This window comes from Fibrella forsythiae, assembly GCF_017353175.1.
GTDB lineage: Bacteria > Bacteroidota > Bacteroidia > Cytophagales > Spirosomataceae > Fibrella > Fibrella forsythiae.
On record NZ_JAFMYW010000008.1, the window covers coordinates 57,110 to 114,780 of the forward strand.

Below are 57,671 nucleotides of genomic sequence, written 5' to 3' on the forward strand. Positions count from 1 at the left end.
CTGGCGGCGGGCGGCTACCACGGCCGATGCCTGCTGCCGTTGCAACATTGCGCCCGCAATTTCGGGCGAATAGGCCAGGTGGCTAATCCGGGCTTCGATAATCGTCACGCCCGCTCTGGAAAGCCGCTCGTTCAGCTCAACCTCAAGCACATCGTTGATGTGGCCGGTGTTATCGCGCAATGTTACTTCACCGTCCTCGGCATTATCGTAGGTATGTGAATTAGCTAAATGCCGCACCGCCGCTTCAGACTGAATCTGCACGAACAGCGTGTAATCATCGACCGCAAACAGTGCTTTTGCCGTGTCGGCTACCTGCCAGACCACTACGGCGGCAATATCGATCGGATTACCCATTTTGTCGTTGACCTTCAGAGTCTGTCCGTTCAGGTTACGGGCCCGCAGGCTGATCTTCTTTTTGCTGTAAAACGGATTGACCCACCGCAGGCCATTCTGCTTCATGGTACCGGTGTAATCGCCGAAGAAGGTAGTGACAACGGCTTCGTTCGGATTGATGACCGATAACCCCGTGAGCGTTATCAGCCCCCCGAAAAACAGTATGCCGCCAACAATGCCCAGCCATAAACTTTGCAGAACAATGCCCGATATGAATATGATTGGGCCACCAATGAAGCCAAGTAAGCCAATCAGCAGGGCCAGATAGCCCGAAATAGAGGTAAGGTTTTTCTCAGTCATGATTTCAGATAGCAATAGTGTTTTGATATCACAATAATATCATAGACAATAAAACAGCCCGCCGATTTGTAGACCAGCGGGCTGTTTTATTGTTGAGTGGCAACAGGCTGTTACAGAATACCTGAGAATGTACCCACGTCCTTAACCGGGCCGTTGCAGAAACGTCGGTTCTCTTACACCACAACCTTTGCTTCGTTCCAGTAAACGTCCATTTCAGCGAGTGTCATTTCGTGGAGGGCCTGTCCGTTGGCGCGGGCCCGTTCTTCGAGGTACTGGAAGCGTTTGATGAATTTCTTGTTGGTCCGTTCCAGCGCCGTTTCGGGGTTCAGGTCGATGAAACGGGCATAGTTGACGAGTGAGAACAGCAGATCCCCGAATTCGCCTTCAGCCCGTTGTGCATCGATAGGCTCACCGTTGTCAACGTTGAATTCGGCCTTAAACTCCTGCATTTCTTCCTCAACTTTCTCCCAGACCTGCTGTTTTTCGTCCCAGTCGAAACCGGCTCCGCGCGCTTTTTCCTGAATGCGCATGGCTTTTACCAGGGCCGGCAGCGATTGGGGCACGCCCCCCAACACCGATTTGTTTCCTTCTTTCAACTTCAGTTGCTCCCAATTGGCCTTTACCTGCGCTTCGGTTTCGGCCACCACGTCGCCGTAAATGTGCGGATGACGGCTCACCAGTTTGTCGCAGATGCCGTGCAGCACATCGGCCACATCGAAACGGGTTGCGTCTTCCCGGGGGGCTTCTGAGCCGATTTTACTATAAAAGACCATGTGGAGCATGAGGTCACCGATCTCTTTTTTGATCTCGGTGCGGTCACCTTCCAGAATGGCATCAGAGAGTTCGTAGGTTTCTTCAATGGTTAGATGGCGCAACGTTTCCATCGTCTGTTTACGGTCCCAGGGGCACTGTTCACGCAATTCGTCCATGATCGTCAGCAGGCGATCAAAAGCCATGAGCTGGTGCTGACGGCGGGGGGGCAGTTGGTCAAACGTCATAGAGTAAAGATAAGGGGAAAGGTGGAAAGGGAGGATGGAGAAAAGGGAGAATGGGGGAAAGGGAGGATGGAGGAAAGGGAGAATGGAGGAAGGGAAAAGGAAGGAAGAAGGTTGGTAAAGGAATGAAATCATTGCTTACGCTTGTAAATTTACCCCTTTACTACCCCCGCTCCTCCCCCTCCTCCCTTTCCTCCATTCTCCCTTTCCTCCTTTAACTCCCCCTCCTCCTTTAACTCCCCTTCCCATATGCCCAATCGGCTCCCGCTGACGACCATTTTCTTTACGGTTTTTCTCGACGTTGTTGGCGTTGGTATCGCTACACCAACCATTACCCCACTCCTGCTCAGGGGCGATTCGGAGTTACTGGCTGGTACATACAGTATCGATGAGCGGACTGTGCTGCTGGGGTATCTGCTGGCCTCGTTTTCTATTGCCGGTTTCTTCTCCGGGCCGCTACTGGGGGCATTGTCAGATCGATACGGTCGTAAACCGATTCTGCTCTTTTCGTTGCTCTTAACGCTGTCGGGCTATCTTATTTTCGCACTGGGTATTCAACAGCGTAGCCTGCCGATGCTGTTTCTGAGCCGGATCGTCTACGGTATTGGCGGCGGAAACATTGCCATTATCCAGTCGGCCATTGCGGATGTGAGCGATACGGCTTCCCGTACCAAAAACTTTGGGTTAATGGGCGTAGCCTTTGGCTTGGGATTCATCATCGGCCCCACACTGGGCGGCGAACTGGCCAACCCACAAATGGTTTCGTGGTTCAATTTCACCACCCCGTTCTATGCGGCGGCCCTGCTGGCCGTTCTGAACATCATCATGGTGCTGTTTACTTTCCGCGAAACGCTGACAACACCCCTACTCAGGCCCATTACTCCGCTGACTGGCTTCCGTAATCTGGCCGAAGCATTTACCAGCCGTCGGTTACGTATTCTGTTTGCCGGCGTCTTTTTCTACACGCTTGGTTTTAGTTTTTACACCCAGTTCTTTTCGGTTTACCTGCTCAAGCGGTTTGATTTCGATCAGGTACATATTGGCCGTTATTTCGGTTTCGTGGGCCTGTGTATCGTTGTCATGCAGGGCCTGGTTGTACGTCGCCTGTCGTCAATTTATACGCCACAACAGATCCTGCGGGTAAGCGTTGCCGGCCTGGCTGTGGCGCTCTGGTGTTTCCTGTTACCGCAGCAATCATGGCAGATTTTTCTGGTAGCCCCGCTCATGTCGTTCTTTCAGGGCCTGACCTCACCCAACGCCACAGCGCTGGTATCGGTGAGTGCGGGAACCGAAGGTCAGGGTAAGTTAATGGGAATCAATCAATCGGTGGTCTCTGCCGCGTTTGCTACGCCACCCATCATTGCCGGGTATATCGAAACCGTTCATCTGAGTTTACCGCTGGTTATGGCTGGCCTAATGGCCCTCTTCGGCTGGTTTTTCTTTATGCGCTTTATAAAACAGTAAACAATGATCGGTTATCTGTGGCCCCGCAGAGGAACGTATCCGAGCAGCGTTGATAATTGATCATTCATTACTCTTCATTTATATGACGAATTCCTCAAAAGTCCGTCTAAATGAAACAGGTACCATTGACCACCCATACATGAAATGGCCATCATTTTTTAATTCAACGCCTAACGAACACTACAATTTCACGTACAAACCCGGCGATACGCTTCCCGTGCGGATTCTGATCAGTATCGGGTTGCTGTTCATGGCGGCTTTTGTCTGGGTCTATTTTCAGCCAGGAAATCAGGGCTATTCGTGGCTATACGTGCTGCTGACGATCTCGGTGGTCTTCAAACTGCTGCGGCTTCTCCATGAGTGGTATCACTACTGGAACGTTGTTCCCCCCACCCCGCCAGTTCAGCCTGGCCAACGTACCTGGACCGTCGATGTGCTGACGACCTATTGCCCCGGCGAACCGCACGACATGGTTATCAATACCTTGCAGGCTATTCAGCGCATAACATACCCCCACACAACGTACCTGTGCGACGAGGCCAATGACCCGTATCTCCGGTTGTTTTGCGAAACCAACGGTATCAGGCACGTAACCCGAATCGACAAAACCGACGCCAAAGCAGGAAACATTAACCACGCCCTGCAGCAGGCCACCGGCGATATATGCCTGATTATCGACCCCGACCACGTACCTGTCCCCGATTTCCTCGATCACGTTCTCCCCTATTTCGACGACACTACCATCGGCTTTGTGCAGTGCGTTCAGGGCTATTATAACCGGAAAGAGAGCATCGTCTCGTTTGGCGCTACCGAGCAAACCTATAGCTTCTACGGGCCTATGATGACCTGTATGGGGCAGCATGGCACGGCTCAGGCAATTGGTGCCAACTGTACCTTCCGGCGGGCGGCGCTGGATACCATTGGCGGGCACGCCAACGGCCTTTCCGAAGACATGCATACGGCCATGAAGCTTCATGCCAAAGGATGGAAGTCGATCTATGTGCCACTGCCGCTCTCCTACGGGCTGGTTCCGGCAACGCTTTCGGCCTATTACAAACAACAGCTCAAGTGGGCACGCGGCACGTTTGAGTTGCTGGCCACAACGTACCCACGAGTCTTTACCGGCCTCTCGCTCCGTCAGAAAATTCACTACGCTACCCTGCCCCTATACTACCTGTTGGGCCTGATCTACCTGTTCGACCTGATCATCCCCATTGGTTCGCTGCTGTTGATGGAACTCCCGCTTCGGCTCGATCTGCTGCTATTTGCCACCGCCTACACGCCGCTCCTGCTAACCGGATTTCTAGTGAGGCAATACACGCAGCGATGGCTTATTGAAAAACACGAAGCCGGTTTTCATCTCGTTGGCGGTATGCTGGCCAGCGGCACCTGGTGGGTATACGTGCTGGGCCTGATCTACACCATTCTGCGGGTGAAGGTGCCATACATTCCTACGCCTAAAGACGATAAACCGCGCAACAACATCGCACTGATTATTCCCAACCTGATCATGCTGCTGGCTACGATTTTCGCCATCAGCTACTGCACGTTTCATTACTGGCGGTTTGCGCTGGGCAATACCTTCGTTATTCTGATGATTGGTTTTGCCTTCATCAACGCGCTGGTGCTCATGAGCAACGTACTGGTCGGACAGGAGGTTTTCGTAACGAAAGCCATTCGCTGGCTCGACCAGCTTAGCGTTAACCGCCCGGCCGTCTGGACCCTGCGGATTCGGGCCTGGCAGGCGCGCTATGGCCTCTATGGCTGGCTACGGCAATCGGCGCTACCGTTATTTGCCGGTATGTTGCTGCTGGCTGGCTGGCTGATGGCGTATACCGTTAAGCGAAAATCGGCAGAACTGCCGCACCAGATCAAATATGCCAATACGCAGCCATTTTACTACGGATTCAACGTACCCGGCAAAATGGCAGGCCTGCGCCTATTGAATGTGCAACCTATTGTTCCGCAGCACCTTACCTGGAGCCTGCTGCCGTCAGAACCGATGGCAACACCAACGCTCAACGCTGGCTCACCTGAGTTGCCACTCCTCTATCTGGTACCGGATTTCGGGCCGCACGCAACCGAAAAGTCAGTCCAGACCTTCCTGGGGCAAGTCTCCGAAGGGCTGTATGACCGAACTTTGTTGCACCTCTCGGGTGCGTTACGCTCCTATAAGCAGCCTGTGCTGATGAGCCTGATGCCAGCGTTCGATGCGGCGGCTACAAAGGCAGGCGTGCATAGCGAACTGACCCATTTCCGGTATCAGGAGGCGTGGCGCTACATCGTTCGTTTTTATCGAGATCACCAGGTCAATAACCTTGTCTGGATATGGTGTCCGGCCAATCCATCGACGATCGTGTCCCAGTTTCCGGGTGGTGATTACGTCGACTGGATTGGCATCTCGGTTGTAGACGATCCACTAACCGCCAAAGATGGTAAGCACCACTCGTTCACTACGCTGTTTCAGGAACCTCACAACACCCTGCGCATGCACAAAGAATACAGTCTTCGCCAGAAGCCTGTTGTCCTGGTCCGGTTCGGCACAGTTGGCCAGGATGAAAATGCCTTGCAACAGTGGACTAACGAAGCCATCACAACCATCAAAGAACGCTACCCCCACATCCGTGGCATTCTGTTCGACAACCCGAAAGCCTTCGCCGCCTTTTGACTGGTTAGTTGGTTGACTGGTTGGTTAGTTGGCCGACCAGTCAACCAATCAACTGGCCCACCAACCCATCACTCCACCACCCGGAATGTCAGATTGGCCGTGGCTACGTGGCGATGATTATCGTAGGCGAAGGCGAATAGCCGGTATGGACCAGGTTTTCGGGGAAGTATGAACGAGATCGTTGGCTGATTCGTGTTCGTGCGAATGAGTCCGCTCAGGGCGGGCATCGCCGTACCCATAAAGTCGGCTTTCACCTGCGCCTGTGGCTTTATTTCCCAATGGTACGTCAACGAGTCGCCTTCAGGGTCGCTCGTCATGATTGTTGCAGATAGAGGCACATCCGTGGCCTTAAATTCCTGATAATCAGCAACCTTACCTTTTACCCGGAGCGTTTTGATGATCGGGGCCTGATTACCGGTCGTTTTTCCGCTCCAGAGTTCCTGCATCAGTCCAACCATCGATGTTTCGCGTCCCTGTTCGTCGAAAGTGCTAAACCAGGTACTCGTTTCTTCCTGCTTATTACCCCAGTAGAACAGGTACGAACCCAGGCATTTAGGCGGGCGTGACCCAATATGCTGCCTGTAGGCCTGCTTCACAAATTCGTATTTCTGCTGGCTGGTTGGCTCAATGGGCGTAACCCAGGGCGACATGCCCGATTCGCCCCAAAACCCTTTGCTGCCATATTCAGAAAAGATATACGGGCCTGTCCAGCCGCCTTCCTGCATCATTTTGGGCAGTTTGTCGATATCAACATAAACGTTGACCGACAGGATATCCAGATCGGGGCAACGCTCACGCAACAGCCAAACCTCGCGACCGCTATCCAATGAGAGGGCGGTAGTGACCGGGTGGTTTTGATCGAGTGAATGAACCAGCTTGATAATGCGGTTCAGTTCGTCGTAGGCTTTCAGGTTGGTAGCGTGCAGGCCAAGTTCATTGCCCGCGCACCACATCAGCAACGCCGGATGATTGCGGTATTTGGTTACGATCTTTCGAATTCGCTCATACTGCTGGGCAACGGCTTCGTAGTTGTTATAGTCGAAACCTTCGGTTTCCCGCTCAACCCATAGGCCCAACATGACGGTCAGGCCAAGCTTTTGTGCTTCGTTCAGGATCCGATCGGCGTCGTTATCGTCCCACACGCGGATGGAGTTTCCGCCGCATTCTTTAAGCCGATCGAAATAACGTACCCCGCCCGCACCTTCAATAAAATATGGTTTTCCGTAACGCAGTAATTCGTAGCCCGTACTGGTAGCCCGTACGGCCGTGGCTTTCGTGGTTGCTGTTCCCTGGGCTTGCTGAGTCTGTGATTCCTGACAACTACAAAACAGGACAACACCAATCAGGTATAAAAGCAGAGCGCGCATTGATAGTGGAAAGGCTAAACAAGTCTAGTATCTTGACCACTTATGGATAAGTAAGTCACCCAAACTACAAAAAATAGCGATTATAGTAACTTACAGGCGAACCGTTCCCAAGGCCATTCTGGCCGGTTCGGCGAAAGGAGTCTGCACTATATCGCCGCTTTGCATATACAACAGAACCAGAGATCAGCGCTATCGGTCTTAAGCGCCTTCGCGTTTATAATTGACAATCATTGATTTACCCCATTTAGTCCAGTATACAACCAGAATACTCCCTAAACCCGATAGACTATTACATAACTAACTGACTATCATTTTTTTACATTTTCCTTGCAGATCTATTTTTTACATATCAACTTTGCAGCCAACCTATCCTACCAAGAGCAAAGGCTACGCGTAACCAGGTCAGTCAACCAACTGACTTCTTTATTTCCCATATTAATCTATTAATTCTATAGATTATAATGATTATGATTCACACACTGCACTATCACCAATCTGTTTATCAGATTATCGGGTTCGATCGGCACAATTTCGTGAGCGACGTAACCAACGCCATTCCGCAGGATGAGTATTGCCGGATTACGGGAATGACGTTCGAGGGCGATGGCATCCGGGTTGATGGCCACCTGACGGTGCAGGTAGCCGATGAACGTCAACTTTCAGTGATCGACTACCAATTACGGGCCATTCGGGGCCTGGTGAGTGTAAAACAAAGCAACTAATACCATGGACGAACTTCAGGAACAACAAACGGGTCCGGTTAACCCCTACGCGCAGACCTTCTTCTGGATCTGGGGCCTGGCCTTACTGGCGCTGGCTGGCTTCCGGGCCGATAACCCATCGTATCGCGAGCAACTCGACAGCTGGCACCGGCAACGGGTCGAATCGCTAAAGGGCGAAAACGGCTGGCTGAATCTGGCCGGTTTGCTCTGGCTGAAAGAAGGCACAAACCGGGCAGGCACAGACCCCGGCAACGAACTGACATTCCCCAGCGGAAAAGCCCCCGAGCAGTTGGGTACGTTCCGACTGGCCAACGGAGCCGTACAGTTTGAGGCGGCACCGGGCGCGGTGGTACAAGCCGACGGTCAGCCGGTTTTGGCCACGAGAACCGTTTTTTCACCCGATCTCACTAAACCCGTCACGCTATCGCACGGCTCGCTGCGTTGGTTCGTCATCAAACGTGGTAACCGGTATGCCCTTCGGCTGCGTGACCTGGCAAGTCCCCTTCTGACTGATTTTAAGGGAATCGACCGCTTTCCCGTGAATGAATCATTCCGGGTAAGTGCACGGCTTGAGCAATCAACGGAAGCCCGTACCATCCCGATTCTGGACGTGACCGGACAAACGGCTCAGCAACCGCTCGCAGGCACGTTGGTCTTCACCCTCGACGGAAAAACACAACGGCTCGATGCTATTGGCGAAGGCGACAAACTGTTTATCCTGTTTGGCGATGCCACCAACACGCACGACACCTATGGGTCAGGCCGGTTTCTGTACGTAGACAAACCCGGCGCCGATGGTCAGACTACTATTGATTTCAACCAGAGCATTAACCCGCCCTGCGCGTTCACCCCTTACGCTACCTGTCCGCTTCCACCCAAACAGAATCGGCTGGCGCTGGCCATTCGAGCAGGCGAAAAACGCTACGGCGATCATTGAGCCACGTTGGCTTACATCTCAACATAAAAACAATCCGTAACACCAGTAAACGAACTGCTTGTCCATGCTGACACTAACGAACGACACCGCCCCCCTACTCACCCGCGTATTGACCGCGGATCAGCTTGCCTTTTTCAATAAAAATGGCTTTATCCATATTAAACATTTCGTTGATCGGGCGACCGTTGACCTTTTCCTGTCTGAAATACAGTGGATTGAGTCGCAATGGCTGGCTGAAGGTGTAGAGAAAGTAAATGGAACGCCGCTTAAGTTCGGTCACGATGAAAATGGCCAGCGAATCGTGCAGCGGTTTGCGTTCACGTCGATGTTCAGCCCTGTGTTGCGGCAGTTCCTGAAAGACGAACGCCTGCAGGACCTGACGAAGTTGCTTGCTCCCTACGAAGGGCGTATCAGCCCCGAAGAGAAAGATGGGTTGGTCGTGAATCATTACGTCAGAACGCCAGAATCGAATTTTTCGCGAATGGGCTGGCATACCGACAGCCCACGCGACCTGTTCCTGGGTCAACGCATTCTGCCTATGCTGAATGTGGGTCTGCACCTCGACGATTGCCCGCAAAGCAATGGTGGTCTGCGCGTTCTGCCCGGCACACACCGGCAACATACGCTGATGACGCTCTTCCGGAAAAAGCAGTTCATCGACCATCGACCCGACCGCCGTGAGGTAGGTTTTGATATTGAAGCAGGGGATCTGACCATTCACAACGGTAACCTCTGGCACCGCGTTGAGCAATCGCCAAATTTCGGTGCGACCAGTCGGCGGCGGGTGATGTACATTCCGATCATTACCGGCGATTTCAAACCTAAAGACGCCAGCAGCAAAACGCCGTTCTACCACCGTTTTGCCAAACGCATTCAGGATTAAGTAGGTGGCTTCGCGCTAAAGCACATGGCTGACGCAGATGTAATGCTTCGCTAGGCCCTTCGACAGGCTCGGCGCCCCCGGCTCAGGGTGACAACTCACTCAAGCATGTTCATGACGAACTTGGGTAGGATTGTCACCCTGAGCCGGGGGCGCCGAGCCTGTCGAAGGGCCTAGCGAAAGCCATACACTGAAGCAAACAATCAACGGAAAACACACTCTTTTTTCTAACGCACAATACGCATAATGTGGTCAGCCTGGCGGCAACTGAGTTGACCATAAATAAAAAGACCGGAACGGCGGCAACCGTCCCGGTCAGTTCGTAACAAGGTCCTGGCAGACCTTATTTTTCACGTAACCACTACAATAATGCGAATTTTTATTCGATTAGTAGCCGTTTTTCTGCTACTCACCAGCGCATTACTGCCTGGCAAGGCACAGGCGCAAACAGCTACGATTTCCGGAACGGTCCGATCCGGCACGGAACCTATCCCCGGTGCAAACGTCGTTTTAAAGGGACAGAACAAGGGCACCAGCACCGACGGCGACGGCCGTTACTCGATCAACGCCGGACCAGGGCAGGTGCTGGTCATTTCGGCTATCGGCTACGAGAACACCGAAGCAACGGTGGGCAATGTGGGCAGTTCAACCCAGCTTGATGTTGTTCTTAAGGAATCAGCCTCGCAACTCAGCGAGTTGGTTGTGGTTGGCTACGGCACGCAGGACCGCAAAAACCTGATCGGTGCCGTGTCGCAGATCAATGCCGATGAGATAAAGACCCGGCCTGTAGCCAGTTTCGAGCAGCAGTTGCAGGGGCGTGTGGCCGGCGTGCAGGTATCGGCCAACACGGGCGTGCCGGGCGACGGGCTCTATTTCCGTATTCGGGGCAACACGTCGATCAACGCCAGCAATGACCCGCTGTATGTAGTCGATGGCGTGTTCATCAACAACAACAGCCTTCAGAAAATCACCACGCAGGGACAGGCCAACAACCCGCTGGCCGATATTAACCCCGCTGATATTGAGTCAATTTCTATTCTGAAAGACGCCGAAGCGACGGCTATCTATGGCGCACGGGCAGCCAACGGCGTGGTAGTGATCACGACGAAACGGGGCACGTACAACGCCAAAACAAAAGTGACCCTGAACACATCGGGCGGACAGGCATGGGCCCCTAAACTCTGGGATTTGGTGACCGGCCCCGAACACGCCACGATTATCAACGAAGCGTGGGTGAACGACGGCAAACCCTTCGCCACGCGTCCATTCCGGCCCGTTTCTGAAGGTGGACGCGGTTTACCTTCAGAACAGCCTACCTACGACCGGTTGGGCGATATTTTCCGGGCGGGCAAATTGCAGAATTACGATCTGAGCGTTTCGGGTGGTAACCAGCAGACGCGCTTTTATCTGGGCGGCGGCTACACCAGTCAACAAGCTACTCTACGCACCAACGACTTTGCCCGGGCCAGCTTCAAACTTAACCTGGATCATGAGCTGACTGATAAGATCCGGATTGGCACAAGCAACATTTTTTCGCAAGCGAACCGGACGAATGCACGGGTGGGCGACGGACCACAGGGCGGCATTTTGCAGGCGGCCTTACACACACCAACATACCTACCAAAATTTAATGCTGATGGGACCTACGCCAAATGGGCTGGTTTCGATAACCTCGACGTGCTGATCAATAATACCGATATGCAATCGGTGAGTACGCGTTACATTGGCAATATCTACGGAGAGTGGGACGTACTGCCCGGCCTGAAACTCCGCAGCAGTTGGAGTCTGGATTACAACCTGTACGACGAAAACGAGTACTGGAACACGCTCACCAACCGGGGCGCGGCCAGCAAGGGACTGGCTACGTCGAGCCTTAGCCAGAACATGATCTGGATCAACGAACAGACGCTCAACTACCGCAAGACGCTGGGCGAGCAGCATTCGTTTGGTCTGCTCATTGGTAACACCATTCAGGGTAACACGTCCAAACAAACGCTGGCCCAGGGCACAAACTTCCCATCCGACGATTTCAAGCAGATTGCGTCGGCCTCGGTCACTACGTCATCATCGAACCGGAGCCTGAACCGGCTCACGTCGTTTTTTGGGCGGGTCGACTACAATTTTGCGCGGAAGTATTTCATCGAAGCCAGTCTCCGCGCCGATGCCTCAAGCCGGTTTGGTGCCAACCATCGCTGGGGCTATTTCCCATCGGCAGGGGTAGCGTGGCAGATTAAGCAGGAGAATTTCTTGCAGGACGTTCGGGCGATCAGTGACCTGAAACTACGCGCCAGTGTTGGCTGGACGGGCAACCAGAACGGCATCAACGATTTCGCGTCGCGCGGCTTGTGGGGCGGCGGTTACAACTACCAGGATAACCCAGGTACGTTCCCAACGCAACTGGCCAACCCCGACCTGAAGTGGGAAACCACCCGCCAGATCAACGCCGGGCTGAATATCGGGCTGTTTAACAACCGCATTGCCCTGGAAGTGAACGCCTACGAAAAGTACACCTACGACCTGCTGATTCAGGTACCACTGGCCCAGAGCACCGGCTTTTCGAGCATCTTCCGCAACGACGGCGAGGTGAGCAACCGGGGCCTCGAATTTGGCCTGAACACGGTCAACATCCAGCGCGAAGGCCTAACCTGGAGCACTAACTTCAACATCTCGACCAACAAAAACCGCATCGAAAAACTATCGATTCCGGTCGATGCCAGCTATAACGTGGAGCGGCTGGTGCAGGGATACCCTTACCATGCGTTCTTCGTCTACAAACAGTTGGGCGTGAATCCCGAAACCGGCGACGCGATCTACGACGATTACAACAAAGATGGCGTGATCACGGCGGCCGACCGGCAGTATGTGGGTACGGCCCTGCCCAAATTCGTCGGTGGCCTGAACAACACCGTTACGTATGGCGGCTTCGACCTGTCGGTGCTGGTTAGCTTCACATCGGGCAACCTGGTCAATAACAACAACCGGTTCTTCCATGAGTCGGGTGGTACGCGGGATGACCGGCGAGCCATTAACAAGAACCAGTTGAACCGCTGGCAGAAGCCCGGCGACATCACCGACGTACCCAGAATCACCACGCTGGGTAACAACTACAACCTGAACCCGAACAGCCGCTTCATCGAAGACGGTTCATTTATCCGCCTCAGCAGCGTGGTATTAGGCTATACGCTCCCCAAAACATGGCTGCGTAAGGTGGGCATCTCATCGGCGCGGGTGTATTACAACGGCTCGAACCTATTGCTGCTTAGCAAGTATCAGGGGCCAGACCCGGAGGTAAACGTAACCGCCAACCAAAGCACGCAAGGCCAGGACCTGGGTACGCCTCCCATTCCACGAACCGCCCAGTTTGGCCTTAATCTGACATTGTAAACCCCTCACCCCCGGCCCCTCTCCCACGTTGGGAGAGGGGGGAAATGCTCTGCTGCTTGGCGAAGCTACTGTAGAGAGGCTCCCCTCTCCCAACGTGGGAGAGGGGCTGGGGGTGAGGGTCCTCCACTATGAACAAGACAAAACTCTTCCTACCACTGCTGCTACTACTCTCAGGATGCAGCAATTTTCTGGACGTTCAACCCGTGTTGCAGGTCGACGAACAGCGAGCTATTACGTCTGCGAATACGGCCGAGGTAGCGCTGAATGGGCTGTATAACCGCCTGGGCAACGACAACTATTACGGCTCAAACTTCCCGGCGCTGTCGTACCTGTCGGGCGGCGATATTCAATGGACAGGATCGCAGGGGGCTCCGCAGGAGATTACGGCCCGCAAGTTGACCGCCGACAATGGGTACGTGTCGCAGGCATGGCAGGGCATTTATCAGACGATTCTCGCGGCGAATTACCTGCTCGAAGCCGTACCGAAGCTGACCGATCCGCTGCTGACCGATGCACGCAAAGGCCAGATCCAGGGCGAGGCGCTGGCTATTCGGGCGCTGGCCTATTTCGATCTGGCGCGGGGCTGGGGTGGCGTGCAACTGGTGCTGAAACCAACCCGGACAGCTGCTGACAACACCGGCATTGCGCGTAGCAGCCTGGCCGATACCTACGCACAGGTGCTTGCCGACCTGACCGCCGCCGAACCGCTATTGACCGCCACGACCAACCGTAACCGCGTGACGCGCAAAACGGTCTGGGCACTACGAGCACGGTATCATCTCTACCGTCAGGAATGGGAGCAGGCTGACGCCTACGCCACGAAGCTGATCGACGATGCGACGAACTACAAGCTGGTAAAGCCTTATAGCGCGTTCTTCGCCAACAATGCCGTGAATACAACGGAATCAGTATTCGAACTAGCCTATTCCAATTCGTTTAAAAACGGGCACTACAACTGGTGGCTTCCTCCGGCGCTGAGTGGACGGCGGGAATGGGCTCCGAACGCGCAACTGGTGACGCTCCTGAACAACCCGGCAATAGGCGGCAATCGCTCCGCAGTCATAGGCCAAACGGCCGCTCCGGGCAATCTCTGGTACGGTAAATTGTACTACCGCACGCCCACAGGTACCGACCCCGCTTATTTGATCCGCATCGCCGAGGTATACCTGATTCGCGCCGAAGCCCGCGCTAAGCTGGCCAAACCCGCCGATGCGCTGGCCGACCTCAACACCGTTCGCAGCCGCGCCGATCTAACGGCTCTGACCAGCACCACAACCCCGAGCACCGACGCCATTCTACTAGCCATCGAGAACGAACGCCGCCTCGAATTCGCCTTCGAAACCGACCGTTGGTTCGACCTCATCCGCACTGGCCGCGTAGCTACCGTTCTGGGCATCACCGATGCCAATAAGTACGTCTTTCCTATACCAACCAGTGAAATTCTGGCCGATAAAGCCCTGACGCAGAACAAGGGATATTAACACTATTTCGGATTGGGGATCTCGGATCTCGGATTAACTACCCAACTTAGTGCGCTCTCATCATTTTCAATGAATTACCGCATACTGTTCTGAACTAGCATAACGCACCCCGGCCCAAGTCATACAGCAAAAACATTCTTTAGATGAAAAATCCATTTATCCTGTTGGCCCTCCTGCTGGCCTTCATTACGAATCAACTATCCGCACAAACGACTGGCCCAGAGAAGGGGGCCGTGGTAATCGTCGGGGGTGGCGCTATATCGCCCGATATCTGGAACCGTTTTATCGATCTGGCGGGTGGAAAAGCCAATGCCCGGATCATTGTCATTCCCACGGCGGGCGATGATTCGACGCTGAACGCCAGTGGGCAACGTACCCAGAAACGGCTTCAGGAACTGGGCGTCGCCAACGTGACCCTGCTCCATACCCGCGACCCGAAACAGGCCAATCAGGAATCATTCGTGGCACCGATTCGGCAGGCAACAGCCGTCTGGTTTGAAGGCGGTCGGCACTGGCGGCTGGCAGACTCGTACCTGAACACCCTGGCGCACAAGGAATTTAACGCACTGCTTGGCCGGGGCGGTGTCATTGGCGGTACCTCGGCGGGGGCTACCATCCTTGGCTCTTTCATGGTGCGGGGCGACACCAAAGGCAACAGCATCATGGTAGGCGATCACACCGAAGGGCTGGCCTTCGTAAAGAACCTGACCGTCGACCAGCACGTGCTGCGCCGGAACCGGCAGTTCGACCTGATCGAGGTCATCAAAGCGCGTCCCCAGTTGCTGGGCATCGGCATCGATGAAAGTACGGCAGTGGTCGTGCAGCAGAATGCGTTCGAGGTGATTGGCAATTCGCTCGTGGGTATCTACGACATCAACCAGATTAACAGCAACGCAAAGTATCCGTCGGGCCAGAATAGTAGCGGCGGCCCGTTTTACTTTCTCACGAAAGGGCAAAAGTTCGATTTGCAGGCGCGCAAAGTGATCAGCCAACCGGCACCCCGTCCGAACGAACCGGCGAAGTAAAACCCAACACATCATGCCTATCTCCTATCACGAGCCGCACCCTTCCTGGGAAGGCCGTTCAGCCACTGCTTTGCCTAATTCAGCATGGAAACCGGTCGAAAAAGGGCTTTTCCGCTTCGTTGCGCTGTATTTCCTGATTCAGATTCTGCCGCTGTCCCCGTCATTCTGGCGCGGTCTGTTCACGGCCGACTGGCAATACGGCCTCTATCAGCCGTTGTTTAAACTGGCTAAGTACACGCCCAACTTCGTCGGCGACAGCAGTTCATTTGTAAACTGGATCATAGCAGCTGTACTGGCCGGACTGGGTACGTTCGGCTGGTCTGTCTGGGAGAAAAACCGGCGGGAATCGGGCAAACCCGCGCTCGACTACAACCAGTTGAACGCCTGGTTACGCATCCTGATCCGCTACCGACTGGCGGCTGGTCTACTGGCGTTCGGCCTCATCAAACTGTTCCCGATTCAGGCACCCGAACCGTCGCTGAGCCACCTCAACACACCCTACGGCGAGCTGACCGAGTGGAAAATCTTCGCCCTCACGCTGGGCGTCGTGCCCTCCTATCAGGCGTTTCTCGGACTAGTCGAAACAGTCGCCGGACTGTTGCTGCTCACCCGTCGCTCGGCCACCATCGGGGCATTTATCACCGTTTTTTTTACGGGTAACGTGTTCATGTCGAATGTTGCGTATGGCGGGGGCGAGTTCGTCTATAGCCTGTTCCTGATCACGCTCGCGCTGTATTTGCTGGCTTACGACGCTCTACGGCTCTACAACCTGCTGGTACTAGGCAAACCAACCGCACCCAATCGCTACCGCCTGACCTTTGCCGAAGGCTGGCAACAATCGGCCCGACTGGCGGGGAAAGTTGTAGCCGCGCTGCTGATTCTGACGTACGGCCTGTCGGCCTACGGAGCCTTGCGTCAGGGCGGACATCAGTATCCAGGTACCGCGAAAAAAGCCCTTTTGTCAGAAGCCGCCGGTTTATACACCGTCCGGGAGTTTCGCCTGAACGGACAAACGCGCCCACCTTCACCAGCCGATTCGCTACGCTGGCAGAATGTTGTGGTTGAGAAGTGGAACACCATCAGCATCCGTCGTCCAGCTCCGGCTTCACTTGTCAAGCTAAACCAGGAGGATGTAATCGGACCAGATTCGGCCCGAAACTTCGAATGGGCAGGGCAGATCGGGCGGCATTACTACCATTACGAGCCAGTGGCCGATTCCTCAGCATCAGCCGCCCAAACGCTGGCACTCCGCAACCCACAACGCCCCGATGACAGCTTCCGATTCCATTACGAACGACCCAACCCAGGTACGTTGGTACTGGCTGGCGTGAACGCCCACCGTGATTCCGTATACGCCGTTTTAGAACGGGTAGACAAGAAATACTTATTGGCTGAAGCCGCCAAAGCGGGACGCCGTAAAGGATTGACCCTCTGATAGTTCCTTATGATAAGCACGCAAACCCCTACTGAGCAACGGCACTCGTCCGTGACTCCATCGCCAGCCAGACCAGTGCGAAGCCGTTGGTCCGAAACAGAGAAGATCGCATTTCGCATCGCGTTTATTTTCTTCGTCGCCATGGCCCTACCGAACAACGTCGGCTGGTACCGTGACGTTGTCGCCCTCGACTGGACAAACCTGCACTACCGCGACGTGTATGACATCGCCCGGTTTGGTTCCGGCCTGAGCCTGTTCGGCAACACCCTGTTTGGCAGTCCGCTACTTGGCTATGCGCCCTGGATCATTACGCTTTTGGCTGCTATCGTCGGCGGAGCGATCTGGACCGTCATTGTAAAAAATCGCAAATCGGAGCCTGTCAATTACAACATCCTTTACTATTGGCTCCGCGTGGTGGTGCGCTACCGGGCGGGCATCGGCATTATCGGTTTTGGCTTCACGAAACTGCTGCCGACGCAGCTCCCCTTCCCGTCGCTGGGCCTAATGAACGCCAATTTTGGCGACCTCACGGCCCAGAAACTGTACTGGTTGTCGATCGGTATTGTGCCCTGGTACGAAGTGTTCACCGGCGTGGTCGAAGTGGCGGCGGGCGTGTTTCTGTTCTTCCGCAAAACCACCTTTCTGGGCGCAGCCCTGCTGTTCGGTGCTCTGGCCGATATCGTGTACGTCAACCTCGCCTACGACGGGGGCGTGCATGTCTACAGCTCCTACTTCGTGCTGCTGGCGGCCTTTCTGGTATGGTACGATGTTCCCTTTGCCTGGAACCTGCTGGTACGCGAACGCTTCACGGTGCCGGTCTACCATTACCCCACCTTCGCCAAGGCCTGGCAACGGTGGACACGCTATGGGCTGAAAGCCGCTACGCTGTTCCTCTTCATTGGCGTGCTGTTCTACCTGCAAGTCGTCAATTTCATTTACGACCCCTACAAGCAACCCGCCCAGCGTGGTATTCACGAGCTGCGCGGCAACTACGCGGTAACGGAATTCAAACTGAACGGCCAGCCTATCCCCTACAGCCAGACTGACTCGACGCGCTGGCAGGAAGCGACCTTCGAGAACTGGAGCACACTGACGTTCAAGGTGAATCGTCCCGCCAGACTCGATCTGAGCAACGGCGGCGGTGCCCCCATGCGCGACCTGAACCGAACGTTTGAAGTAACAGGCGTGGCAGGTGGCCAACGGGTCTTCTACTACGATGCCGACACGGTAAACCAGACGCTGTATTTGCAGGATAAAGTACGCCTGAACGGTCCACGTGAGGATGCGCCCGGCGCAGGCAACCCGGGCGAGAGCGGTACCCGTCGTGGGAAAGAAAAGGCCAAAAATCCGAACGCTATCTCAGAGGCTAAGTGGATTCCGGCGCAGGCGAGGGCCAACATTGGCGATGAGTTTACGAAAGTTCATCCGCTGGTGCAGACCACCCGCCGCAAGCGGGGCATAATCGAAGAGAGCAAGCCCACCGAGCGGAAGCGGATGGTTCTCCGCTACCAGACCACCGACGGGTCACGTGTGGTCCTGACCGGTATCAACGAGGAAAAAGATTCGATCTACGTGGTGCTAGACCGAATTGTCAGGCCCTACGCCTTAACGGAAAGCACCTTGAAAGCGGGTCGCTATTAATGAGCTATCTTTCGGCAGCAGACTCCGACGATGAACATACCCCATATGAATGCACCTGAAAAACAATACGACGCCGTCATTGTGGGCTCTGGCCCAAACGGACTGAGCGCAGCCATTGTGCTGGCGCGGGCCGGGCTGTCGGTGGTGGTGCTTGAAGCCCGGTCTGTTATCGGCGGCGGTACCCGGTCGGCCGAGTTGACCCTGCCCGGATTTGTGCACGATATGGGATCAGCTATTCATCCGCTGGCGGCGGGGTCTCCCCTGTTTCGAAGCTTACCGCTGGCCGATCACGGACTGGAATGGATTTACCCACCCATAGCCGCCGCCCACCCGCTCGATGGCGGAAAAGCAGCAATCCTGACCGGCTCCGTTGCCGATACGGCCCGAACACTCGGCGTTGATGAAGCAACGTACCTGAAGCTGATGGAGCCGATCGTTCAGCATTGGCCAACGCTGGCGGTCGACGTGCTGGGGCCATTACGTTTCCCGAAACACCCGATCGATCTGGCTCTATTCGGGCTTGACGCGTTACCACCGGCAACGTACCTGGCCAGCCGGTTCAAGACCACCGAAGCGCGGGCGTTGCTGGCGGGCATGGCTGCCCATGCCATTCAGCCGCTGACCAACCTGACTACCTCAGCCATTGCGCTGGTGCTGATGGCGGCTGGCCATCAACGAGCCGAATCCGGGTCCGGCTGGCCCATGCCTAAAGGCGGTTCACAACAGATCGCCAATGCCCTGGCTTCTTACCTGAAATCGTTGGGGGGCGAGATTCAGACCGATCGGACCGTTCGTACACTGGCCGATATCCCCAAAACGCGTGCCGTGCTATTCGATCTAACACCGAAACAGATCCTCAGTATTGTCGGCGATCGCTTTTCAACCCTGTACCGGGAGCAGTTGAAAAATTACCGCTACGGCCCCGGCATCTTTAAAATCGACTGGGCGCTGGATGGGCCCATTCCGTTCACGAACGCCGATTGCCAGCGCGCCGGAACCATTCACCTTGGCGGCACGCTCGAAGAGATCGTGTTGGCCGAACAGCAGACGTACGACGGCAAACACCCAGACAGGCCGTATGTACTACTGGCCCAGCAAAGCCGGTTCGACCCTACCCGCGCCCCAAAAGGCAAACACACGACCTGGGCCTATTGCCACGTACCCAACGGCTCCACCGTGGATATGACCAATCAGATTGAAGGGCAGTTGGAACGGTTCGCACCCGGATTCCGCGATCTGGTTCTGGCCCGACACACTATGAACACGGCACAGGTCGAGGCGTGGAACCCCAACTACGTAGGCGGCGATATCAACGGCGGCATCATCGATATTGGTCAACTGTTCACCCGCCCAACCATCAGCCTGACACCCTACCGTACCTCGGAGACAGGTATGTTCATTTGCTCATCGGCCACGCCACCGGGCGGAGGCGTTCATGGCATGTGCGGTTACCATGCCGCCCGCGTTGTCCTGCGCGACAGTTTCGGAAAAGACGTGCCGGTTGCCTTGTCAACAGGATAACTAACGTATATATTCTACAGGTGAAAACCTGACGGGAATCTTTTGAAACGAAGAGAGATGTAATACTATATGTCTGTAGAGTTAAAAGAGTTTTACTAAAGCTAATTTTTACATAAATCGAAGGGCATAACTATATATAGGTTCGTGGGTTTCATCTTGAAGCTTATCCAATTAAATTGCCAACACGTTCAGATAATTATTGCAAAAAGTATAACTAAGTGGTTCGGTATTTGCCGAATGATACTCTGTTGACATGTACCTAGCTAGCAAGATGAATAAATTTACTCTTCTCTTTTTTTTTCTTTTCACTCACTTTGTTTGTAGCGGAACAAATTTTTACATCAAGCAAGGAAATAGCACATCGAATAATGGCTTAACACCCGCCACAGCTGTTGGATTAAACTCCACGGGCGCCATTCCCAACGCTGTTTTGAGCACGATTCAACCTGGTGATTTCATTTATCTGATTGGCACTTTCACGAACCCAAGCTATACTGCAAACAGCCCCGCTGGTGTTCCCGTAGATGATCCACGATTTTGGCATGGTGAAAACACAGTTAGAATCAGTAATCTTAACGGGAGCGCCGGTAGGTATATTACCCTGAAGCCGTACGACAGCACAACCTTACTGAAAGGTGATGGCGGCAATATTCTCAGGATACAGAACAGTTCTTACCTTAGAATTGACGGGTTTACGGTTCAGGGCGAAGTGGATAATCTGCCTTTATCAGTAGCAAATGCTCTGCAATTCGTCTACATTTTAGGGTCTGCTTCTAATCTATTAGATCCAACACCGGCTGAAATACACTATCGAGACCAGGACTGTATTTCTAATTGCACGCCCGGGCTGGTTGTTGACGGAGAAGTGTATTCCAGTCTGAACCCGAATCAGGTATACAGGCCAACCTATTATGACACGCGGGGTATGTACCTAAGTGATGTCAACCATATAGATATCGTAAATAACCATATCCACCACATGCCCGGTGGCGGTTTACGCGTTTCTGATTGTGAAGATATTCTGATAGAGGGTAATGAAATTAATGATTGTTCAAGACGATCGTCGGGCGGAACACATGGTTTAGTTGTTACTAAAGCTACCAGCACGCGAACTGGTGATGATTACAGGATCAGCCTTCTTCGCAATCTCGTTCATCATAATTACAACGAGCAATATTCCTGGGCACCAGATAAAACCGTTATCACGCCGCACATTGATGAGGGGAAAGGTATTTCTCTACAGAGAAATCAAACGGTACCGGGGGTAAACTGGGATAATGGCCGGATTTTAATTGCCAATAATATCTGTTATTATAACGGGTATAGCGGCATCCATAGTAATGATGGAAACAGGATTGATATAGTCAATAACTCATGCTATTTCAATTCGTATACGGGTTCAATAACTATTGGTGGAACCAACCCGAATGGAGGAAATATTGGCATTAGCATTTCAGGCGGAACAGGTCATAAAATTGTCAACAACATTGTGGTTATTGATAATAACATGACACGTTCGCCTATCAGTACGGATATCACGACGCCAGGGGCCATGATCGTGAAAAATAATATTATTTATGGCACCACGGGTGCGGTTGGTACGGATCTAAACATTGATGCCATTCAGGAAAATACACAAATGGTATCTCCTCAGTTTACTAATCAAAATGCGTTCGATTTTACGTTGGTAGGTACGTCACCTGCCATAGATAATGCGTTTGTTGCACCCTATGTACCAACAGTTGATTACTACGGTAATGCAAGAACAACCCCTGATATTGGCGCAGTTGAATTCCAGAGTGCGTTGGCCGTCGACCTGCTTGACTTTAGCGGTCAGGCGACTGAAGAAGGAAACTTGGTGACGTGGTCAACGGCTATGGAAATGAAGAACAATTATTTTGAGGTGGAACAGTCAACCAATGTGAAAGACTGGAGATCTCTTGGCCGTGTTAGCAGTAAAGGAAATAGTCAGGCAGCGCAACGATACAGGTTCCAGCATAAAAACGTAACCTCAAAAATTAACTATTACCGGCTAAAAATCGTAGACACGGATGAGAAATATGAGTTATCAAAAGTTGTATCGGTCATAAACGAACGGACGCAAAAATTGCTTGTTTATCCCAATCCCTTTTCACAGTCAATCTGGTTAGAAGGGGTTGAAGCAGGCGATATGATTCATATTTTTGACGAGACCGGTAAGGCGGTGCGTACTGTAAGGATGGATATAGTTACTGATAATCGATTTAAACTTGATACGTCAGCTTTACAAGCCAACAAGTTGTATTTCTTAAAAACAGGGAATACTGTTTCTAAACTTTTGAAGCAACTAAATTGACATAGTGGCGATGTAGTAACCAGGTGTTGATACCTAGCTTTAGAAAGGGCTGTTGCGAATTCGTGACAGCCCTTTTGTCTATGAGCATAAGCGAAATTACAACGCCAGTTCCTCGCGGATGAGCCCATTCGTTATCGCTCGCTTGTAGCGAGTTACTCCTTTCAGTAGGGCATCCGATCTGTTCACAACTAATGAAACAGAGGCATTGCTAGAAGCGCTACTGGCCAGCGAACGGGAACGGGTTTGTATAGGGTAAACGCATGAAGGAGCGCATTGCCTCGCCCGTCTGCCGCTCGCCGAATCGCTCGCTGGGCTTTCTCCTAAAAATCGGAGCGGTGCTTCATCGGCCCATCGGGCCGTAACACCGGTAGAAAACGGTCGGAGCAGCAGACAGTTTACGTCCCGTCAGGGACACCACATTGATTTTTAGTTCGCCGATATACCCATGTTGTGTCCCTGACGGGACGTTCGTTTATTGGCTTGTTACCTTCTCTACCAGTGTTATGGCCCGATGGGCCGATAAAGCACCGCTCCGATTTTTAGGAGAAAGCACTGATGGTGCAGGCCCTACAGCGCGAAGCTTTACCACTCTTCACAATCTAATCCATAGACGGTTACAGTAGGACTTTTGTCATCCTGACGCTTTTTTGTCATGCCGCCGCCAGGAGGGATCATGGCGTTCCTTGCAAAAGGGTCAGGCGCTACCCGAAGGAACGCCATGATCCCTCCTGGCGGCGGCATGACAAAGACGCTGCCTGTCTTGCGATAGTCAACCAACTAAATTGGTTATGCACTATTCTCTCCCGATAGCGTATTCTTCCTCACCCTATCGATAAATTCAAAAATCAATATCCTCAACCCCACCCCCCACTGCCTGACAATGAATCGCTTAGTACAGCTAGTCAATTGAAATGATAGAATACTCCCTAAACCCGATAGACTATTACCATAATTAATTGATAATCATTTAGTTGAATTTTCTTTCAGATCTCAGTTTTCCTACTCAATTTTGCCCTATCGATTGCTGTTCGGGGTAAATAGCCCGAACAGTAATCGATAGGGGACCGATAATAAACGGTTCTTTTTTAGCCACTTATAATCTATTTAGTATATAGACTATAAGTATTATTAATCTATTAATCATCGCTTTTCAATTGCCCCCATTGACGTTTTGAACAAAGACAATACACCTGATAATGAGACATTTTTTAGTAACTGTTTTACAGATTAGCATCCTGCTTCTACCCTTTTGGTCTGCAGCACAAAACACACCGATTATTAATGCGACCGTATCGGGCCGGATCATCGATGCCCGCACCGAGCGACCCCTGATTGGCGCGGCGGTGGTTATCAAAGGCACCACAAACGGATCATCCGCCAAAGAAGATGGTCGCTTTACGCTCCTTACGGGTCAAAAGCTACCCTTCACGCTCACGGTTTCCTTCGTTGGCTACAAGACGACCGATGTTGTTATCAACGAGAATAATGTAGAGATCAGACTGGAAGAGGGCACCAATGAGCTGGCCGACGTGGTCATTACCTCGCGCCGTCGACAGGAATCAGCCCAGAACGTACCCATTCCGATTTCGGTGCTGCGAGGCGCGCTGGTCGAAGATGCCGGGGCCTTCAACGTCAATCGATTGAAGGAACTGGTGCCTTCGGTGCAGCTTTACTCATCGAACGCCCGTAACACAACGCTCAACATCCGGGGCCTGGGCTCCACGTTCGGCCTGACCAACGACGGTATCGATCCGGGCGTGGGTTTCTACGTCGACGGCGTGTATTACGCCCGTCCCGCCGCTACAGCCCTCGACTTTGTCGACATCGATCAGATCGAGGTATTGCGCGGACCGCAGGGAACGCTGTTTGGCAAAAACACAACGGCCGGTGCGTTTAACATCACCACACGCCCCGCCAGTTTTCAGCCGGGAGCTACCTTCGAGGTGAGTTATGGTAACTACAACTACATGCAGGCCAAGGCCTCTGTAACGGGCCCGTTGACCAGGAATCTGGCTGCCCGCGTGTCGTTCTCCGGTACCCAGCGCAACGGCCTGATCTACAACGTACGTACCCAGCAGCCGGTCAATAGCCTCAACAACCTCGGTGTTCGGGGGCAGTTACTGTATACTCCCAGCGATAACGTCAAGTTGACATTAGCAGGCGACATGTCTGACCAGAAGCCCCTTGGCTATGCCGTTATTTATGCCGGAGTTGTTCCTACCCAACGGCCCGCTTACCGTCAGTTCAACACCATCATTGCCGACCTGGGCTACAAACTACCCTCAACAAACCCCTTCGACCGAATTACGGATCAGGACACGCCATCACGGGCAAACAACACGCTGGGCGGGGTGTCGCTCAACGCCGACATCAAACTTGGCGGCGGCACGCTGACGTCGACATCAGCCTGGCGCTACTGGAAATGGGATCCGCTCAACGACCGGGATTACATCGGACTACCTGTATTTACTATTTCGGCGGGCAACTCCAAGCATGATCAGTATTCGCAGGAAATTCGCTACGCTGGCAATGTGTCTTCGCGGGTGAGTGGCGTTGTGGGCGCGTTCTACCTCTACCAGGATCTACAGTCAGACCCCGTACAAACGGAAGAAGCCGGTTCGGCTCAATGGCGGTTTGCGCAAAGCTCAACCAGTGCACTCTGGAAAACGCCGGGCCTGTTCGATAACTTCGGCATCAGAACCACCAACCGGATCCGCAGCACCAGCGCCGCCCTGTTCGCGCAGGCAGACTGGGCCATTACCGACAAGCTCCACTTCCTGCCCGGCCTTCGCTATAACTACGACCGGAAAATCGCCAACTACAAACGCGAAACCTATGGCGGCTTGCAAACCACCGATGCGGCTCTGATCGCCCTCAAAAACGCCGTGTATACGAATCAGGCGTTCGATGCCGACGTAGACGAAACTAACCTGTCGGGTCAACTGACGCTGCAATACAAGGCCAGCGATCGACTCAACGCCTTCGCCACGTACTCGACCGCTTATAAGCCCATCGGGATTAACATTGGCGGGTTACCGACTGCCAACGGACAGGTATTGACCGACCTGGCGCGGGTGAATCCCGAATTTGTAACGCATTACGAAGTTGGCATAAAAACCAAGCCAACGCCGAATTCGGTGCTGAATCTGGTGGTACACAACAGTGATATCAAAGATTACCAGACGCAGGTGCAAACGCCTGAACCGGGCGTAAACCGGGGTTATCTGGCCAACGCGGAGAAAGTACGGGTGTGGGGTGTCGAACTGGACGGTAATCTGCGGGTGAGCAACGCGTTCTCGGTCTACGGCGCACTGGCTTACACCGACGCGAAATACGTGTCGTTCAAAAATGCACCGGTGCCGCTTGAAGAGACGGGTGCCGCTCAGGCGTTCAAGGATGTGTCGGGCGGTGCCCTGCCGGGTGTATCGAAATGGGCCGGTTCGCTGGGTGGTGAAGTCAGTGGTTCCGGGAAATTTCTGTCGCAGGAAGGCCGGTACTTCTTCGCGGCCGACGCCTATTTCCGCTCATCATTCTCATCGAGCCCGTCGCCGTCGCAATACCTCAACATTGATGGCTACACGCTGGTAAACGCCCGCGTTGGTTTCCGGGCCTCTAACGGCACATCGGTCTTCCTGTGGAGTCGTAACCTGCTGAACCAGAATTATTTTGAGCAACTACTCCCCGCCCCTGGCAATGCCGGACAGTACGGTGCTGTACTGGGTGACCCACGTACCTACGGCATCACCTTGCGCTATTCATTCTAAGTGGCGTGAATAGCTAGCATTTTGCTTCGCGCTCTAGGCTTCGCGCCCGGGGCGCGAAGCAAGATTTTTATCGTTGTCGCTTGCCTGTGGCGAGTGGCCCATAACTTGAGGGCCTCTGACCCCGGTGATCAAATGATGCCAAATGTTGACCGTCGACCGGTTTATAAGCTACCAACGGGCCGGAGGCCCTACTGTTAATTGTCACTCGCCACAGGCAAGCGACAGCGATAAATGAGAATAGCCCGTACAAGCCCGCTGATAACGACTATATTGCCGGTATACTACTTACTCAACCGATTACATATGCAACACCCTCTACTGACCGCTCGGCCAGTTGTACGGCCCATCTGGCGCTGGCTTCACCTATTCATTTTCCTCTTCACTCTATCGGCGGCCTCGGCGCAGTCAGTCGTGACGGGTACCGTTACCGACGCCACCTCGAATGAAGTGCTGGCCGGCGCCACGATTCAGGTCAAAGGTACCACGATCGGCACCACTACGGATGCGCAGGGAACGTACAGGATCAACGTACCTGGCAACGGCCCATCCACTACACTGGTGATTTCCTTCATTGGGTATCAACCGCTCGAACAGGTCATTGGCAGTCGAACGGTGATCGACGTGAAGCTGAGCAGTTCTGATAACGCACTGGGCGAAGTGGTGGTGGTCGGCTACGGGGTGCAGAACCGCCGCGACATCACTACGGCAATTGGCTCTGTGCGCGCGCAGGATATCGCCAACCAGCCCGTATCGAGCTTCGATCAGGCGCTGGCGGCTAAGATTGCCGGGGTACAGGTAACCCAGACGTCGGGCGCGCCCGGGGCTGCCCTTCAGGTACGTGTTCGGGGTACCGGCTCCATCAGCGCGGGCCTCGATCCGCTGTATGTGATCGATGGCATACCTCTTTCGCGCGACACAAAGTTTGCGACGGGCAGTACCAGCACCCAGTTTCCCGACAACCCGATCAACGTACTCAGCACACTCAACACCGATGATATCGAGCGCATTGAAGTATTGAAAGACGCCTCAGCAGCAGCGATTTACGGGTCGCGGGGTTCCAACGGCGTCGTACTGCTGACTACCAAACGCGGCAAAGAGGGTAAGACCATTATCAGTTACGACTCCTACGTAGGCTTCCAGCAGGTGACCAAGAAACTCGATCTGCTGAACGCCTATGAATACGCGACGCTGAACGCCGAAGGAAAAAACACGGCCTACCTCGACCGTAACCCCGCCGGTAAGCCCACCGATTCAAACGACATCCGGAACAGCAACGCCGCCTGGGGCGCACCCAGCACGCTCATTCCACCGCAGGTTACGCCCTATCTGACGGGACAAGCCGGATTGACGAACACCGACTGGCAGGATCAGATTTTCCGGACAGCACCGGTGCAGAACCATACGGTCTCGATTTCCGGCGGCAATCCGAACGTGAAGTATTACGTGTCGGGCAACTACATGGATCAGCAGGGAACGGTCATTAATTCGGGCTTCAAACGCTACAGCGCCCGGGCCAACCTCGACATCAAAAGCGGTCGGCTGTCGGTGGGGTTCAACCTGAACCCGACGTTCGCGCACCACGACCTGATCAAAGCGGAAGGCCCGTACCTGGCCGACGGCGTAATTGGCCTGGCGTTGCAGATTGCCCCGATCTGGCCCGTTTACAACGCCAATGGCTCATACAACTTCGACGCAAACGGCTGGGGCTACGGTGCCACGTCTATTCTGAACCCGGTGGCTGTGGCGAAGGAAATAAGCGACAAGCTGGATCAGATTCGGCTGCTCGGCAATGCCTATGCCCAGTATGATATCGCCAAAGGCTTGTCATACCGGCTCAACATCGGGGCCGATCTGAACAATTTCCAGCGCGATTACTACCGCCCGTCGACCGTTGAAATCCGCGACCGGAAAGGCCCGTCGATTCCAACCGGCTTTTCACGTACCCAGACTTATGTCGACTGGCTGATCGAGCATACGCTGAACTACACGCGCACCATCGGCCTGCACAACCTATCAGCGCTGGCGGGTTTCACCTCGCAGAAAGACCGACGGACGGCCAGCGAACTATCGGCCACCAATTTCCCCAACGATCTGGTACAGACCCTCAATGCGGGGCAGGTTACGGGCGGCAGCTCCGACATTCAGGAATGGTCGCTGCTCTCGTACCTGGCGCGTGTTCAGTACGATTACGACGGCCGGTATCTGCTGTCGGCCGCCATCCGGGCCGACGGATCGTCGCGGTTTGGGGCGGCCAATCGCTGGGGGTACTTTCCGAGCGTGTCGGCGGGCTGGAACATTGCGCAGGAGCCTTTCCTCAAATCATCGACCTGGCTAAGCGACCTGAAACTGCGCGGCAGCTTCGGCCTGACGGGTAATTTCCAGATTCCCAACTACGGATCGGTCAGTTTGCTCAACTACCAGAACTACGTGCTTGGTCCCGAAACGATCGTGAGCGGACTGGCTCCCGGCAACTCGGCCAACGACAAGCTAAAGTGGGAAAAAACGGCCATGCTCGATATCGGGTTCGATGCCAGTTTCTTCCGCAACCGCCTCACGCTGACTGTCGACTATTACAACGCCAACACCTCTGACCTGCTGTTGAACGTACCTGTGCCACGTACCTCAGGCTTTAGCACGGAGCTGCAGAACATCGGAAAAGTAAACAACCGGGGCTTCGAGTTTACCCTTGGTACGCAGCAGACCTTCGGGCGATTTGGCTGGACAGCCAGTGCCAATCTGGCTACCAACCGCAACGAAGTGAAGGCACTGGGTGCATCGGGCGATCCGATCATCGTGTCGGGCGGGGTTGCCGGGGCGCAGTTCATCACCCGCATCGGCGAACCGATCGGCCAGTACTGGACCATGCAATACGACGGCGTGTTCAAGAACCAGGCCGAGGTTGATGCTTACCCACATACCGCCACGACCAAGCCCGGCGACTTCCGGTTCATCGACACCAACGGCGACAAGAAGATCGACTTCAGCAGTGATCGTACCGTTACCGGCAGTTATTTTCCGAAGTACACGTTCGGCTTCACCAACCGCTTCACGTACCTGGGTTTCGATCTGGGCGTGACGGTGCAGGGTGTGCAGGGGAATAAGATCATGAACCTGATCCGGCGCTACCTCTACAACTCCGAAGGCAACGGCAACCAGTTCCGGGGCGCGCTCGACCGCTGGCAGTCGGCCGATAATCCGGGCAATGGCCTGGTCAACCGGGCGAACCGACTATCAACGGGTTCGAACGGTGAAATATCGACCTGGCACATCGAAAACGGCTCCTACGTCAGAATCCGGACGCTCTCGTTGGGTTACTCCCTGCCCACCGCCCTGTTGCAACGCCTGCACCTGAACCGCGCCAGAATTTACGTCAGCGCCCAGAACCCGTTCACGTTCACGAAGTACAGCGGCTACAACCCGGAAGTGAGCAGCCGCCCCGACAACTCCCTGTCGCAGGGTGAAGATTATGGCACGTACCCACTCGCCAAAACCACCTCGATCGGCCTCAACCTCAGCTTCTAAATCCACCCAACGATATGAACAAGGAAACACAGTCTATTCGGCAATCGGTCTTTCGTCCATCACTGCGCAAAACCGTCGCCCTTTCTCTGCTGATCATAGGCCTTTCCGCCTGTCAGCAGGGGTTTCTCGACCTGAAGCCGCTGTCGCAGCCGAACGTCGACAACTTCTACAAGACCGCCAACGACTTTGGCAACGCCGTGAACGGGGCCTACGACGTGCTGCAATCAGCCAATCAGTATGGCGGTGATTTCAACACGCTGCTCGAAGCCCGGAGCGATAATGTGCTCGACAATGACCCATCGTCCAATGCGGGCCTGCGCTACAACATCGACCGGTTTATCGAGCCAACCACCAACTCACTCCTGCGCGATACCTGGGGCAGTCTGTACACCGGCATCAACCGAACTAACCTGATTCTGGATAAGATCGATGCGGCCGCCGTTGCGGGGGTAGCCTTCGACAATACGCTGAAGAACCGGTACAAGGGCGAGGCACAGTTTATCCGTGCCCTCTCGTATTTCAATCTGGTCAGGTTGTGGGGGAAAGTGCCACTGGTCCTCAAAGCCGGTTCCACGACCGACTCGCGTTCATACGTCCGCAATGAGGTAGCCGAGGTATATGCAGCCATTGAAAAGGACCTGACCGATGCGGCGGCCAATCTGCCTGCCAATTACACAGGCGCCGATGTAGGCCGGGCCACGTCGGGCGCGGCAAAAGGATTACTGGGCAAGGTGCTCGTGACCGAAAAGAAGTTTAGCCAGGCGGCTACGGTGTTGCGCGAAGTCATCAGCGCAGGTACGTATCGTCTGTTGCCGAACGTGGCCGATGTGTTCGCCGTCACCAATAAAAACAACGCCGAAATTGTGTTTGCGGTGAAGTTTAAGAAGGGTGTCGGCGGTGCCTTACCCGAGGGCCATGCGCTGTGGTACGGCACCAACATCGGTGACAACATCGAGGCGTCACTCCGGGCGGCGTATCCAACGGGTGATGCACGCAGGGCCCTGACGGTGCAGATTCCCGTGCCGAGCAACGTCAACGTGGTACCCCGTAAGTTTTATGACGAGTTCTCGGCCATAAACGACGTAGGCAACGATTTTCCGGTGCTGCGCTACGCCGATGTGCTTCTGTTGTATGCTGAAGCCGTGAACGAATCAGCCGCTCAGTTTAGCGCCGACGCCCTGGCGGCGGTCAATCAGGTACGTTCGCGGGCGGGAGCACCAGTGTACACGGAAGCGCAGCTCGGCGGGATGCAAGCTACCTTCCGTGAAGCGATCATCAACGAACGTCGACTTGAGCTGGCGCTGGAAAATGACCGCTGGTTTGATCTGGTCCGCACCGGAAAGGCTGTGGATGCACTGAAAGTAACCGGCATTACGGTACCCGCTAACCGGCTCATCTACCCCATTCCCCAATCGGAAATCGATACGTATAACAATCCAACGACGTTTGCCCAGAATCCGGGCTATTGACCCTGGACGTTGCTTCGTGTCTTAAACTTTTCACATTCGTTGTATTCGGCTTTTTTTGTCATCCCGACGTCAGGAGCGGTCCGCCGTTGCGGGATGACAAAAACTATCATTCACCCTCACCAGCATGCAACCCATCCAAACGCTTTCTTCCAAACTTCCCCGCGTCGGTACCACGATTTTTACCGTCATGTCGAAACTGGCGGCCGACGTGGGGGCGTTGAACCTGTCGCAGGGATTTCCAAGCTTTCCAGCTGACCCGGCGTTGCTTGACCTGGTGACGAAAGCGCTGCGGGCGAACCACAACCAGTACGCGCCGATGGCAGGTGTACCGGTGCTGCGCGAAGCCATTGCGCAGAAAACCGCTGATGTTTATGGCATCAATTACAATCCGGATACAGAAATAACCATTACATCGGGCGCGACCGAAGCGCTGTACGCCGCTATTACAGCAGTGGTGCAGCCCGGCGATGAGGTGATCGTATTCGAACCCGCCTACGACAGCTACGTACCGGCGATCGAGCTGGCCGGAGGCATACCCGTTTACATCACCCTCACCCCACCCGACTATGCCATTGACTGGACGCAGGTAGCGGAACAAATGACAGAACGTACCCGGCTGATTCTGGTCAATACACCCCACAACCCTACCGGCCGCGTCTGGACAAGGGACGACCTGGACCAGTTGGCCGACCTGATCGGCGACCGCGATATCTTCGTGATTGCTGATGAAGTCTACGAGCATATCACCTTCGACAGACGGCCGCACGTGTCGCTCATGCAGCATCCAGTTTTACAGGAACGCACGTTTGTGGTTGGCTCCTTCGGGAAGACGTTTCATGTTACGGGCTGGAAAATTGGCTATTGCCTCGCTCCTGCTGACTTAACAGTCGAATTTCGGAAAATCCACCAATTCCTGACCTTCAGCGTGTCGACGCCGATGCAGTATGCGCTGGCCGAGTACCTGCAACAGCCTGAACGGTATCTGGAACTCCCGGCTTTCTACCAGCAGAAGCGCGATCTGTTCCTGCAAGCCATCGCCGGGTCCCGGTTCAGGTACGTTCCTACCGAAGGTACGTTCTTCCAGAATGTATCCTACGAAGCCATCACCGACGAACCGGACTACGACCTGGCAATTCGCCTGACGAAAGAAATCGGCGTGGCGTCTATTCCCGTTTCTGTTTTCTACGATCAGAAGAATGACTATAAGATTCTTCGCTTCTGCTTCGCCAAAGACGACGATACGCTGCTCCGCGCCGGCGAACGATTGGTAAAATGGACAAATCTGTAGATGGCGTATCCCCCCACCCCCATACTATGACACCGCGCATTCAGCCACTGCCCGAATCGGCCGCTTCCGATGCGTTGAAAGCGGCTTGGGCCAGGCACATCGATGAGTATCCCGGCTCGCGGATTACCAACATGAAAGCCACGCTGAGTCATTCACCGCTGGCGTTCGACGTGTACATGCAATGGTATCCGCTGTATCATGCCGTAATCGGCATTGTCGGGGAGCGGTCGGCGTATTTGTTTGCGCACGCGATTTCAGAAGCGAGCAACTGCCCGCTTTGCACTACGTTTTTCCGCAAGATCATCATTCAAAACGGTGAGCGGCCCGAAGACCTGCACCTGACCGACGACGAGCAGCACCTGCTTGACTTCGGCGCCGCCATTGCCCAAAACCGGGGTGACGTACCTGACGAGGTCTACGACCCCATCCGGCAGCGGTTTTCGGCACCGGAAGTCGTTACCCTTGTTGCCTTCGCCGGGCAGATGATCGCCACGAACCTGATCAATAACGTGCTGCATGTCAGCATTGATGAGTACCTCTACCCTTATTTGCCCTTAACCCAATCTTCCCATCATGCCTGACTTGTCTACAAACCGGACCACCCCTAAAGTCGCCTTCATCACGGGTGCCGCCCACGGACAGGGCCGGGCCGTAGCGCTGGCGTTAGCTAAAGAAGGTGTCAATATCGTTGCGTTCGACGTCGCCAAAAACCTGACGTACCCAGCCTACACCTTCGGCTCAGCCGATGAACTGACGCAGTTGAAAGTGGATGTGGAAGCCTTAGGGGCGGATTGTTTGCCCGTGACGGGCGATGTGCGAAACGACGCCGACGTGACCCGCGCCGTGGAGCAGGCGATGGCTGAATTCGGGCGGATCGACATCCTGTTCAACAACGCGGGTATCTGTGCCTACGGGCTGGCCCACGAACTCACCGAAGACGCCTGGGATGCCATGCTTGACATCAACCTCAAGGGTGCCTGGCTGGTGGCGAGGCGCGTTATTCCGGTGATGATGGAACAGAAATCGGGCGTTATCATCAACAATTCAAGCATTGCCGGTCTACGGGGCATGGGGCGATTAAGCCATTACGCCGCCTCTAAATGGGGGCTCGTCGGCCTGACTAAATCATGGGCTATTGAACTGGCACCCTACAACATACGGGTCAATTCCATACACCCAACGGGCGTCAATACGCCCATGAACGACGGACTGGCAGCGTTGGAAGGCACCACCACGCAGGAAATTGCCGAACGGTCGGCGGGAAATTTATTGCCGGTTCCCTGGGTTGAACCAGAAGACGTGTCGGCGATGGTGCTGTATCTGGTCTCCGACGGGGCACGCTACATCACTGGTTCCCAATTCGTGCTCGACGCAGGTTTGCTGACGCGTTAATAGCTATTTCTCAACGTACCTATGCGCATTAAATCGCTTGAACGACTACGGCAGGAAGCCGCGGCTAGTGACTCATCGACCCTTAAACGATCGCTGGGCGCGTTCAACTTAGTAGCCATCGGCATTGGCGTCATTATCGGCGCGGGGCTGTTTTCCCTCACAGGCATTGCCGCCGCCAACCACGCCGGGCCAGCCGTGACACTTTCCTTCGTGGTGGCCGCTGTGGGTTGTGCGTTCAGCGCCCTGTGCTACGCTGAATTTGCCGCGATGGTACCTATTTCGGGGAGTGCCTATACGTATGCCTACGCCACGCTGGGCGAACTCTTCGCCTGGATCATCGGCTGGGACCTGGTGCTCGAATACTCCGTCGGGGCGGCTACGGTGGCTATCAGCTGGTCGCAATACCTCAACCGGTTTTTGGGAAACTATGGGCTGCACGTCCCCCCTCAACTCATGCTGTCGCCGTTTGAAACGGCAACCGGCGCCGATGGGTCAGTCGTAACGGGCTTCATGAACGTACCTGCGGTACTGATCGTAGTGCTCATCACCAGCATCATCATTCGCGGTACGTCGGGTTCGGCTATTTTCAACGCTATCGTTGTAACGCTGAAAGTGCTGGTCGTACTCGTCTTTATCGCCCTCGGCTGGCAGTACATCGACCCGGCCAATTACCAGCCCTATATTCCGGCCAACACGGGTACGTTCGGTGAATACGGCTGGAGCGGGGTTTTGCGGGGCGCGGGCGTCGTGTTCTTCGTCTTTATCGGCTTCGACATTGTGGCCACGATGGCGCAGGAAGCCAAAAATCCGCAGCGCGATATGCCCATTGGTATCATTGGCTCGCTGGTAGTCTGCACCATCCTGTTCGTCTTGTTTGGCTACGTCATGACCGGCATGGCCAACTACACCGAGTTTAAAAACAGCGCGGCTCCGGTGGCCATTGCCATTGAAAAAACGCCCTACCGCTGGTTAGGGCAGCTCATCATCGGCGCCATTCTGATCGGCTACACATCCGTCATTCTGGTCGATCTGCTGGGACAGTCGCGGGTATTTTTCTCGATGAGCCGCGATGGGCTGCTGCCAAAGGCATTCTCTGAGATTCATCCCCGGTTTCGTACGCCCTGGAAAGCCAACGTACTGCTGTGCGTTTTCATCGGCCTGTTTGCCGGTTTTGTACCCATTCGGGTGGTGGGTGAAATGACGAGCATCGGTACGTTGCTGGCCTTCGTGATGGTCTGCATCGGCATTCTGATCCTGCGCAAAAAACAGCCCGACGCCCCCCGCGCTTTCCGTACCCCCTGGGTGCCCGTGGTGCCGATTCTGGGCATCCTGACCTGCCTCGTGATGATGGTCTCCTTACCCGGCGACACCTGGTTGCGGCTCGTGATCTGGCTGGCGATTGGCCTGGTGATCTATTTTGCCTACGGCAAAAAACGCAGTAAACTGCATCTTTCATCCGAGAACGATGATTTGGATCACCCGCGAACGTCCGAAGATTGACCGCATTGCCTGCCCCTGGCTCATCCGCCGCTTTATCGACCCCGAGGCCCAAATTGTGTTCGTTCCCGCCGACGATGTACTGAGCCAGGCCGAGGCCCTGGGCGCAACGCCCTTCGACGTACCCGGCGTTGAGTTTTCGCATTACGGCACCGACTGTACCTTCGATTATTTCCTGAAGAAGTACGACCTCCGCGACCCGGCTCTGCACACCATGGCCCCCATTGTGCGCGGAGCCGACACCGACAACCACGCCCTGGCCGAGCAGGCAGCCGGACTCTGGGCCATCTCAGCGGGGCTGGCGTACAACCTGCCAAACGACGAGGAATTGTTGGCTCAGGGCATGGTCCTCTACGATGCGCTCTACAGCTGGGCAACGTACCTGCAACACGAAAAACACACGCAGAACCCCACCGAAAACCGCCTGATTCAGGTGATGGCAACGTACCTGGCCGCGCAAAAAACGGCCCGTAAGCGAACACCCGCCTGGATCAGCGAACTCGAATCCCTGATTCAGGACCATGTCGACACGAACTTAAGCATCAGCCTCAAAGGCATTTCGGAAGCGGTGCAGCTAAATCCAACGTACCTGTCGCGGGAGTTCGCCACCCACTTCGATAACCTGACCTTCGGCGAGTATATCCGGAAACTACGCATCGAAAAAGCCATTCAACTCCTCGATCAACCCGACCATTCGCTGCTCGACATTGCCTATCTGACGGGCTTCTCCGACCAGAGCCATTTCACCCGCGTCTTCAAAAAATTCGTGGGCAAAAGCCCGTCGGCCTACCGGAAAGAAGGGCAGAAAAGTAAAGAATCGGCCAAAGGTTAATTCTGTTCTATGCCAATGTAATGTGGGTTCGTAGCCTTGCAACCGGGTTTGGTACGGGTACGCCGCAACCAGCCCGTTCAACGGTATGTTAACCATGCTCCACGCCTACTCCACCCTTTGCCGGGCTGTGTTTTTCCGGCCCATCTGGCTGCCAACCACGAGCCTACTGTTAACCCTGGTTACATTTGCAACGTGCGCCCAGCAAACACCCGCCCCGCACGACTATCCGCGCATGGTGCTGTATCAGGGTATTCTTCACCCGATCGTAACGTTCAGTCAGGATGCGCCGGTGGTCAATTTTAAAAACTTTTACCAGGTGGGTTTTCCTGTCGGAGTCAACATCTGGAAAACGGCCAACATTGGCTATTCGCTGGAAATCGTGCCGTTTATCCGATCCGAAGCGGGTGTCAGCCGGGTCAACAATGTGTTGTTTCATCCCGGCGTGCTGGTGGGGCTGGGTAAAGGGTTTACGCTCGCTAATCGGCTGGCGTTTGAAACCGGTGGGCGCTATGGGGTTACGCCTGTATTGAACAAAACCTTCCGCAGACCCGGCCCAGTGAATTATTTCTTGGCCGTGCCCATTCCGGTACGTTTCGGGAATGACCGCCCTGCTACTATCACGCTTGGTTTCCAGTTTGGCCTTGCTTTCTGACGTGTTGAGATGAAGCGGAGTACCAAGCGCGGCTCACTCTCTTTCCCAGTTTCCTGATCGATCAACAGCATCTTTTCCGTTATTTTTTCAGACAGATTCCCACAGTATTTCCAGCGAGCGTTTGATAAGCGGACTAGTAACAGTTCATACACAGGCAGTGCGTTTTATACGAACGGCTTATTTGATCGCGTGTTTATCAAAATAGGTTCGCATAAATAGCATCTGGTAAATCACGGCATTATTCCAATAGGTCCAGTTATGAGCCCCCGGTCGGGTAATGTAGTCGTGCGCAATGTTGCGCTCCAGTAGCTTTTCATGCAGGTTATTATTCACCCGAAAAAAGAAGTCTTCCGTTCCGCAGTCGATGATCAGCGACAAGGCCCCCGGCGTGAGTAGATAAAGAAGGTTAATGACCGTGTTCTGTTCCCAGCGCTCCGGAAACTGACTATATGCCCCTAATCGCTTAGCCATGTCCCAGTTATTGGGAAACGGCCGAATGTCTACGCCGCCACTCATGCTGCCCGCTGCTCCGAACACATTCTGGTGTCTGAACGCCAGATACAAGGCCCCATGTCCGCCCATACTCAAGCCGGTAATAGCGCGTCCAGACCGGTTTTTGATGGTTTTGTAATGGTTATCAACCCAACTGACCAGTTCATCGGCCACATAGGTTTCGTAGCGAAATGATGGATCGGCGGGGCTATCGAAGTACCAGCTACCAACGTTCCCATCCGGGCAAACAACGATCATCTGGTAGGTGTCGGCGGCTTTACCAAGCCCGGCTACTTTCTTTGGCCAGTCACTGTAGTTACCACCATACCCATGCAATAGATACAGGACGGGCAATTCCTTGCCATCGGCATACGAATCGGGCGTGATCACGACGGCCTTGATTGTCTTGTTCATCGATGCGCTGGTTGTTGCCACCGTATCAATTTTCGACGCTTGTCCCGGTTGGTTAAATACCAGTACAAAACTGACTATGACCAAGGCGCGAATGATGGCCAGCATTGACATCTGTAACATATACTGAGTTGGAGTAAGTTGATTAAATGCTTCACTCTAGTAAGTCCGCCCAAGGTGAAACTTACGCAGTCACCGGTATAATTAACTAGAATTTGCGGTGTTGCTGACAGGCAGTCAGACCAATGTGCATGCGCAGTGACTAGTCAGCTGGTAGTGCCTGAATCAGTGATATGATTCGAGTACGACTGTACCTTTTTTCCGTATCCGTATAGGTAACAAACGGAAAACCCTCCAACTCATCAAGTAGTAGCGGGGCCAATCTGGCAGGCCGGACGGAACTCGCTTCTGCTTAAGCCATTAGTCAGACCAGAGGCATACAATAGCCTTAATTAATCGTAGAGGCGGCTTCTTTTTTTGACTGATTGGACGCGGTTAAGTTAGTATAGCCACTCAGTAGATTTTAAACGCTATCTACCTACTGTGCTCCATCTTTATCTTAGTAATGTATCAAATAGCCAATTATATGAACCAAAAATTACTTCTTCTTTTCCTGTGGATACTGGCCACCGCCAACACCTGGGCGCAGACCGGGCCGTCGACGCTTCTGCCTTCTCCGCGCCGGGTGGCCGGGCCGATGGCTCAACCGGTAACCGGCAACTGGTCGGCCCGGCAGGCCGCCGCTACGACCATTCGCTATGTCAAAGCGGGCGCCTCGGGTACCGGCTCATCCTGGAGCAATGCGTCGGGGGATTTGCAGGCCATGATCGACGCGTCGGCGTCAGGCGATCAGGTCTGGATTTCAGGCGGTATCTATAAGCCAACTACAGCAGGCTTATCAGATCCGCGTACGGCCACTTTTTCGCTTAAGAACGGGGTGAGCGTACTGGGTGGGTTCACCGGAGTCACTGGTACGGAGGGCAACATTGCTACACGCACGGCCATGCCTTCGTCCACTACTATATCTGGAGACATTGGTACAATTGATGACAATAGCGATAACAGCTATCACGTGATCAGAAATGAAGGAAATGGAGTAACCAGCTCAGCCGTTATTGATGGGGTTACCATTACGGGCGGGAACGCAAATAGCAGTTCCTCTTTTAATGGCACCTATGGGGGAGGTATGTTCAATAATGGGGGAAGCCCGACCATCAGCAACTGCTTATTTACCCAAAACTATGGCAACTTCGGCGGGGGGCTGTGCATTAGTTATTCGTCGGTAGTTCGGGTGACCAACTGTTATTTTTTGAACAACTCTGGAGTTATTGGGGCATTCTACGAGGCGGAAAATACGAACTCAGTCGTCACAAACTGCCACTTCGAACAACATAAGCCAGCGCCTTTCAGTTACGTGACTAGCGGTGAGATGGCCAGTACGTTGATCAACTGCACTTTTCGTGACAATAGCACAGCGGTTTACACACAGGCCCCTGCAACGGCCAACATAACCAACGGGCTGCTGTGGAACAACGGGGGGAGCAGTGCCCTACAGGGTCCCGGCATTACGGTGAGCTACTCGCTGTTGGAGCCAGGGACTACCAACTACACCGATGGGGGCAATAACAGGATGGCTACATTCTCGCCCTTTGAAAACGCGGCGGGTCCCGCCCTCAAATCCTGCGCCCCGGCCATCGATGCGGGTAACAATGCCGTCAATACCACCACCACCGATGTGCTGGGCAATACCCGTAAGGTGCGCACCATTGATATAGGGGCTGCTGAGTTTGGTGGCACCACCACCCAGGCGGCCACCTTCAGCGACCTGAGTCAGTCAGCCGCTGCCGTCTGCGTGGGGCAGAGTGTCACCTTGACCGCTACTCTGACTGGTACGGGGCCTTTTACGCTGGAGTTGTTTCGCGATAATGTGAGAATCAACGGCCCAACTACTATTGACGTTTCCGCCCGCATTGCGGCCAGTCCGGCCATTGGCCAGAGCGGCTCCTACCAGTTCGTGGCCACCAGTGCCTGCAACAGCGTGACCACTACGTATGCCGCCATTACGGCTAACCCCTTGCCTACTAGGTATACGGTGAGCGGGGGCGGGGCCTTCTGCGCCGGGAACACTGCCCCGAACGTGGGCCTGACTGGCTCACAGACGGGCGTCAATTACCAACTCCTACGGGGAACTACCCCCGTAGGCAATCCCGTGGCCGGTACAGGCAGCGCCCTCAGCTTTGGGCCTCAGGCCACGGCGGGCACTTACACCGTACAGGCCACCAACGCTACCACCAGCTGCCAGCAAACCATGACGGGGTCGGTGACCGTGACCAGTAACCCCCTGCCTACACAATTCGCCCTGACCGGCGGCGGTGCGTACTGCGCGGGCACAACGCCCCCCTCCGTCGGCTTGGCTGGCTCGCAGACGGGTGTTAACTACCAACTGCTACGGGGCACGACCCCGGTGGGTAGCTCTGTAGCGGGAACGGGGCAGGCGTTAAGCTTCGGCGCCCAGGCCACGGCAGGTACGTACACCGTACTAGCCACCAACGCTACCACTACCTGCAGCCGGACCATGACGGGCTCCGCCACAGTGACGGTCAACCCCACGCCCGTTCTTACCATCACTACTCCGCCAGCGGTCTGCGCCCCTACTACTGTGGACCTCACCCGGTATGTGACCAGTGATATTCCCGCCACGATCCGCTTCTTTACGGATGCCGCGCGAACCCAAGCCGTAGCTACGCCCGCCGCCGTCGCCACGGGCGGCACCTACTACGTGCAGGCCACCACTGAACAGGGCTGCATCAGCAATGGCAGCATCGTGGTGACGATCAACCAACCGCCTATGGTGATCATCACCCCCTCGGCCCTGACCGGCTGCGCGGGTACGATCATCACCCTATCAGCGCAAGGGGCCGACCGCTACGTCTGGAACACGGGAGCCACCACCACCTCGATCCCCGTCACCGCCACCGGCACGGGCGTCTACTCGGTGACAGGCACCATCACCAGCACGGGCTGCTCGGCTACCGCCAGCCAATCCATCACCATCTATCCCCTGCCCAACGCCCCCAGCTTGCTGACCCAGACCGGGCAACGCTACCCCGGTGGGCAGTCCAGCGTGAGCGTCGATGTCAATTCGGGCAACGTTAATCTGGTCGTGGGTGGCTGTAATGGCACCATCAACTGGACGGGACCAGCGGGAAGCTCAGGTACTAGCAGTCCCATTGTCGTATCGACAGACCGGGTAGGCCAGTTTGTGTACACCGCCACCTGCACCAGTGCTCAGGGCTGTACAAGCTTGCCGACCAGCGCCACGGTGACCGTGCAGGGCCGCTTGACGGTGCTGCACCGGGACGTGGACAACTACGCCGACAACAACGCCATCCAGCCCCTGCTGGTGCTGCAAAACCAGGGTAACAGCGCCCTGCCCCTGTCGCGCCTGACCTTGCGCTATTACCTGACCGTGGAGGGCAACAGCGCCCTGAGCAACCTCTCGGTGAACTACGCCCAGGTAGGCAATGGGAACGTACGCCTTCGCTACGTACCGCTAACGCCTGCCCAGTCTGGAGCCGCTGGCTACGTGGAGGTGAGCTTTACGGCCGGGGCGGGCAGCCTGGCAGCCGGGGCCAGCTCGGGACCCATTCAGGCGTACTTTGCCAAGAGTGACTACGGCTCACTCTTTGAGCCCGATGACTACTCGTATAACCCCCTGCGCGACCAGCTCACGGCTACTCAGCGCATCACAGCCTATTATGACGGGGTGCTGATTGCCGGTATCGAGCCAGGAAGCACCGCCCAGGTACGTTCGGTGCGGGCACTGACCGAGAGCCGCAACGGCCCCTCGGCTACCCAGATCAACACCGTGCTGGAGGTGCGCAACGAGGGTACGGTGGCCATCAGTTACAGTGATTTGCGGGCGCGCTACTACTTTACCTCCGATGGCGCCGAACGCCTGCAGGTGGAAGTCGATGAGGGCAACGTGAGTGCGCAACTGGTGGCGCTGAATCCCGCGGTGGCCGGGGCGAATTACTACCTGGAGATTCGCTACAACCAGGGGGGGCAACTGGCACCGGGTGCTAGCACGGGTGCCGTCCGTTACCGCATCAGCAAGCCCGATGGGGGGCGCTTTGACCAAACAAATGATTACTCCTACCAGGAGCAGCCCGCCGAGCGCAGTCAGAACAGCCGGGTGACGGTCTACGTAGGCCAGGAGTTGGTGTGGGGTACCCCTCCCTCGGGAGCGGCCCGGCTGGCGGCTGGCTTGGCCAATGAGCCCGGCACAAGGCTAACGGTAACGCTGTTGGGAAACCCCATCGCTGGCGACGTGGTGGAAGCGCTGGTGGGGGGAGCCGCTGGTCAGGCCTTAACACTGCAACTAACTGACCTGCAGGGTCGGGTAGTGGCTCGTCAGGGGATCGAAGCGGCTTCAGCCAGTGAGCGGGTAAAGCTAAGCGCGAGCCAGGCGGCGAGCGGCATGCTGCTTCTGCAGGTGAGCACGCCTACCCAAACCCAGACGGTGAAGGTGCTCAAAGGCCAGTAGTAGTGTGATAAGCCCAGTGCGAACAGCCTGCCCAGAACTGGGCAGGCTGTTTTTGCGTAGAGCCACTTTGGAACTTGATTCCATCAAACTGTTGCCTGGTTCGGGCGTGGTGTATCAGCTGAACGCTCATCAGCAGCCCGAAACCCAGTTACGGCAATTACCAGGAAACTACCCGCGTCAGGATGCTCTGTCTGCAAGCGGTGATCAGCCAAAATAAAGCTAAAGAGAGGATCTAAGCCCGTTAAAAGGGTGTCCACCTACTCAGTAAGCGCGGGGAGGGGCGCTGGCTTTACGCTATTATGCCTAGTATTGGGGCATGAAGCAACTCTTATACACCAACCCGGCGAATGTAACCGCCCTGATCGCCCGCCTGGCGCTGGCCATTACCATCTTTCCCCATGGCGCGCAGAAGCTACTGGGCTGGTTCGGCGGCAATGGCTTTGCGGGGACGATGAGCTTTTTGACGGGGGCGGCCGGACTGCCCTGGATAGTGGGTCTGTTAGTCATCCTGATTGAGTTTTTTGCGCCCCTGCTGCTGGTACTGGGTCTGGCCACCCGCCTGGCCGCCCTGGGCATACTGGGTAATTTTATTGGCATTGTGCTCAGCGCCCATCTGCACAGTGGATTCTTTATGAACTGGCAGGCGGAGGCGGGCAAAGAAGAGGGCCTCGAATACTTTATTCTCTTGTTCGGTTTGACGCTGATCAGTCTTATTGCCGGGGGGGGCAAGGCCAGCGTAGACGCGCTGGTTAATCATAATCGTCCGTAGGCTACAGGGCAACTGAAACAGTACGGTAAGTAGTTAAAGAAAGGCGAAACTGACTGACAGGTAACTGCCAGTTGCCTGTTGATTGAAGCCTCCCTGCGTTGACTACTGCATTCCAAAATTGCAGAAGGTCGACCGGCTATTTGCTCTGTATCAGTCGGGGGCTTACCCTTATTCTCCTCAGACTTACATCCGTGACGTGATCGCCCCACTAATTGGCATTGAGGGCCACCTGACGGTTAAAATCGCACGTAAAACAGCAGCGAACATATTCCACGATAATGGATTAAGCGTATCACAGGTTAGCCAGGTTCTTGGTCACTGTAAGGTAGAGACCACCGAGCGCCATTATTTTCGAACCCCAGCCCAACCGGTAACCAATGGCCTGAAAAGCAGTGGTATTACACGGCGGATGTAGCTTTAATGAGCGTCAACAAATAGGCCGCGGGTGCTACTGTCTAAAACTATTTGTAACCTAGTTGTGACTTATTGATCTGCAAGCGGTCATATAGGCGTGACTACCAAAAAAATCTCCATCATTCACACGCCAGGAGCACTGGTCAACCTGCTCACTTGGTCAGTAGTGTTGCTTTGCTCGCTAGCCACTGCCTGGGTATTGTGGCGCATCGTTGGCGGCTGGCTTTAACGTTTGCCGGCCTTGCACACGCTGCCAGTACGCAGGTAAACGGAGAAAGCCCCTCATAGCGAGGGGCTTTCTTGTTATATGGCAGTCGAATCATACTATTTGTATTTGAGTCATTACGTTGCCGGGAAATAGAAAGAGAGACGAATAGTTAGTAAGAAAGTCTCAAATAAGTACACCTTCAGAATTGGTTTGGGAATTGGGATTCCTCAAGTTGTCCTTGACACCATACCGCTGGGATCGGAAATCAAGTAGTAGGTGGTGGTCGGTTTCTGGCTAGTCGATTAAGGCAACAAAGCCGTCCGGTTGCTCAGGCGGCCTTGTTGTGCATGTGAGCTATAGCTATATAGCAGTGGCCTATTTGTTAATCGAGTGATAGGCCAGTCGATTATGGTAACTGCCCCTGTATTGACTGGCATTGCCTTGTATCATCACTTGGGAGGTAAGATTGTCGACTTATACCAGTATGATCGCAACATGGCTACGTAGTCCCGCCACTCCTGGGGTTCATCGGGCTTGGTAGTGAATGAAACTGCCCCGCCGCTGTACGCCTCTTTTACCTTAGCCTCGTCGTCAACGCTACTAAAAATAATAATGGGTACTTGCCCGTTGAGTCTTGATCGTAAGCGGGGCAATAGGGCCAACCCATCGACCTCCTGCCGTAGATCAATGTCCAGCAAAATGAGCTGAGGTATAGTGGTTGTCGGATCGTTCAGATAAACCATTGTTTCCCGCGCAGAGGTAGTGCTTATAAAGCTGGCTTCGGGGAATACTTTCTTAGCTGATAGACTCAACAGTTCACTGATGGGCGGTTCGTCGTCAACGACCAAAATAAGGAAAGGTGTATTAGAGGGCATACTATGCGTGATATGATAAGCGAAAGGCTATTCCTGGACCCCTCTCTGCCAAAACATAATCTCTTTTATCGTCTTTTGTTCTAATTATTCCCCCTAAGGCTCATTCTACTATCTGATTGTGTCGATTTGATTCGTAAAAAGTCCTAACCACCCGTAACACTAGTGGTTCATCAGCCAACTGTCGGCCTTGTGTGTCCAATGGGAAGGTGGCTTGTATCTCTTCCAGTTGTGCATGGCTAATCGTTTCATAACCCATGCTGAAGCCCGCAAACAGCCGCTGAGTAATCGGCCGGGTTAAAATACGCTCTACCTGCCGATGGCGGAAGTCGGTTTCAATCCGTTGGTACATGGCCTCTACCTGCTTGGAATCGCCTTCCAGTACCTGAATAATACTGCCTCTCACGTAAAGCATAATGCCCGTGATACCCAGTCGAGTGTTGTTGCGCCTACTCACGTCAAGAATGGGCGCTATTTGCAACTCAAAGGGCTCAACGGCCTGGCTAAAATAAACAATGCATGATTCCATAACGTATTAAGCGAACCTATCTTTTAAGTGATAAAATGGTTAACGAAAGGAAAAGTTTACAAAAAAAAGCAGACCAACACCGTCAGCCTGCTTTTTTTTATTCCGAATCATCCGGTGCAGATCATCTCCGCCAGATGGTCGCTTCCGTTTGTTGGTATCACTCATTGTTTAAGCTAAGCTAGTAATAGCGAGTACATACTGTATCGGCAATGGAAAAATGAAACTACGGTTTCTCATCAGGGCTTTTTAGGAGATTTGTCCATTCCTCCTCCAATTGTCGTATAGCGGTCGAAGAAGGAGAGCCATCAAAGCCTTCAATGGGCAGTGGGATGATACGTGATTGATCCAGTAGCCGTACATCTACTAGCACAAAGCCCGTACCGACAAGATCATTCAGAAAATCGAATCCTTCTTCCAAGCTGAGGATTTGAGCGGAAAATGAACGGATGTCTGTAGGACTAAACAGGGCAGTTATGAAAATAACCATATCGCCTAGTTGAGAAGTAGGTGAAACCAGCGATTAAATTTATTATTACCTATAACGAAGATGCACCAATGTATAAAGCTTCGGCCCAATGTAGCAGTGGCTCTTTATATAACGGAACGAATATGTGATAAGAGGTAGCGTTGCAGATGAGTGTAGACTCCAAGTTTAGTGCGTTAGTAGTTTACTTAACTTTCATGCTATCCCTTTATTGCCGGATTGCGCGGAGAATAACCGTCTAAGAAAAAGGGGAGGCTTAGATAGCGTATGCTTCTTATCGAAAGAGACACTAGCTAAAGGTTGCGCCCAATGAACAATATGTTACTTTATTCAACATAAGGTAATTTACAAAATATAGGCCAGCAAAAAGCCCGACTATGACTAGTTGGGCTTTAGTGTTTCTGATAGAGTAATATGTAAGCCTGCTGCTAAAGGAAGGTTTCAGTTTCTTGAGCCTTATCGTTCCAGCGCTTCATCAAACGTTCCATCAGTTCGTTTGACTCCTGTACAGAGGTGGGTTTAACCATAAACTGGTTTGCTCCCAGGAAAAGCGCTTTGTGTCGTTCCAATTCTCGGCCCGCTGTCGTTATCATGACGATATAGATATGCTGATAAGCCTCATTGGCCCGTATATGGCTCAACGCTTCAAACCCATCCATACGGGGCATGTTGACGTCGAGTAATATCAGGTCGGGTAACACTTGACATTGGGACAAATCATCTAATAACTCTTCTCCGTTTGACAGACTAACTACTTGATGAGTGGGAGCATACTTATAAAGTTGCTGGCGAAACAATAATTGGTCGTCTTCATCATCATCGACCAGGAGAATAATATTGCTTTGTGCTTGTGCCATAGTTGTTAAGCATAACCGCTTTTTGAACAGCTGTGTTTATTGGAAGAACATTTAGAAAATAGATTCATCACAGCAGCCGGGTTCTCATTGTCCAAACAACATCATTGAAATTTACCACAGTATCATTAGTAAAAGCGATAAGCGCAATCGGGCTCATGCCTATTAGAAAACACGAACGCTACTTAACAGAAACAGCCCGGCAACATTCGATTACGTAGACTGTTATACTTATTATTGGGTAGCACCCTTCTTACATGTGAGTAGTTAACAAAAGCCCCAGTCATTGATGAGTTGAGGCTTTTTATGTATTAGTTCGGGCGTATCGGCTTCTTTTGTCAGGTTACTTAGGCAGCTTCTCTTCTGGCTTGCCAAGTTCACGAAGAGCAGTTACACGTCGACGGAAACAACTACCAACATATCGTCTGTCAAATGGACATAGAGCGCCTTCCCCTTTTCAGACGGTCGAACTACGCAGGTGGGATTGATTAGTATGAACACTACCCGCAAGTCCCAACCTGCTTCAGAACTCACCCGTTGGCAGAAAATAAGAGTCCTTGTCGATGGGCTCAATGCCATCACTTGGCTAGTCGACTTAGCCCAGAAGATTGAGGAAGCTTAATAACTCCGTAACAGCTGTCTATGGGTAACGGTATTCCCCCCGAGCAGTGCACCCGAAAAGAGTTAACAGTCTCATTATCAACGGATATAGTATTCATACATTTTCCCCAGTGCAGGACCTCTCTGCGCCCCATGGAACGGTCGTAATTAGTTATGAAAAGCAGGGTATTGGTCTGCTCCTTATATTCTCTACATTTGACTCTTGGCTAATTATGTATTAAGCCGTCAATTAACTTCCTCTCACTTATGGAATCGTGCATTGTCTACTTTAGCCGGGCCATTGAGCCATTCGAAATAGGCCCCTTGCTTGCACAGAGTCAGCGCAATAATACCCGATGGGGTATTACCGGCGTTACCCTCTACGTGCGGGGTAGCGTTGTCCAAGTGTTAGAGGGAGAGGATCAGGTGTTAAGGGCGCTCTACCAACGCATCGAAGCAGACCCGCGACATCACCAAGTCGAACACATTTTGACCCGGCCTATTACCCAGCGTTTATTTTCAACGTGGAGTATGGGCTACGAGACCATCAGCGACTCACAGTTAGAGGAAATACATACAGCCGGTGCCTTAAGTGAAGATGAGTCTACCTTCGGGGAAGAGCCCCTGGTACTACGGATCATTCGTACCTTTTACGAAGCCAACCGCCACAATCAGATGCCTTCTCTCTCCTACTAATTACACTTGTTTTAATCGAATCTTGCCTATAGTAGTTGTACAGGTATGGCAAGAGTTACCAATGAGTGGGATGATCGATCTGATCAATCCGACGAGCAGCAATGGCAAGCGCATCTAGCCTACGAGACCAAAACTCGAATAGCGCTCGAGGCGCAGCAAAAAGAAGAGGAAGAACAGTCGTATCTCTATGAGATCAATCTGACCGACCGGGCCCTGCTGACTGCTCGACACCAGGAGGAGCGCAAAGCGTTGTTACACCAGCACCGGGCCATGCGCATAGGCTTACGCAAAAGCCATGATCAGGGAGAGTAAAGAAATTAACCGATTATAACCTGTAGCTAGGCCGGGGGATATTACCCCTTGCTCTGTACTCATGAATCATTAACTCACTTAGCCTCAGCGGCTACCAATTGTAGGGCGTTTTCTCGACGCGCCCACTCTATACACCCCCAGCGATAGTTGCGACTCGATTAGCCAAGTGATTATCGCTAGCTGACTCCGCGGCTGGACCTGTCGCCACACCCACCCTCATGTAGTGGGCCCTTTTTGCATACCCCCCATAGTATACTAACCCTAAATGAATAACTAACCTAAGGCCTGTTAAGCCATTTCCCTTATTTAGGCTAAGTGTGCCGTATCGAAGTAAAGTTGCAATTTTCACGCAAGTGAAAGTTATGTAGCAAACTTATATTATAATAGCGCAGTTTATATTTTCATTTTGCTATATCATGCGCTATTCCGACCAATCTGATAACGAGTATTCACCCGTTAAAGCTACTGTTACCACCCGGTTACACATCCCGTTTTATGCCTCGCTGATCAAGGCCGGTTTCACCTCCCCTGCCGAGAATTACGTCGAGCGGGTCTGCGATCTGAATGACCTGTGCGTGACCAATCCCGAGGCAACCTACTTTGTACGGGTGGACGGTGACAGCATGAGTGGCGATCGGATTGAGAAAGATGATGTTCTAGTGGTGGATTGTTCGCAGGAAGCGACAGAAGGTAAAATTGTGGTTATCTGGCTCAATGGTGAGCATACCGTGAAACGGATTCACTACGCCCCACCGCTGGTCGTACTGGTAGCGTCCAACCCCAAATACAACCCGATCTACGTACAACCCGATGACAATTTCCGCGTCTTCGGCGTGGTGACCTACGTCATCTTCAAACCACTTTGATCATGCTGGGCCTCGTTGATTGCAATAACTTCTACGCCAGTTGTGAACGTAGTTTCGACCCTTCTCTGATCGGAAAAGCGGTCGTGGTGCTGTCCAATAATGACGGGTGTGTCGTGGCTCGCTCCAACGAAGCCAAGGCACTAAGCATCAAAATGGGCGTTCCCCTTTTTCAGCTGGAGGAACTGCGGAAAGCGCACGAGGTGAAAGTCTTCAGTAGTAACTACACCCTCTACGGTGATATGTCGAGCCGAATCATGTCGATCCTGGGTAGGTACGTTGAGGACGTGGAGGTCTACAGTATCGACGAAGCGTTCATGAACCTGACTGGCTACGAATCGGTGTACCCTGATTTGGCTCAGTTTGCGCAGGATGTCCGCCATAGGGCCCTTGCCTGGACACGCATTCCGGTATCGATCGGCCTGGCACCAACGAAGACCCTGTGCAAGGTCGCCAACTGGTACGCCAAGCGGGAAGCTGAGCATAATGGCGCGTTAGTACTAGATACGCCGGCCAAAATCGAGCAGGCTCTGTATGGTTTCGACGTGGCTGAACTCTGGGGCGTGGGCTGGCGCTACGCCGGTCTACTAAAGCGCAACGGTATTCGTACGGCGGCTCACCTGCGGGACATGGCCGACGACTGGCTGGCAGCAAACATGACGGTGAACGGGCTACGGCTGGCGCATGAACTGCGGGGCCTGAAGTGTAATCTGATCGAGACGGTGGCTCCCGCCAAGAAAGCCATCTGTACGGCTCCCAGCTTTGGGCAGGTCATTCCTGATCTGGATCTGATTCGGCAGGCGCTGACTACCCACGTAGGCAGGGTAGCCGAAAAGCTTCGGAAACAGGACTCAGCAGCCAGCGCCATCACCGTGTTTCTGCACACTAACAGATTCCGAAGAACACCGGGCAATGGACTGGCTGCCAAACAGTATTACGGCAGCCGAACGATTGAACTGCCACACCCCACAGCCAGCACAGCTGAACTAGCCAGTTACGCACAGGCAGCGCTCACGGCCATCTATCGGTTTGGCTACCACTATCAGAAAGTGGGCGTGATGCTGACGGGGCTGGTACCGGCCGACTTTCGGCAGGCCAACCTCTTCAACGATGGTCCTGACGATCGGCAGGTACGGTTGGCTCGGGTGGTCGACAAACTCAATTACCGCTACGGCCGAGATAAGATCCGGCTTGCCGCTGCGGGTTACGATCCGATCTGGCACCATAAGCAACAGTGGATGTCCAGGCGCTATACGACCAGGTGGAAAGATATCCTGAAAGTGAAATAGGGATGAAACTGCACTCCGAAATCGGGCCGGGTAGTCGGGTAAAGATTATAGCTATCAATAAGTACGGTCAAGATGTTTCGTACTACGCTACGGTAATCGAGTGGACAAAGGGCGGTCTGCTAAAGGTTGAATCAGATCTGGTTAGCGCCAGTGGCCGACAGATCAAATGCGTGTCACCTGCTTGCGCCCGATTACTCAGGTAGCATCTCTGTTAGCTTGCATAGCTTATCCAGAGCTGCTACCGTTTCGGATACCCGCCGACGAGAGACCAGTACCATCGCATCGTCTTGGAGACGCAAGTGGACTACTCTTCCCTTTTTTACAATTCGAACTACGTGAGCAGGGTTGACTAATGAGGATTTGCTGACTCGCAAAAAACTTGGCAATTGTCGTTGGTGATGTAATAGCGTCTGGCTAACCAGCAGCGGCCTTGATTGCTGTAGGCTGTAAATGTTGGTATAATTACCATCCCCTTCCAGTCGAATAATTAACTCGGGACGCTTCAATGGCGAGTAACCTGGAAAGTAGATCAAAGTGAGACGGCGATCTGATAAACAGTTAGACGCTGGTAGTAGCTACGGATTACCTAAGCTTTAGGCTTTGGCAAAGTTTATGCACGAGAGATCGCAATGTGTAGAAATTTGTTAATTTTATCGAGATTATTTGTGACTATTCTACCCTCAAACGTCAAACACACGTGGCTACTCTGAAATCTCAGACCATTCAAGCGTCAGATGCTCTGGTCAAACAAATCATATGGTTGTCTATCTTACTGGGCGCGGTGGGCAATATGTGGTTGATATGTAAGCTGCTCTTCGGCTAACCGTGAAGGCAATTGAAGCCGGTTATCGGAGCCAGTCCATTTCAGTGCTCTCTTTTGAGGGGCCAGCGCCTGTGATCAATTAGATCGTCTAGATTCAAAATCCAGATGACTAGGAGCGAATAGACAACAAAGGACCAAATGACTATCATGACATTGAGGTTAGGGCAAAATGTACATTTGTCTACTTTATGTACATAGTTATAAGCTAACGATCACTTAAGCAATAAGTTGGCCATTTATTAAGTATAATTTAATTATTAAGAAATTTCCTAAGTATTTAACCGGGCTTAGACTGGGTCTTGCCTGTCGATTCCATACCTCGGCCCCCAGGAAGCGCCGACAAACAGAAATGGCGCCAGCTGATTTAATTAGAGCGGCATCACCTGCCCAGCTGACCTAACAAAAAAGCGAACGGGTCGTACCCGTTCGCTTTCCATTCTATCCACACCATAAGGGAATTGCCCTTATTGTACACAAAGAAACATGTTTTAGCCTATCTGGGCTTAGTTAACGAGGTAGCGGCCTTTTGTCTAGTATCAGCTATCAAAAAGCAATACCTGAGGCTTATCAGAGAACATACTGACAAAGTATTTACGAGCAAAACAACATTGATTCATGTCGATGCGCAGCAAAACTGCCCGGACGCGGGATCGCTGCGCTCACGCTTAATCATGGTTCAGTAGGGAGTTGTCCACCAGGAGTACGGCGTGACCTATTATGCCTCCTTAAGTCAAATGGTAGTGACTACCATAAAAGTGTTTGTTCATCCCGCCATGGAGGCGCTGGTGAAGCTGATCCTTTGGGCAGCTGTGTTAGTGGGCTCAAGACGTGTAGCCCGTGCGTCGTACAGGGTAATTACTCATCTGGTGTAACCAGTGTATACTTACTACTCAGTAGCCGGAGGTTCAGGTACGTAAACAACCAGAATCTCCGGCACAGCTACCTCGTTGACCTCTCCAGTAAATACCTTGTCTTGACTAAGCGGTTTAATCTAACCTGCAGCTAGCTATTTTCATCACTGCTTTAGGCGTTTACATGTCTGCTACTGCTCAAGGCTCACTAGCTTGTGTACCGGTGCGATTGATAATCGTTCTGCTCGCACTTAGGCGTACCACTTAGTGCTTCCGCACAGGTACAAGTAGGTATAAATGGTAGTAGCGGGCATTGACTCCTGTCAGTTTTGTCAGTGGGTCATCTAGCCGTTTTTGAATGCTTAATCCCTCTTTGTTTAGTACCCAAACTACCATTAAGAGTTAAAGTCAATATCACGCTGTCCACATCCTGCACCCGTTGAAGCACGCTTATGATAATGGTGAATATCCTGATAAAGTATGCACCGAAGTTGTTGTAAGGCGAAGCGATAGCGCGTTTTTACCGTGCCCAAAGGAAGACCCAGTGCCTGAGCTACTTCTTCGCGGGTGTACGCTTGATTATAGACCAAATCAATGATCTCCTGGTATTTGGGGGCTAAGTGAGCGGTGACAGAGTAGTGTAAGGGCCCCTCGCTAGTTGTAGAAAAACAGGGCTCATCCGTCAGATAAGGAGCTGCCGTCTGAAGCCGTTTTTGGTGCTTTAGCTCATCCAGGGCTAGGTTCCGGGCGATAGTCAGCATCCAGGTGAGTAGCTTTCCCTGCTGGGCATCATAAGCCTGCCTGTTCAACCATATTTTTAGGAACGCATCCTGGAGCAGGTCTTCCGCCCGCCCCCGATCATGGAGCATGCGCACCAGTAACCTGAGCAGGCCAGGCGCATAAGTTGTATACAGGGTAGCAAAGGCTGCAGGATGGTCAGCCAGTAAGCTAGCAATCAAGTGCTCTTCGGCCTGGGGAGAAGGCGACATAATAAACCGTTAACTCGTGAGGGAATGGCCCCTGCTTAAACTGGCAACTGATCAAAATGTTGAGCAAGATTTACGCAACGCAAACAACTGATTCGAAGAGTTAATAATGCCGTTCAGTAGATCACTAACAAATACCCTGCTAGCCTCTCGCCGCCTGGCGAATTTTTCGCTTGAACCCTCTAAGCAGTCTGTAAACTGCGCTCAACGTTGGGAACTTGCTTAGGGAGCGTACTGCGTAGACTCTGAGGCTGAGCAACGATCCGCGCTCCTGTCCAAGTCGAGGCCACGACCATACCGGCCGCCACCAGGATGATGTCTTTGATGATATACTGTGCCGCCAGCGTAGGGGCGTGGGTGGAGCTGAGGAAGAGTTCACCGGGGAAAATCACCAGGGGCGACATCGCCCCAATCATCTGGGCGGCCATTAGCCAGACACCCACCCTGAGAAAGCGGCCCGTCAGAAAGCAGACACCAATGACCGTTTCTAAGCCCGCCACAAAAACCATGGCGCTATGACCTGACAAAATACCAAAGGTTAGCACGGTCGTGGTCCGCGTGGCCAGATCCTCAATAGGGCTGATGCCTGGGAAGAACTTCAGTATCCCAAAGCCAAAAAACACAATACCCATCCCGATCCGAAGCAGGGCAATACTGTGGGCGACAAGCCATCGATTGATGCTGGTATCCAGCCGGTCAAACTGGGTGAAGAGGTTAGTTAGCGTTTTCATCGTGTTGAGCAACAGTTCGCTACACCTACGGGGAAAACACCATAACTAGATTCACCCAGCGGTTAATTTAAATAGTGCAATAAATTGTAGCTTTCATCTAGTACTGACAGATTTAGTTCATTTGTTTCGAGAAAGGGTTTTGCCTGAGTTAGATTGTTGTAGAAGATAATAGATAGTGATAAAAAAGAGAATGGGTGATCAATATATCCCCTGATAAACGTATCAAATTGGTAGGAATAGGCTGAAAGTAGCCCCCTGCCCCGGCTGGCTGGTCGCCGTAATGGCTCCCCATGGTTGGCCGCGACTTTCTCACAAATAGCCAGCCCGATACCCCCCTCTAGCTGGCACCTCGAAGCAACTATCTTTTAGTAGAGATATAGCGAACTATCCGTACACGTACAAAAAGCAAGACCCCTAATTCTTAACGAGTTAGGGGTCTCTGTATAATCTGGCGGTCCGGACGGGACAACTCAACAGTACTGATTACTAGACATTTATAGTATCAATTCATATTAGGTATCAAACGAGTATCAAAAAGGAAGAAATGCATATAAGCTAAGGCTTTGCTACCCTTATTATATAATGCCTTTGTATTCATTAGCTAATAGGGTCCCTGCCCCCTACGCCTCGTTCCGCGAGCACTGCATGACCGGTTCGCACAATGTCATTAAAGGGTATAGTGATTATAAGTTATACCATGCTCAAATACGTTCGATTTTTACACCTTGCCTGCATTGGATATTAGCAATGGCCTACTCAGAGAGATGAATGTCCCAGGTAAGTGGACTCTGCAAAGCTAGCCAACCAACCACGTAACCAAACAAACTGAGAGAGGCCGACACTGTCGAGCCGAGTCTAGCCAACCGTGGCACTCAGGTACGTTCGCTTGTCGAATGAGACGCTTTTTACGCGTTCTGTCCACCGGGCATTGATCTGTCGGACATGACGTGAAACACAGACAGAAGACCGGCAATAATCAAGCTATCATCCTGTCAACCAGAGCAATTAGCCATACTGAAACACCCAAAAAAACAGCAAAATGTATAGTAGTATACAGAAACACACAGTTAGAACAAAAAGTGAAATGATGTTCAATGCACTTCTGAATTGGGGATTCATCACTTTTTTACTTGTCTTCACTGTAAGGTACAAAACCAACAGAAAAGGAAGCCCTAAATACGTAGTCGCCAAATCGCGCAAGCTATCTGCCGAAAAAGTAGCTTCCAATAAGATCATATAGCGTTTGAATCTCTTTTATACTGACGCTTTGAAATGTGAACCAACCCGATTAATCAGAGCTTTCAGCCTGTCGACCGAGACGCGCCCACGCCACCTGCTTGGACGGGCCACCCAACAGTATAAAGGGCGCAATGGCACTAGACTACAACTCTGTGACAATCAACCACTGAAAGTTCACTTCTCTCCTCGCCCAATCGATTCAACTCACAGCCAATTAAAGCATGATTATACCGACTTATTAGCATATTAAGCAGACAATTGACTAAATGGTAGACGGAGGCTTAAACCTTGATAGTTGAATAGGCCATACTATTAACCTTATCCGTAATTGTAAACCAGACGGATTTAGTAACGTTTAGACAACCAGCTTGATGACCTATGCTTACTGTAGCTGTTATGGAATACAGTCAGCTTGGCCTTAACGTTCCGACTGAATTTGCTCAAATTCCTGTGCCAAATCGCTATATACCTGCTTCTTATTCTTTCAGAACGACGGGTGGGAGTAGGTAATCACTGAAATACCATTCCAGCTGCCCAGACTGTACGTAGCAGACACCCGTTTCATATTGTTGACAAACAAATGCTCCGTGTAATAATCATACCGAAAACAACTGATGAGTTGCAAGGACATTACCACGATCACAATTACGTATACATAGATGAGGAGAGAGACCGTGCTGCTAACAACAAAATGACCGCTTGAGACATTATTGGTATCAAACTCGTTGTAGAAGTACACTTTTAAATCACACAACTGTGGCAGAATTTTTTATTCATGTAGAGCTCTTAGAAGCTGATTCCACTCATTACACTGAATTGCACCATATTATGGTGCAAGATGGCTTCCACGATTTTGTAGAGACAGAGGACAAAAAAACGCGATATAGCTTGGGGCAGGGGCTATTTCGATCTTTTTGGGCACTAGGTCACGAAGAGATTCAATCCAACAATCACGTTGCTTCTCAAATGCTATTCGTAGCGAAACAATCAATTGAGAAACTGGGAAAACCCTACAGAGTGCTTGTGACTAGGAACGCGCTTGCAACAGGTTCTGGACTAAGGCCACGCTTTAAGTACGATGTTGAAATTTTTTCTAGTGTGGAAAACGACATAGCAAGTGAGACCCCACAATAATACTTACATAAAAGAAGCCAGCTCAGTGAGCTGGCTTCTTTTATGTAAGTATTATTGTGAAATATTTAGATTCAGGCTTCCCATGAGTTTTAACGGTTATCTTATATAACTCCTCATCAAACGTGAAAAGCGAAGAGAAAAAACAGGCTGCTGAATGTGAAGAATCGACATATAAGACAGCTGTGAAAGGAACTAATGGCGAGACTGACGCAAGCGCCACGACTAAAATTGCCTTCTTTATTACGCCTTTAGGTGGAGATAGCTCTGAAATTCGTCGGGCGACAGATGGGATTATCAACGCAGTTATCGAACCTGCACTAAAGCAATTTAACATTCAGTTAGTGCCTCCTCATAAAATCAAAAATCCAGGAAACATTACCCGGCAGATTGTGAGGTATATCTTGGAGTGTGATCTAGTTATTGCTAACCTGACAGGCTTAAACGCTAATGTGATGTACGAATTAGCTATTCGACATGCTAGGCGCAAGCCAGTGATTGTAATTGCTGAAATCGGAACTACTCTTCCATTTGATATAGCAGCTGAGCGAACCATATTTTATAAAAATGACATGGGCGGGGCAGTTGAGCTCATGGCTCGACTGATCGACACTATACCTGTAGCACTTGAAGATCAAAATCCAGAAAATCCTGTTTATAGCGGATTAGAGTCATCAATCATACAGGAGCAAATTAAGGAGGGGGGAGGTAGCCAATTACAAGCTTACGTAATTGACAAATTAGATCAACTTACAGATAGCGTCGCATCAATGAGGAACAACTTTGATACTCAAAGAACAGCTAGTATGTACGCTACAAATAACTCCGCCAGAACTATGTGGGCAGTAACATTAAAGTATCCTACTTATGAGAAGGTTGAACAAGCTAAGAAGGTGATCAATAAATATCTCCCTGAAGCTATTATTGGTACAGATACAAAGGGGGAGCTTATTTTGATTGGGCTTTCTGATACTCTTGAATCAAAGAGTAAGGTAACCTCACTTTACGAGAGATTAATGAACAGTGGTATCGCAGCAGAAAGCATATTGCCGGTAGGGTAATTGACCTCAAACCGTCCGATTCCCAACCTCTGAGCGATCCAAGAAATGGGTGGGCTTCAGGGAGGCTTCATTCGACAAATAGAATTGCAGCGAAGGGGGATCATAAAGTTATAACTTTCTCGACCTACCCAAATGAACAATTGCCAGACTTAATACCAGTCCAAAACAGAGGTCAAAAAGTAGGGCCACTAAGTTTAGATCGTCTAACTTAGTGGCCCTAACTTTTTGACCTTTATGAACCACGTTTTCGGGTATGCCCGCGTATCGACCACTGATCAGAACCTTGACACCCAACTTGACGCCCTTAAGCGGGCCGGATGCCACGAAATTTTTCAAGATAAAATTACTGGCGTAAGCACCAGCCGTCCGGCACTTGACCGGATGCTAACCAAGCTCCGACCTGGTGACACGGTGATGGTGGCCCGCTTCATTAGACTCGGCCGGAGCCGGGATCACTTAATCACGCTAATGCGTGACTTTGTTCAGCAAGGTATCCAATTTCAGGCGTTAGATTTGGGCGTTGACAGTAGTACACCGGCCGGGAAG

The 57,671-nt window shown here is 52.8% G+C and carries 41 protein-coding genes and 1 pseudogene (2 of these 42 running past the window's edge); 30 read left to right on the forward strand and 12 right to left on the reverse strand.

Annotated features, from left to right (window positions below; all coding sequences use genetic code 11):
* Together J2I46_RS23310 and mazG are read right to left on the reverse strand one after the other, a co-directional pair.
* Positions 1–693: the 5' portion of an SPFH domain-containing protein gene (locus J2I46_RS23310; protein ID WP_207331488.1), read on the reverse strand. Its footprint begins 171 nt before the window's first position; the window shows 693 of its 864 coding nt (coding positions 1–693); its start codon is at positions 691–693; the stop codon falls past the left edge of the window.
* 173 nt (positions 694–866) lie between these two features.
* Positions 867–1,691 carry a nucleoside triphosphate pyrophosphohydrolase gene (mazG, locus tag J2I46_RS23315; protein ID WP_207331489.1) on the reverse strand — a complete coding sequence of 275 codons (825 nt, stop codon included), beginning with the start codon at positions 1,689–1,691 and terminating at the stop codon, positions 867–869.
* A 246-nt stretch (positions 1,692–1,937) separates the two neighbouring features.
* Between mazG and J2I46_RS23320 the strand changes: the two genes are divergently transcribed.
* Entirely contained in the window at positions 1,938–3,152 is a 1,215-nt protein-coding gene (locus tag J2I46_RS23320) for an MFS transporter (RefSeq protein ID WP_207331490.1), read from the forward strand.
* An 82-nt stretch (positions 3,153–3,234) separates the two neighbouring features.
* On the forward strand, positions 3,235–5,820 hold the full coding sequence (locus J2I46_RS23325; RefSeq protein ID WP_229379910.1) for a glycosyltransferase: 2,586 nt from the start codon (positions 3,235–3,237) through the stop codon (positions 5,818–5,820).
* 68 nt (positions 5,821–5,888) lie between these two features.
* Here J2I46_RS23325 and J2I46_RS23330 read toward each other — a convergent pair whose 3' ends face one another.
* Complete coding sequence (locus J2I46_RS23330; RefSeq protein WP_207331491.1) at positions 5,889–7,187, reverse strand: glycoside hydrolase family 2 TIM barrel-domain containing protein; 1,299 nt, start codon at positions 7,185–7,187, stop codon at positions 5,889–5,891.
* A 467-nt stretch (positions 7,188–7,654) separates the two neighbouring features.
* Between J2I46_RS23330 and J2I46_RS23335 the strand changes: the two genes are divergently transcribed.
* From J2I46_RS23335 to J2I46_RS23425, 19 genes are all read left to right on the forward strand, one after another.
* Positions 7,655–7,909 (forward strand): ACT domain-containing protein, encoded by a 255-nt coding sequence (locus J2I46_RS23335; protein WP_207331492.1) that lies wholly within the window; start codon positions 7,655–7,657, stop codon positions 7,907–7,909.
* A 4-nt stretch (positions 7,910–7,913) separates the two neighbouring features.
* Complete coding sequence (locus J2I46_RS23340) at positions 7,914–8,846, forward strand: DUF1684 domain-containing protein (protein WP_207331493.1); 933 nt, start codon at positions 7,914–7,916, stop codon at positions 8,844–8,846.
* 64 nt (positions 8,847–8,910) lie between these two features.
* Positions 8,911–9,729 carry a phytanoyl-CoA dioxygenase family protein gene (locus J2I46_RS23345; protein WP_207331494.1) on the forward strand — a complete coding sequence of 273 codons (819 nt, stop codon included), beginning with the start codon at positions 8,911–8,913 and terminating at the stop codon, positions 9,727–9,729.
* Positions 9,730–10,095: 366 nt separating this feature from the next.
* Entirely contained in the window at positions 10,096–13,110 is a 3,015-nt protein-coding gene (locus J2I46_RS23350) for a SusC/RagA family TonB-linked outer membrane protein (protein ID WP_207331495.1), read from the forward strand.
* 128 nt (positions 13,111–13,238) lie between these two features.
* Entirely contained in the window at positions 13,239–14,591 is a 1,353-nt protein-coding gene (locus J2I46_RS23355; RefSeq protein WP_207331496.1) for a RagB/SusD family nutrient uptake outer membrane protein, read from the forward strand.
* 143 nt (positions 14,592–14,734) lie between these two features.
* Positions 14,735–15,616 (forward strand): cyanophycinase, encoded by an 882-nt coding sequence (locus J2I46_RS23360; protein ID WP_207331497.1) that lies wholly within the window; start codon positions 14,735–14,737, stop codon positions 15,614–15,616.
* Between the two features lie 13 nt (positions 15,617–15,629).
* Positions 15,630–17,051, forward strand: coding sequence for a DoxX family protein (locus tag J2I46_RS23365; protein WP_229379911.1), 1,422 nt, complete (start codon positions 15,630–15,632; stop codon positions 17,049–17,051).
* A 9-nt stretch (positions 17,052–17,060) separates the two neighbouring features.
* Positions 17,061–18,692 carry a hypothetical protein gene (locus J2I46_RS23370; protein WP_229379912.1) on the forward strand — a complete coding sequence of 544 codons (1,632 nt, stop codon included), beginning with the start codon at positions 17,061–17,063 and terminating at the stop codon, positions 18,690–18,692.
* A gap of 30 nt (positions 18,693–18,722) precedes the next feature.
* Entirely contained in the window at positions 18,723–20,213 is a 1,491-nt protein-coding gene (locus J2I46_RS23375) for a phytoene desaturase family protein (protein ID WP_229379913.1), read from the forward strand.
* Between the two features lie 271 nt (positions 20,214–20,484).
* On the forward strand, positions 20,485–22,548 hold the full coding sequence (locus tag J2I46_RS23380; protein WP_207331498.1) for a right-handed parallel beta-helix repeat-containing protein: 2,064 nt from the start codon (positions 20,485–20,487) through the stop codon (positions 22,546–22,548).
* Between the two features lie 1,196 nt (positions 22,549–23,744).
* Entirely contained in the window at positions 23,745–26,312 is a 2,568-nt protein-coding gene (locus tag J2I46_RS23385) for a TonB-dependent receptor (RefSeq protein WP_207331499.1), read from the forward strand.
* Between the two features lie 303 nt (positions 26,313–26,615).
* Positions 26,616–29,834 (forward strand): SusC/RagA family TonB-linked outer membrane protein, encoded by a 3,219-nt coding sequence (locus J2I46_RS23390; RefSeq protein ID WP_207331500.1) that lies wholly within the window; start codon positions 26,616–26,618, stop codon positions 29,832–29,834.
* 14 nt (positions 29,835–29,848) lie between these two features.
* A complete protein-coding gene (locus tag J2I46_RS23395) occupies positions 29,849–31,303 on the forward strand; it encodes a RagB/SusD family nutrient uptake outer membrane protein (protein WP_207331501.1) in 1,455 nt (484 codons plus the stop codon).
* A 124-nt stretch (positions 31,304–31,427) separates the two neighbouring features.
* The gene (locus J2I46_RS23400) at positions 31,428–32,591 is read left to right on the forward strand and encodes a methionine aminotransferase (protein WP_207331502.1); all 1,164 of its coding nucleotides are present in this window, start codon (positions 31,428–31,430) and stop codon (positions 32,589–32,591) included.
* 26 nt (positions 32,592–32,617) lie between these two features.
* Positions 32,618–33,172, forward strand: coding sequence for a carboxymuconolactone decarboxylase family protein (locus tag J2I46_RS23405; RefSeq protein ID WP_207331503.1), 555 nt, complete (start codon positions 32,618–32,620; stop codon positions 33,170–33,172).
* A complete protein-coding gene (locus tag J2I46_RS23410; protein WP_207331504.1) occupies positions 33,165–33,983 on the forward strand; it encodes a mycofactocin-coupled SDR family oxidoreductase in 819 nt (272 codons plus the stop codon). The genes J2I46_RS23405 and J2I46_RS23410 overlap by 8 nt, the downstream gene beginning before the upstream one ends.
* Positions 33,984–34,004: 21 nt before the next feature.
* Positions 34,005–35,483, forward strand: a complete 1,479-nt coding sequence (locus tag J2I46_RS23415; protein ID WP_207331505.1) for an amino acid permease — start codon at positions 34,005–34,007, stop codon at positions 35,481–35,483.
* Positions 35,449–36,312, forward strand: coding sequence for a chromate resistance protein ChrB domain-containing protein (locus J2I46_RS23420; protein ID WP_207331506.1), 864 nt, complete (start codon positions 35,449–35,451; stop codon positions 36,310–36,312). The genes J2I46_RS23415 and J2I46_RS23420 overlap by 35 nt, the downstream gene beginning before the upstream one ends.
* Before the next feature lie 85 nt (positions 36,313–36,397).
* Entirely contained in the window at positions 36,398–36,964 is a 567-nt protein-coding gene (locus J2I46_RS23425; protein WP_207331507.1) for a hypothetical protein, read from the forward strand.
* 177 nt (positions 36,965–37,141) lie between these two features.
* Here the strand turns inward: J2I46_RS23425 and J2I46_RS23430 are convergent, their stop codons facing one another.
* Positions 37,142–37,981 (reverse strand): alpha/beta hydrolase, encoded by an 840-nt coding sequence (locus tag J2I46_RS23430; RefSeq protein WP_374758103.1) that lies wholly within the window; start codon positions 37,979–37,981, stop codon positions 37,142–37,144.
* Between the two features lie 472 nt (positions 37,982–38,453).
* On the opposite strand from J2I46_RS23430, the gene J2I46_RS23435 reads away from it, so the two are divergent.
* Positions 38,454–42,413, forward strand: a complete 3,960-nt coding sequence (locus J2I46_RS23435; RefSeq protein ID WP_207331508.1) for a cellulose binding domain-containing protein — start codon at positions 38,454–38,456, stop codon at positions 42,411–42,413.
* 316 nt (positions 42,414–42,729) lie between these two features.
* Entirely contained in the window at positions 42,730–43,182 is a 453-nt protein-coding gene (locus J2I46_RS23440; RefSeq protein WP_207331509.1) for a DoxX family protein, read from the forward strand.
* 1,071 nt (positions 43,183–44,253) lie between these two features.
* Here the strand turns inward: J2I46_RS23440 and J2I46_RS23445 are convergent.
* The 4 genes from J2I46_RS23445 to J2I46_RS23460 form a co-directional block, all read right to left on the reverse strand.
* Positions 44,254–44,679, reverse strand: a complete 426-nt coding sequence (locus J2I46_RS23445; protein WP_207331510.1) for a response regulator — start codon at positions 44,677–44,679, stop codon at positions 44,254–44,256.
* A 100-nt stretch (positions 44,680–44,779) separates the two neighbouring features.
* Positions 44,780–45,205: a BLUF domain-containing protein gene (locus J2I46_RS23450; protein WP_207331511.1), complete on the reverse strand. Its 426-nt coding sequence runs from the start codon at positions 45,203–45,205 to the stop codon at positions 44,780–44,782.
* Positions 45,206–45,428: 223 nt separating this feature from the next.
* Positions 45,429–45,692 carry a hypothetical protein gene (locus tag J2I46_RS23455; protein ID WP_207331512.1) on the reverse strand — a complete coding sequence of 88 codons (264 nt, stop codon included), beginning with the start codon at positions 45,690–45,692 and terminating at the stop codon, positions 45,429–45,431.
* Between the two features lie 425 nt (positions 45,693–46,117).
* The gene (locus J2I46_RS23460; protein ID WP_207331513.1) at positions 46,118–46,546 is read right to left on the reverse strand and encodes a response regulator; all 429 of its coding nucleotides are present in this window, start codon (positions 46,544–46,546) and stop codon (positions 46,118–46,120) included.
* A gap of 864 nt (positions 46,547–47,410) precedes the next feature.
* On the opposite strand from J2I46_RS23460, the gene J2I46_RS23465 reads away from it, so the two are divergent.
* The 4 genes from J2I46_RS23465 (at position 47,411) to J2I46_RS23480 (ending at position 50,303) form a co-directional block, all read left to right on the forward strand.
* Entirely contained in the window at positions 47,411–47,839 is a 429-nt protein-coding gene (locus J2I46_RS23465; RefSeq protein WP_207331514.1) for a BLUF domain-containing protein, read from the forward strand.
* 45 nt (positions 47,840–47,884) lie between these two features.
* Positions 47,885–48,151 (forward strand): hypothetical protein, encoded by a 267-nt coding sequence (locus J2I46_RS23470; protein ID WP_207331515.1) that lies wholly within the window; start codon positions 47,885–47,887, stop codon positions 48,149–48,151.
* 416 nt (positions 48,152–48,567) lie between these two features.
* Positions 48,568–49,017 (forward strand): LexA family protein, encoded by a 450-nt coding sequence (locus J2I46_RS23475; protein ID WP_207331516.1) that lies wholly within the window; start codon positions 48,568–48,570, stop codon positions 49,015–49,017.
* 2 nt (positions 49,018–49,019) lie between these two features.
* Entirely contained in the window at positions 49,020–50,303 is a 1,284-nt protein-coding gene (locus J2I46_RS23480) for a Y-family DNA polymerase (protein ID WP_207331517.1), read from the forward strand.
* A gap of 191 nt (positions 50,304–50,494) precedes the next feature.
* Here J2I46_RS23480 and J2I46_RS33550 read toward each other — a convergent pair whose 3' ends face one another.
* From J2I46_RS33550 to J2I46_RS33555, 4 genes and pseudogenes are all read right to left on the reverse strand, one after another.
* Entirely contained in the window at positions 50,495–50,836 is a 342-nt protein-coding gene (locus tag J2I46_RS33550) for a LytTR family transcriptional regulator DNA-binding domain-containing protein (protein ID WP_207331518.1), read from the reverse strand.
* A 1,536-nt stretch (positions 50,837–52,372) separates the two neighbouring features.
* Positions 52,373–52,966 (reverse strand): RNA polymerase sigma factor, encoded by a 594-nt coding sequence (locus tag J2I46_RS23490; protein ID WP_207331519.1) that lies wholly within the window; start codon positions 52,964–52,966, stop codon positions 52,373–52,375.
* A gap of 179 nt (positions 52,967–53,145) precedes the next feature.
* Positions 53,146–53,694 (reverse strand): DoxX family protein, encoded by a 549-nt coding sequence (locus tag J2I46_RS23495; protein ID WP_207331520.1) that lies wholly within the window; start codon positions 53,692–53,694, stop codon positions 53,146–53,148.
* A gap of 222 nt (positions 53,695–53,916) precedes the next feature.
* A pseudogene (locus tag J2I46_RS33555) lies at positions 53,917–54,026 on the reverse strand (ATP-binding protein); the annotation flags it as partial.
* A gap of 1,663 nt (positions 54,027–55,689) precedes the next feature.
* On the opposite strand from J2I46_RS33555, the gene J2I46_RS23500 reads away from it, so the two are divergent.
* The 3 genes from J2I46_RS23500 to J2I46_RS23510 form a co-directional block, all read left to right on the forward strand.
* The gene (locus J2I46_RS23500) at positions 55,690–56,067 is read left to right on the forward strand and encodes a hypothetical protein (protein ID WP_207331521.1); all 378 of its coding nucleotides are present in this window, start codon (positions 55,690–55,692) and stop codon (positions 56,065–56,067) included.
* Positions 56,068–56,189: 122 nt separating this feature from the next.
* Entirely contained in the window at positions 56,190–57,125 is a 936-nt protein-coding gene (locus J2I46_RS23505) for a hypothetical protein (protein WP_207331522.1), read from the forward strand.
* Positions 57,126–57,359: 234 nt separating this feature from the next.
* A protein-coding gene (locus J2I46_RS23510) for a recombinase family protein (protein WP_207331523.1) crosses the window boundary here: on the forward strand, positions 57,360–57,671 show its 5' portion. The gene runs 246 nt beyond the window's last position; the window shows 312 of its 558 coding nt (coding positions 1–312); its start codon is at positions 57,360–57,362; the stop codon falls past the right edge of the window.

Excerpts from the sequence above, each read along its gene's own strand:
- mazG (WP_207331489.1), bottom strand. The coding sequence starts at position 1,691 with ATGACGTTTGACCAACTGCCCCCCCGCCGTCAGCACCAGCTCATGGCT.
- J2I46_RS23320 (WP_207331490.1), top strand. The coding sequence starts at position 1,938 with ATGCCCAATCGGCTCCCGCTGACGACCATTTTCTTTACGGTTTTTCTC.
- J2I46_RS23325 (WP_229379910.1), top strand. The coding sequence starts at position 3,235 with ATGACGAATTCCTCAAAAGTCCGTCTAAATGAAACAGGTACCATTGAC.
- J2I46_RS23330 (WP_207331491.1), bottom strand. The coding sequence starts at position 7,187 with ATGCGCGCTCTGCTTTTATACCTGATTGGTGTTGTCCTGTTTTGTAGT.
- J2I46_RS23335 (WP_207331492.1), top strand. The coding sequence starts at position 7,655 with ATGATTCACACACTGCACTATCACCAATCTGTTTATCAGATTATCGGG.
- J2I46_RS23340 (WP_207331493.1), top strand. The coding sequence starts at position 7,914 with ATGGACGAACTTCAGGAACAACAAACGGGTCCGGTTAACCCCTACGCG.
- J2I46_RS23345 (WP_207331494.1), top strand. The coding sequence starts at position 8,911 with ATGCTGACACTAACGAACGACACCGCCCCCCTACTCACCCGCGTATTG.
- J2I46_RS23350 (WP_207331495.1), top strand. The coding sequence starts at position 10,096 with ATGCGAATTTTTATTCGATTAGTAGCCGTTTTTCTGCTACTCACCAGC.
- J2I46_RS23355 (WP_207331496.1), top strand. The coding sequence starts at position 13,239 with ATGAACAAGACAAAACTCTTCCTACCACTGCTGCTACTACTCTCAGGA.
- J2I46_RS23360 (WP_207331497.1), top strand. The coding sequence starts at position 14,735 with ATGAAAAATCCATTTATCCTGTTGGCCCTCCTGCTGGCCTTCATTACG.
- J2I46_RS23365 (WP_229379911.1), top strand. The coding sequence starts at position 15,630 with ATGCCTATCTCCTATCACGAGCCGCACCCTTCCTGGGAAGGCCGTTCA.
- J2I46_RS23370 (WP_229379912.1), top strand. The coding sequence starts at position 17,061 with ATGATAAGCACGCAAACCCCTACTGAGCAACGGCACTCGTCCGTGACT.
- J2I46_RS23375 (WP_229379913.1), top strand. The coding sequence starts at position 18,723 with ATGAACATACCCCATATGAATGCACCTGAAAAACAATACGACGCCGTC.
- J2I46_RS23380 (WP_207331498.1), top strand. The coding sequence starts at position 20,485 with ATGAATAAATTTACTCTTCTCTTTTTTTTTCTTTTCACTCACTTTGTT.
- J2I46_RS23385 (WP_207331499.1), top strand. The coding sequence starts at position 23,745 with ATGAGACATTTTTTAGTAACTGTTTTACAGATTAGCATCCTGCTTCTA.
- J2I46_RS23390 (WP_207331500.1), top strand. The coding sequence starts at position 26,616 with ATGCAACACCCTCTACTGACCGCTCGGCCAGTTGTACGGCCCATCTGG.
- J2I46_RS23395 (WP_207331501.1), top strand. The coding sequence starts at position 29,849 with ATGAACAAGGAAACACAGTCTATTCGGCAATCGGTCTTTCGTCCATCA.
- J2I46_RS23400 (WP_207331502.1), top strand. The coding sequence starts at position 31,428 with ATGCAACCCATCCAAACGCTTTCTTCCAAACTTCCCCGCGTCGGTACC.
- J2I46_RS23405 (WP_207331503.1), top strand. The coding sequence starts at position 32,618 with ATGACACCGCGCATTCAGCCACTGCCCGAATCGGCCGCTTCCGATGCG.
- J2I46_RS23410 (WP_207331504.1), top strand. The coding sequence starts at position 33,165 with ATGCCTGACTTGTCTACAAACCGGACCACCCCTAAAGTCGCCTTCATC.
- J2I46_RS23415 (WP_207331505.1), top strand. The coding sequence starts at position 34,005 with ATGCGCATTAAATCGCTTGAACGACTACGGCAGGAAGCCGCGGCTAGT.
- J2I46_RS23420 (WP_207331506.1), top strand. The coding sequence starts at position 35,449 with ATGATTTGGATCACCCGCGAACGTCCGAAGATTGACCGCATTGCCTGC.
- J2I46_RS23425 (WP_207331507.1), top strand. The coding sequence starts at position 36,398 with ATGTTAACCATGCTCCACGCCTACTCCACCCTTTGCCGGGCTGTGTTT.
- J2I46_RS23430 (WP_374758103.1), bottom strand. The coding sequence starts at position 37,981 with ATGTCAATGCTGGCCATCATTCGCGCCTTGGTCATAGTCAGTTTTGTA.
- J2I46_RS23435 (WP_207331508.1), top strand. The coding sequence starts at position 38,454 with ATGAACCAAAAATTACTTCTTCTTTTCCTGTGGATACTGGCCACCGCC.
- J2I46_RS23440 (WP_207331509.1), top strand. The coding sequence starts at position 42,730 with ATGAAGCAACTCTTATACACCAACCCGGCGAATGTAACCGCCCTGATC.
- J2I46_RS23445 (WP_207331510.1), bottom strand. The coding sequence starts at position 44,679 with ATGCCCTCTAATACACCTTTCCTTATTTTGGTCGTTGACGACGAACCG.
- J2I46_RS23450 (WP_207331511.1), bottom strand. The coding sequence starts at position 45,205 with ATGGAATCATGCATTGTTTATTTTAGCCAGGCCGTTGAGCCCTTTGAG.
- J2I46_RS23455 (WP_207331512.1), bottom strand. The coding sequence starts at position 45,692 with ATGGTTATTTTCATAACTGCCCTGTTTAGTCCTACAGACATCCGTTCA.
- J2I46_RS23460 (WP_207331513.1), bottom strand. The coding sequence starts at position 46,546 with ATGGCACAAGCACAAAGCAATATTATTCTCCTGGTCGATGATGATGAA.
- J2I46_RS23465 (WP_207331514.1), top strand. The coding sequence starts at position 47,411 with ATGGAATCGTGCATTGTCTACTTTAGCCGGGCCATTGAGCCATTCGAA.
- J2I46_RS23470 (WP_207331515.1), top strand. The coding sequence starts at position 47,885 with ATGGCAAGAGTTACCAATGAGTGGGATGATCGATCTGATCAATCCGAC.
- J2I46_RS23475 (WP_207331516.1), top strand. The coding sequence starts at position 48,568 with ATGCGCTATTCCGACCAATCTGATAACGAGTATTCACCCGTTAAAGCT.
- J2I46_RS23480 (WP_207331517.1), top strand. The coding sequence starts at position 49,020 with ATGCTGGGCCTCGTTGATTGCAATAACTTCTACGCCAGTTGTGAACGT.
- J2I46_RS23490 (WP_207331519.1), bottom strand. The coding sequence starts at position 52,966 with ATGTCGCCTTCTCCCCAGGCCGAAGAGCACTTGATTGCTAGCTTACTG.
- J2I46_RS23495 (WP_207331520.1), bottom strand. The coding sequence starts at position 53,694 with ATGAAAACGCTAACTAACCTCTTCACCCAGTTTGACCGGCTGGATACC.